Annotated in this window: 58 protein-coding genes (1 of these 58 running past the window's edge); 10 read left to right on the top strand and 48 right to left on the bottom strand. The window is 36.9% G+C overall.

Annotated elements, in window-relative coordinates; translation table 11 throughout:
- The 30 genes from HMPREF3177_RS06715 to HMPREF3177_RS06570 all read right to left on the bottom strand — a co-directional run.
- Window positions 1-565 carry the 5' portion of a sugar transferase gene (locus HMPREF3177_RS06715; protein ID WP_070457993.1) on the bottom strand. Its footprint begins 32 nt before the window's first position, so the window shows 565 of its 597 coding nt (coding positions 1-565); the start codon lies at window positions 563-565; the stop codon falls past the left edge of the window.
- Between the two features lie 6 nt (window positions 566-571).
- Window positions 572-1,726, bottom strand: a complete 1,155-nt coding sequence (locus tag HMPREF3177_RS06710; RefSeq protein ID WP_246827410.1) for a glycosyltransferase family 4 protein — start codon at window positions 1,724-1,726, stop codon at window positions 572-574.
- Window position 1,727: 1 nt separating this feature from the next.
- Window positions 1,728-3,008 carry a nucleotide sugar dehydrogenase gene (locus HMPREF3177_RS06705; protein WP_070457990.1) on the bottom strand — a complete coding sequence of 427 codons (1,281 nt, stop codon included), beginning with the start codon at window positions 3,006-3,008 and terminating at the stop codon, window positions 1,728-1,730.
- Window positions 3,009-3,019: 11 nt separating this feature from the next.
- Window positions 3,020-4,030 carry an NAD-dependent epimerase gene (locus tag HMPREF3177_RS06700; RefSeq protein WP_070457987.1) on the bottom strand — a complete coding sequence of 337 codons (1,011 nt, stop codon included), beginning with the start codon at window positions 4,028-4,030 and terminating at the stop codon, window positions 3,020-3,022.
- A 1-nt stretch (window position 4,031) separates the two neighbouring features.
- Window positions 4,032-5,189 carry a glycosyltransferase gene (locus HMPREF3177_RS06695; protein ID WP_070457984.1) on the bottom strand — a complete coding sequence of 386 codons (1,158 nt, stop codon included), beginning with the start codon at window positions 5,187-5,189 and terminating at the stop codon, window positions 4,032-4,034.
- Window positions 5,167-6,396: a lipopolysaccharide biosynthesis protein gene (locus HMPREF3177_RS06690; RefSeq protein WP_070457981.1), complete on the bottom strand. Its 1,230-nt coding sequence runs from the start codon at window positions 6,394-6,396 to the stop codon at window positions 5,167-5,169. Before HMPREF3177_RS06690 ends, HMPREF3177_RS06695 begins: the two co-directional genes overlap by 23 nt.
- Window positions 6,383-7,789, bottom strand: coding sequence for a hypothetical protein (locus HMPREF3177_RS06685; RefSeq protein WP_070457978.1), 1,407 nt, complete (start codon window positions 7,787-7,789; stop codon window positions 6,383-6,385). The genes HMPREF3177_RS06690 and HMPREF3177_RS06685 overlap by 14 nt, the downstream gene beginning before the upstream one ends.
- Window positions 7,790-7,794: 5 nt before the next feature.
- Complete coding sequence (locus HMPREF3177_RS06680) at window positions 7,795-8,325, bottom strand: acyltransferase (protein WP_070457975.1); 531 nt, start codon at window positions 8,323-8,325, stop codon at window positions 7,795-7,797.
- A complete protein-coding gene (locus tag HMPREF3177_RS06675; RefSeq protein ID WP_070457972.1) occupies window positions 8,312-10,138 on the bottom strand; it encodes a polysaccharide biosynthesis protein in 1,827 nt (608 codons plus the stop codon). The genes HMPREF3177_RS06680 and HMPREF3177_RS06675 overlap by 14 nt, the downstream gene beginning before the upstream one ends.
- 18 nt (window positions 10,139-10,156) lie before the next feature.
- Entirely contained in the window at window positions 10,157-10,924 is a 768-nt protein-coding gene (locus HMPREF3177_RS06670) for a tyrosine-protein phosphatase (protein WP_070457969.1), read from the bottom strand.
- A complete protein-coding gene (locus HMPREF3177_RS06665; protein ID WP_070457966.1) occupies window positions 10,924-11,613 on the bottom strand; it encodes a polysaccharide biosynthesis tyrosine autokinase in 690 nt (229 codons plus the stop codon). Before HMPREF3177_RS06665 ends, HMPREF3177_RS06670 begins: the two co-directional genes overlap by 1 nt.
- A gap of 1 nt (window position 11,614) precedes the next feature.
- Window positions 11,615-12,283, bottom strand: a complete 669-nt coding sequence (locus tag HMPREF3177_RS06660) for a Wzz/FepE/Etk N-terminal domain-containing protein (RefSeq protein ID WP_070457962.1) — start codon at window positions 12,281-12,283, stop codon at window positions 11,615-11,617.
- A gap of 261 nt (window positions 12,284-12,544) precedes the next feature.
- Window positions 12,545-13,192 carry a small-conductance mechanosensitive channel gene (locus HMPREF3177_RS06655; RefSeq protein ID WP_070457957.1) on the bottom strand — a complete coding sequence of 216 codons (648 nt, stop codon included), beginning with the start codon at window positions 13,190-13,192 and terminating at the stop codon, window positions 12,545-12,547.
- Window positions 13,193-13,205: 13 nt separating this feature from the next.
- Window positions 13,206-13,910, bottom strand: a complete 705-nt coding sequence (locus HMPREF3177_RS06650; protein WP_070457954.1) for a DUF5058 family protein — start codon at window positions 13,908-13,910, stop codon at window positions 13,206-13,208.
- Between the two features lie 54 nt (window positions 13,911-13,964).
- Window positions 13,965-15,158, bottom strand: coding sequence for an amidohydrolase (locus HMPREF3177_RS06645; RefSeq protein WP_070457950.1), 1,194 nt, complete (start codon window positions 15,156-15,158; stop codon window positions 13,965-13,967).
- Window positions 15,159-15,177: 19 nt separating this feature from the next.
- Window positions 15,178-15,954: a hypothetical protein gene (locus tag HMPREF3177_RS06640; protein WP_070457947.1), complete on the bottom strand. Its 777-nt coding sequence runs from the start codon at window positions 15,952-15,954 to the stop codon at window positions 15,178-15,180.
- Window position 15,955: 1 nt separating this feature from the next.
- Window positions 15,956-17,308, bottom strand: coding sequence for an IS1096 element passenger TnpR family protein (locus tag HMPREF3177_RS06635; protein ID WP_070457944.1), 1,353 nt, complete (start codon window positions 17,306-17,308; stop codon window positions 15,956-15,958).
- 138 nt (window positions 17,309-17,446) lie between these two features.
- A complete protein-coding gene (locus tag HMPREF3177_RS06630) occupies window positions 17,447-19,054 on the bottom strand; it encodes an alanine/glycine:cation symporter family protein (protein ID WP_070457942.1) in 1,608 nt (535 codons plus the stop codon).
- Window positions 19,055-19,182: 128 nt separating this feature from the next.
- Entirely contained in the window at window positions 19,183-19,449 is a 267-nt protein-coding gene (locus tag HMPREF3177_RS06625) for a type II toxin-antitoxin system RelE family toxin (RefSeq protein WP_068129443.1), read from the bottom strand.
- Complete coding sequence (gene relB, locus HMPREF3177_RS06620) at window positions 19,449-19,670, bottom strand: type II toxin-antitoxin system RelB family antitoxin (protein ID WP_068129445.1); 222 nt, start codon at window positions 19,668-19,670, stop codon at window positions 19,449-19,451. Before relB ends, HMPREF3177_RS06625 begins: the two co-directional genes overlap by 1 nt.
- A gap of 82 nt (window positions 19,671-19,752) precedes the next feature.
- Window positions 19,753-21,165 carry an aspartate ammonia-lyase gene (gene aspA / locus HMPREF3177_RS06615; RefSeq protein ID WP_070457938.1) on the bottom strand — a complete coding sequence of 471 codons (1,413 nt, stop codon included), beginning with the start codon at window positions 21,163-21,165 and terminating at the stop codon, window positions 19,753-19,755.
- Window positions 21,166-21,179: 14 nt separating this feature from the next.
- Window positions 21,180-22,268: a M24 family metallopeptidase gene (locus HMPREF3177_RS06610; RefSeq protein WP_070457934.1), complete on the bottom strand. Its 1,089-nt coding sequence runs from the start codon at window positions 22,266-22,268 to the stop codon at window positions 21,180-21,182.
- Window positions 22,268-24,235, bottom strand: a complete 1,968-nt coding sequence (locus HMPREF3177_RS06605; protein WP_070457931.1) for a S9 family peptidase — start codon at window positions 24,233-24,235, stop codon at window positions 22,268-22,270. The genes HMPREF3177_RS06610 and HMPREF3177_RS06605 overlap by 1 nt, the downstream gene beginning before the upstream one ends.
- Window positions 24,236-24,270: 35 nt before the next feature.
- Window positions 24,271-25,212: a FecCD family ABC transporter permease gene (locus HMPREF3177_RS06600; RefSeq protein ID WP_070457928.1), complete on the bottom strand. Its 942-nt coding sequence runs from the start codon at window positions 25,210-25,212 to the stop codon at window positions 24,271-24,273.
- The gene (locus HMPREF3177_RS06595; RefSeq protein ID WP_070457925.1) at window positions 25,205-26,044 is read right to left on the bottom strand and encodes an ABC transporter substrate-binding protein; all 840 of its coding nucleotides are present in this window, start codon (window positions 26,042-26,044) and stop codon (window positions 25,205-25,207) included. Before HMPREF3177_RS06595 ends, HMPREF3177_RS06600 begins: the two co-directional genes overlap by 8 nt.
- A gap of 27 nt (window positions 26,045-26,071) precedes the next feature.
- Window positions 26,072-27,715, bottom strand: a complete 1,644-nt coding sequence (gene argS, locus HMPREF3177_RS06590; protein ID WP_070457922.1) for an arginine--tRNA ligase — start codon at window positions 27,713-27,715, stop codon at window positions 26,072-26,074.
- A 1-nt stretch (window position 27,716) separates the two neighbouring features.
- Window positions 27,717-28,100 (bottom strand): YwiB family protein, encoded by a 384-nt coding sequence (locus tag HMPREF3177_RS06585; protein WP_070457920.1) that lies wholly within the window; start codon window positions 28,098-28,100, stop codon window positions 27,717-27,719.
- 181 nt (window positions 28,101-28,281) lie between these two features.
- Window positions 28,282-28,788 (bottom strand): YwhD family protein, encoded by a 507-nt coding sequence (locus HMPREF3177_RS06580; protein WP_070457917.1) that lies wholly within the window; start codon window positions 28,786-28,788, stop codon window positions 28,282-28,284.
- A gap of 22 nt (window positions 28,789-28,810) precedes the next feature.
- Window positions 28,811-30,103 (bottom strand): HD domain-containing protein, encoded by a 1,293-nt coding sequence (locus tag HMPREF3177_RS06575; RefSeq protein WP_070457914.1) that lies wholly within the window; start codon window positions 30,101-30,103, stop codon window positions 28,811-28,813.
- Between the two features lie 10 nt (window positions 30,104-30,113).
- Entirely contained in the window at window positions 30,114-30,890 is a 777-nt protein-coding gene (locus HMPREF3177_RS06570; RefSeq protein ID WP_070457911.1) for a lipoate--protein ligase family protein, read from the bottom strand.
- 133 nt (window positions 30,891-31,023) lie between these two features.
- Here HMPREF3177_RS06570 and hemQ point away from each other — a divergent pair, with 133 nt between their 5' ends.
- On the top strand, window positions 31,024-31,773 hold the full coding sequence (gene hemQ, locus HMPREF3177_RS06565) for a hydrogen peroxide-dependent heme synthase (protein ID WP_040928620.1): 750 nt from the start codon (window positions 31,024-31,026) through the stop codon (window positions 31,771-31,773).
- Window positions 31,774-32,029: 256 nt separating this feature from the next.
- Here the strand turns inward: hemQ and HMPREF3177_RS06560 are convergent, their stop codons facing one another.
- The 5 genes from HMPREF3177_RS06560 to HMPREF3177_RS06540 all read right to left on the bottom strand — a co-directional run bounded on the left by HMPREF3177_RS06560 (window position 32,030) and on the right by HMPREF3177_RS06540 (window position 36,560).
- Window positions 32,030-33,421, bottom strand: coding sequence for an alanine/glycine:cation symporter family protein (locus tag HMPREF3177_RS06560; RefSeq protein WP_070457908.1), 1,392 nt, complete (start codon window positions 33,419-33,421; stop codon window positions 32,030-32,032).
- 977 nt (window positions 33,422-34,398) lie between these two features.
- The gene (locus tag HMPREF3177_RS06555) at window positions 34,399-34,764 is read right to left on the bottom strand and encodes a hypothetical protein (protein ID WP_070457905.1); all 366 of its coding nucleotides are present in this window, start codon (window positions 34,762-34,764) and stop codon (window positions 34,399-34,401) included.
- Between the two features lie 526 nt (window positions 34,765-35,290).
- Window positions 35,291-35,662, bottom strand: coding sequence for a DUF423 domain-containing protein (locus HMPREF3177_RS06550; protein ID WP_070457901.1), 372 nt, complete (start codon window positions 35,660-35,662; stop codon window positions 35,291-35,293).
- A 12-nt stretch (window positions 35,663-35,674) separates the two neighbouring features.
- Window positions 35,675-35,908 (bottom strand): hypothetical protein, encoded by a 234-nt coding sequence (locus HMPREF3177_RS06545; RefSeq protein WP_070457898.1) that lies wholly within the window; start codon window positions 35,906-35,908, stop codon window positions 35,675-35,677.
- Window positions 35,889-36,560 (bottom strand): uracil-DNA glycosylase, encoded by a 672-nt coding sequence (locus HMPREF3177_RS06540; protein ID WP_070457895.1) that lies wholly within the window; start codon window positions 36,558-36,560, stop codon window positions 35,889-35,891. The genes HMPREF3177_RS06545 and HMPREF3177_RS06540 overlap by 20 nt, the downstream gene beginning before the upstream one ends.
- Before the next feature lie 113 nt (window positions 36,561-36,673).
- On the opposite strand from HMPREF3177_RS06540, the gene thiD reads away from it, so the two are divergent.
- The 5 genes from thiD (at window position 36,674) to HMPREF3177_RS06515 (ending at window position 40,338) form a co-directional block, all read left to right on the top strand.
- Window positions 36,674-37,504 (top strand): bifunctional hydroxymethylpyrimidine kinase/phosphomethylpyrimidine kinase, encoded by an 831-nt coding sequence (gene thiD, locus HMPREF3177_RS06535; protein WP_070457892.1) that lies wholly within the window; start codon window positions 36,674-36,676, stop codon window positions 37,502-37,504.
- A 47-nt stretch (window positions 37,505-37,551) separates the two neighbouring features.
- Window positions 37,552-37,914: a DUF1806 family protein gene (locus HMPREF3177_RS06530; protein ID WP_068129474.1), complete on the top strand. Its 363-nt coding sequence runs from the start codon at window positions 37,552-37,554 to the stop codon at window positions 37,912-37,914.
- 18 nt (window positions 37,915-37,932) lie between these two features.
- Window positions 37,933-38,619 (top strand): bacillithiol biosynthesis deacetylase BshB2, encoded by a 687-nt coding sequence (gene bshB2, locus HMPREF3177_RS06525; protein WP_070457890.1) that lies wholly within the window; start codon window positions 37,933-37,935, stop codon window positions 38,617-38,619.
- Window positions 38,620-38,625: 6 nt separating this feature from the next.
- On the top strand, window positions 38,626-39,504 hold the full coding sequence (folE2, locus tag HMPREF3177_RS06520; RefSeq protein WP_068129476.1) for a GTP cyclohydrolase FolE2: 879 nt from the start codon (window positions 38,626-38,628) through the stop codon (window positions 39,502-39,504).
- 642 nt (window positions 39,505-40,146) lie between these two features.
- Complete coding sequence (locus HMPREF3177_RS06515; RefSeq protein WP_068129477.1) at window positions 40,147-40,338, top strand: hypothetical protein; 192 nt, start codon at window positions 40,147-40,149, stop codon at window positions 40,336-40,338.
- Between the two features lie 50 nt (window positions 40,339-40,388).
- On the opposite strand, the gene tadA is transcribed toward HMPREF3177_RS06515, so the two are convergent.
- From tadA to HMPREF3177_RS06495, 4 genes are read right to left on the bottom strand one after another with little or no spacing between them, the layout of a single operon-like run.
- Complete coding sequence (tadA, locus tag HMPREF3177_RS06510; RefSeq protein WP_070457888.1) at window positions 40,389-40,862, bottom strand: tRNA adenosine(34) deaminase TadA; 474 nt, start codon at window positions 40,860-40,862, stop codon at window positions 40,389-40,391.
- Window positions 40,862-41,539, bottom strand: coding sequence for an HAD family hydrolase (locus HMPREF3177_RS06505; protein WP_246827411.1), 678 nt, complete (start codon window positions 41,537-41,539; stop codon window positions 40,862-40,864). The genes tadA and HMPREF3177_RS06505 overlap by 1 nt, the downstream gene beginning before the upstream one ends.
- A 17-nt stretch (window positions 41,540-41,556) precedes the next feature.
- Window positions 41,557-42,510, bottom strand: coding sequence for an NAD-dependent epimerase/dehydratase family protein (locus HMPREF3177_RS06500; protein WP_070457883.1), 954 nt, complete (start codon window positions 42,508-42,510; stop codon window positions 41,557-41,559).
- Between the two features lie 14 nt (window positions 42,511-42,524).
- On the bottom strand, window positions 42,525-43,712 hold the full coding sequence (locus HMPREF3177_RS06495; RefSeq protein WP_068129481.1) for a glycine C-acetyltransferase: 1,188 nt from the start codon (window positions 43,710-43,712) through the stop codon (window positions 42,525-42,527).
- Window positions 43,713-43,878: 166 nt separating this feature from the next.
- Between HMPREF3177_RS06495 and HMPREF3177_RS06490 the strand changes: the two genes are divergently transcribed.
- Complete coding sequence (locus HMPREF3177_RS06490; RefSeq protein ID WP_070457881.1) at window positions 43,879-45,069, top strand: M20 metallopeptidase family protein; 1,191 nt, start codon at window positions 43,879-43,881, stop codon at window positions 45,067-45,069.
- Between the two features lie 12 nt (window positions 45,070-45,081).
- Complete coding sequence (locus HMPREF3177_RS06485; protein WP_070457879.1) at window positions 45,082-46,260, top strand: M20 metallopeptidase family protein; 1,179 nt, start codon at window positions 45,082-45,084, stop codon at window positions 46,258-46,260.
- Between the two features lie 297 nt (window positions 46,261-46,557).
- Here the strand turns inward: HMPREF3177_RS06485 and HMPREF3177_RS06480 are convergent, their stop codons facing one another.
- Both HMPREF3177_RS06480 and HMPREF3177_RS06475 read right to left on the bottom strand, forming a co-directional pair.
- On the bottom strand, window positions 46,558-47,460 hold the full coding sequence (locus HMPREF3177_RS06480; protein ID WP_070457877.1) for a nuclease-related domain-containing protein: 903 nt from the start codon (window positions 47,458-47,460) through the stop codon (window positions 46,558-46,560).
- Window positions 47,461-47,764: 304 nt separating this feature from the next.
- Window positions 47,765-49,027 carry an ABC transporter permease gene (locus tag HMPREF3177_RS06475; protein WP_083286905.1) on the bottom strand — a complete coding sequence of 421 codons (1,263 nt, stop codon included), beginning with the start codon at window positions 49,025-49,027 and terminating at the stop codon, window positions 47,765-47,767.
- 159 nt (window positions 49,028-49,186) lie between these two features.
- Between HMPREF3177_RS06475 and HMPREF3177_RS06470 the strand changes: the two genes are divergently transcribed.
- Entirely contained in the window at window positions 49,187-49,825 is a 639-nt protein-coding gene (locus HMPREF3177_RS06470; protein ID WP_070457875.1) for a TetR/AcrR family transcriptional regulator, read from the top strand.
- Window positions 49,826-50,102: 277 nt separating this feature from the next.
- Complete coding sequence (locus tag HMPREF3177_RS06465; RefSeq protein ID WP_052327269.1) at window positions 50,103-50,435, top strand: TM2 domain-containing protein; 333 nt, start codon at window positions 50,103-50,105, stop codon at window positions 50,433-50,435.
- 84 nt (window positions 50,436-50,519) lie between these two features.
- On the opposite strand, the gene HMPREF3177_RS06460 is transcribed toward HMPREF3177_RS06465, so the two are convergent.
- From HMPREF3177_RS06460 to HMPREF3177_RS08520, 7 genes are all read right to left on the bottom strand, one after another.
- Window positions 50,520-50,930 (bottom strand): GNAT family N-acetyltransferase, encoded by a 411-nt coding sequence (locus tag HMPREF3177_RS06460; protein ID WP_070457872.1) that lies wholly within the window; start codon window positions 50,928-50,930, stop codon window positions 50,520-50,522.
- 55 nt (window positions 50,931-50,985) lie between these two features.
- The gene (locus tag HMPREF3177_RS06455; protein WP_070457870.1) at window positions 50,986-51,435 is read right to left on the bottom strand and encodes a hypothetical protein; all 450 of its coding nucleotides are present in this window, start codon (window positions 51,433-51,435) and stop codon (window positions 50,986-50,988) included.
- A gap of 69 nt (window positions 51,436-51,504) precedes the next feature.
- Complete coding sequence (gene tuf, locus HMPREF3177_RS06450) at window positions 51,505-52,692, bottom strand: elongation factor Tu (RefSeq protein WP_068131185.1); 1,188 nt, start codon at window positions 52,690-52,692, stop codon at window positions 51,505-51,507.
- Between the two features lie 123 nt (window positions 52,693-52,815).
- A complete protein-coding gene (gene fusA / locus HMPREF3177_RS06445; RefSeq protein ID WP_068131188.1) occupies window positions 52,816-54,897 on the bottom strand; it encodes an elongation factor G in 2,082 nt (693 codons plus the stop codon).
- Window positions 54,898-54,956: 59 nt separating this feature from the next.
- Window positions 54,957-55,427 (bottom strand): 30S ribosomal protein S7, encoded by a 471-nt coding sequence (gene rpsG / locus HMPREF3177_RS06440; protein WP_040928644.1) that lies wholly within the window; start codon window positions 55,425-55,427, stop codon window positions 54,957-54,959.
- A 44-nt stretch (window positions 55,428-55,471) separates the two neighbouring features.
- The gene (rpsL, locus tag HMPREF3177_RS06435) at window positions 55,472-55,885 is read right to left on the bottom strand and encodes a 30S ribosomal protein S12 (protein ID WP_040928645.1); all 414 of its coding nucleotides are present in this window, start codon (window positions 55,883-55,885) and stop codon (window positions 55,472-55,474) included.
- Window positions 55,886-56,157: 272 nt separating this feature from the next.
- A partial coding sequence (locus tag HMPREF3177_RS08520; protein WP_168161318.1) for an LPXTG cell wall anchor domain-containing protein occupies window positions 56,158-57,671 on the bottom strand: 1,514 nt, incomplete at its 5' end.

The following is a 57,671-nucleotide window of genomic DNA, read 5'->3' as shown; positions in this document are numbered from 1 at the left end:
TTACATGGTTATCAGCACTAATATCTTTTCTTTTTAAAACATTTTTAACAGTTAAAAATATAACGTACATATCTAAAGAAAAGGATTGATTTTCAACATACCATACGTCTAATTTAAATTTATCTTCCCAGGTAATCGCATTTCTACCATTCACTTGTGCCCAACCAGTAATCCCTGGTTTTACATCATGTCTTTTTAATTGTTCATCATTATATAATGGTAAATATTCCATAAGAAGTGGTCTAGGCCCAACAATGCTTATGTCTCCTTTTAAAACATTAAATAATTGTGGCAGTTCGTCAATGCTAGTATTTCTAATAAACTCTCCTGTTTTAGTCATTCTCAGATGATCTGGTAATAATTCGCCATTCTCATCGACATCGTTTGACATAGATCTAAATTTATAAATATCAAAAGGTTTTCCATCTAAACCTGGTCTTGTCTGCTTAAAAATAACAGGCTTGCCTAAATTTCTACTGATTAAAATCGCACTACCTATCATAATAGGCGCTGTCAATAGAATACCTGCTGTACTTGCAACTACATCAAAAGTTCGCTTTAACAAGATATATCACTCATTTCTTATCCTATCAAATACTGCTAATTGTTTTTTAATAACTTCTTTCTCATCATAAAGCTTTTGAGATCTTAAATAAGATGCCTCTTTCATATTATTAAGCAACTCCTCATTAGAATTTAGATATTTAATTTTTTCAGCAATTTGTTCACTACTATTTAAATCAATAATAAAACCAGTTTCTCCATTAACAACTTCTTCTCTACTACCTCTTATATCAGTAGCAATGATTGCATTTTTCATGGACATTGCTTCAATAATTGAACGTGGCATACCTTCTCTATAAGATGGTAAACAAAAGACATCACTTAAATATAAATATTCTTCTGCGTTATCCACTTGACCCGTAAAAATAATGTTTTCTCTATCCATATATTGTTGTATCTTAGAATAGCTATACTGATCTCTTTCACTTTTTGGTAAGGAGCCCATAATTATAAACTTTAAGTTATAATCATCTAATTTATCAATGGCATTTAGTAAATCAAAAATTCCTTTTTCTTCTACTAATCTCCCTATAAATGAAATGACTAAATCATTATCTTTAATATTATGTTTATTTTTAAGATTTGAAATCGCTTCTTCACTTATTTCATTATAATTATATTTATGATCAAGATTAATGCCATTACTAATGTGTAAATAGTTGCTACTTTCTTTAAGAAAATGATTCTTAACTGCTAAGTTATAATCCTCTTCGCTTTGAAAAAATATATAGTCTGTAAAAAATCTTCCCATGTACTTTTCAACATTATAGAAAACTTTATAAGCTTTACTATCCATTTGATCATGAAAATAAAATCCGTGTGCTGTATAGATAATGTTAGGTACTCCAGCCATCTTTGAAGCAATTCTTCCAAGTACAGCTGCAATAGGCGTATGAACATGAACAATCTCTGGTTTCAATCTTTTAAACAGTTTGTACATATTAACTAGTGAAATAATATTACGAATTGGATTTATTTTTCTATCGATATTAATAGGATGAAAAATAAATCCTTCGTCAAGTATTTCCCGAACATACTCTCCACTAGAGCTAACGCAATGAACTTCAAATCCATTATCCATTGATGCTTTATTCAACTCATTCAGTAATTTCACTTGTGTCATATCAATTGCGGAAACTTGAACAACTTTTGTTTTAGTCAAATTAAAGCCTCCATAGTTTCTGATTCTCTTTTAAATCTTGTTTAGAAATCATACCCTTAATATCAAAAACGATTCCATCGTCAGATACTAATTCTAAATAACTTTCTTTATTTTTAATATAGTCCTCATGTTGAACCGCAATAATTAGAGCATTTGAAACTTCTAATTCATCTTTTTCTTTTAAATCTACATCATAAAGTTGTTTAGCTTCCTCAGAATCCGCTTCAACATCATTCACTACTACGTTTAGACCATAGTTCTCTAACTCATTAATTAAATCAACAGCTTTTGTATTTCTTAAATCAGGACAATTTTCTTTAAATGTTAAACCTAAGAAATTCACAGTTTTTCCTTGAACTTCATGCCCATTTTTAAGTAGTTTTTGAACTATATCTGATGCGATTAATTTCGGCATATTATCGTTAATTCTACGTCCAGAGAGAATGACTTCAGGATGGTGACCAAGTTCTTGTGCTTTATATGTTAAATAATATGGATCAACACCAATGCAGTGCCCCCCAACTAACCCTGGTCTGAAATCTAAGAAATTCCATTTTGTACGTGCCGCTTTTAGTACCTCATTGGTATCAATTCCAGCTTTACTACAAATAATTGCAATTTCATTCATTAAAGCAATATTTACGTCACGCTGAGTATTCTCAATCACTTTAGCTGCTTCAGCTACTTTAATACTTGATGCTCGATGAACACCAGCAGTAACTACTGATTCATAAACTTTAGCAATAATATCTAAAACTTCATCATTTTGTCCAGAAACGACTTTAATAATAGACTCAAACGTATTTACCTTATCTCCTGGGTTAATACGTTCTGGAGAATAGCCAACAAAGAAATCCTCTCCTGCTTTAAGCCCTGAGTATTTCTCAAGAACAGGTATACAATCTTCCTCAGTAGCACCAGGGTACACCGTCGATTCAAAAACAACAATTGTGCCTTTCGGCGCATTCACTAATGCTTTTCCAACAGATTGACTTGCACCAAGAAGCGGCGCTAAATTCGGCTGCTTATGTTCATTAATCGGTGTTGGAACCGCAACGATAATGAAATCCGATTGACTTAAATCATCTAAATCTGATGTATATAAAATATCCGCTTTTTCTAAATCAGCAGCCTCCACCTCTTCTGTACGATCAAAACTTTTTTTTAATTCTTCAATTCTATTTTCATTAATATCAAAACCAATTACGTGTTGTTTCTTACCAAAAGTAACAGCCATTGGTAATCCTACATAACCGAGACCAACTACTCCTATTTTTCTCATATTAGCACCTCTTATAGTTTTATATCATAATAATTAATGTACCAATCCACAAACTCATTGACTCCATCTTGAATATTAGTTTCAGGCTTAAAGTCAATGTCTCTAAATAAGTCTTCAACATTGGCGTAAGTTTCAGGAACGTCCCCTGGTTGTAAGTCCATATAGTTCTTCTTAGCTTCAATATTAAGCTTCTTCTCAATTGCCTCAATGAATTCCATTAAGCGAACAGGACTATTATTACCAATATTATATACTTTATATGGTGCATATGAAGAACCAGGGTCTGGAGCATTGCCATTCCATTCATTATTTGGTCGTGCGGGTCTTTCAACTAATCGACTAATAGCTTCAATAATATCATCAACATAAGTAAAGTCACGCATCATATTACCATGATTATAAACATCGATTTCTTTACCTTCTATAATAGATTTTGTGAATTTAAACAATGCCATATCAGGGCGTCCCCATGGTCCATACACTGTAAAAAATCTAAGTCCTGTTGTTGGGATATTATATAAATGACTGTATGTATGCGCCATTAATTCATTAGATTTCTTTGTTGCTGCATATAAACTTAACGGATGATCTACATTATCACTTGTTGAGAACGGTTTAGAAGTATTCGCACCATAAACAGAACTAGATGATGCATAAATTAAATGCTTCACATCAAAATGACGGCAACACTCTAAAACATTCATGAAACCAACAATATTCGAATCAATATACGCTCTAGGGTTTTCCAAGCTATAACGTACACCCGCTTGAGCAGCTAAGTTGATAACAATATCCGGTACTTCTTTTCTAAAAACACCTGTTAATTCATCATAATCTTCTAGATTAAGTTTATAAAAAGTGTGATAATTTTCGTCAATAGTCTTTAATCTATCCTCTTTTAATTGAGGATTATAATAATCATTTATGTTATCCACACCAACAATAGAATGACCTTTTTCAATTAACTTTTTTGCTAAATGTGAACCAATAAATCCTGCAGTACCTGTTATTAGAACTTTCATTTTATCGGTTATCATCCTTTATAATTTGTCTATATTTTTTCAAAGCTTTATTTCTTTTACTTTCAATATTTGCCTTATTATATTTACTTATTTTCTCTTGATTTTTCTTAACATTCTCTCTAGCAATTTTAGGGTTTTCTATATTTTTTATTATTAATTGTGCTAGCTGGTAATTATCATTTTTATCAAATAAATACGCATTATCTACACTATCTGAAATCCCCCCTACATTTGAAGCATATGTAGGAATACCATTACTAACAGCTTCAACAATTGATCTTCCCTGTCCTTCTGTTATACTTGGTTGAATATAAATATCTAAGCTTCTATACCATTTATTCATTTCTTCTCTGTTCTTTATAGTTCCTTTAAATTCTACATAGTTTTGTAAGTTAAGCTTTTTAACCTGTCTTTTTATATTTTCACTAGGTCCTTGACCAACAAATGAAAGCTTTACCTTATAACCCTTTTCTAAAAGTTCTATTAGCATTCTAAGCGCACATAAATGCCCCTTATACTTAACAAAAGTAGAACCAACTAAACCTATTCTTATGGACCCTCTTTCTTCTAGTTCATTTTTATAATCTTTAAGGTCATCTATGGTAACGTTAGAAACACCATAAAAAGATTTATTATTGTTAGGATATTTTTTCTGTAAGTATTTTTCTGTTATATATATTGCGACATCAGCATTCTTAATAGCTTTTTTTTGCATTATTTCCGCAGGAATAGCCACAATCTTACTGTAAAGCCCTCTATACCAAAACGCTTCGAATGAAGCTCCAACAACTTCAACACAATAACTTTTATTTTTTTTTTGGCAAATTTTTGCAGCCATAAAGCCTAAAATGCTTGGTAATCTTATAATTACGCCGTCTGACTCTTCAATTGTTTTTTCTATCTTTTTTTCTATCTTTTTATAATATTTAAAAAAATTTTTAATAGATGAATATTCATTAATATTATTAAAATAGATATTTTCTCCAGAAGACAAAGGCATTTTTTCAGGTTTTTTCTTAACTTGTTTAACTCTAGAAACAATAACTAACTCATTATAAACACCTAGGTATCTTTGCCACATTTTATAGTTAAAGTTTGTAGAGAAATAATCATTTTTATAATTAATAACATGAAAGTCATGAATAAATGCTACTTTCAAACTCTCTCACCTCTTTTTTAATAGCCAAATTTAAAATTATTAATTTTAAACTCATTTGTGTAAAACTGATTATGGTAATTGATATCGCTGCTCCATATACTCCCCAAAAATAAATAAAATAAAAAGAAACTGAGACCGATACAGCTAAAGTTAATAATGATACGTACAACTGTTGCTTATACTTTTTAAATGCCATGATTGTTGTATCATATATCCAGCTCAATAAATTAAAACTAATAGATATTGACACAATTACTAGAATTAAATAATAGTTCGAGTAATCACTACCGTAAATTATTTCAATTATTTTTCTTCCTGTAATATAAGTTATAGTTGGCATGAAAATTAATAGCATGAGTGAAACGGCAGGGGCTTTTAAAAATATAAGTCTGTTAATTTCTTTATATTTATAGTTTTTTATAGAATCTTTTATATCCAAAATAATATTCTGAGATATAGCATTCATAAATAGGTCAACTATTGTCAATAAATAACTTATAGCTGCAAAGACACCTAGTATTTCTACTGAAACAAAGTGCTCTATGAAATAACGTGGGATTAATACATTATAAGAATTTATAACTTGTACAATAGCAAGTGGTAATCCTATAATAAATATTGTCCATATATTTTGGATGGATTGTTTGGATTTATTATGATTTAATAAACTTTCTGCTTTTCGTTCTACTATTATTAGCCAAGTTATATGAAAAATCACCTGAATTGTTAGAGCAAGGACTATATCCTCAGATATATATAATACTAGTCCAAAAATTAAGACAGTGAAAATAGACCTTATAATTTGTTGTATACTAATTACCTTAAAATTTGCTAATTTATGATATATAGCATAATACAAGTCTGATTGCAGTTCAGCTATCTTAATTAGAGTTATTAGGCACATATAAATTAGTAATTCATCGTAAAAAATAAGCCCTATTAATGAAATGAATATCAATACCGCCACACTCAAATAACAACGAAGTTTTTTAACATCAGAAAAATTTAAATCTTCGACTATATATCTTAACCTAAGCCTCATGTTTACAAATAAAACTATTGGTGTTGTTATAGCAATGGCAAAAGTATATTTACCAACCTCTTCCATATTAGTCAACCTAACAATAAGTATAAGTATTACCCACTTTGAAAATGAAATACTTATATTACCCATTAAAGTAAATATATAATTTTTAGTTTTTTGCACCTTTTACCACCACTTTTTTATTTATATAATAGATTAGTAGAAACAGTGGGAGCGTAAAAGTTAATTCATTGATAAATATATTTCCATTCTGAGCCATAACAAATCCGAATCGCCCACTTGTTAGCATTAACATAAACATTAGTTCAAAACTATTAGTTTCTACAATAACTTTTGTAAAGTAAACCGCTATAATTATAAATACACATCCTAATAATGGTGAAAAAAATGTTCCTAAATATAACTCGCCTTGTCCAATCATTGGTATAATTTGTGCTACATGGTCACTAAGATAAAGTCTATAATTAAAAAGTTGTGAACTAGTTATAAAATCAAAGTTTTTCAATATAACATTTGGACCTATTGCTGATCTAAATATATCAGCAATTAATAAAGGTATATTCCCGGCTCTAGATGGTAAATCTAGACTTATTGCTACATTATAAATACCACCCAAATATACTTGTAAATAATCTGTAATATCTATGAGTTCATCCTTACCGCTAGTTATTGTACTAGTTTCTCTAAATGAGGAGATTCGAGTAATAACCGAGGGTATTAATGTAACAAAAAAAGCACTGATAAATATACCAATTTTACCATATAAATAATTTAAAATTATCAAGCTAATTATAAAAGTAAATAAGAAATCCGATCTATTAGTACCAAAGAAAATTAGACTATTTAATAGTGTTACTGTACATACTAAAACAAAAGTTAAAAATGGATGTTTATCATTGAAGATATTAATTATATATTTCACGATAATAAAATATAATAAATATCTAGATAAACTTAACATTAGAATAATTATGGACATTATCGTATCTAATTCAGCTAATGACATATAATTAGAATTGACAGAAAGAAATGAGATATTATTCAAAGCTCCTGGTCTAAGTAATAATAATAAAAAACTTATTCCTATGAATAGAAAATAGATAACTGTATTTGATTCGAATTTTATTATTTTTCTACTTTTTTTTGTTAGGAAATCTTTATTAAAAAAATATTTATGGGCTAAATAAATCGTAGCATTATAGCATAATAATTCATAAATTATTAAAAAAATTGCTTGATTAAATTGCTCAGCAGTTGGTAAATATAATGATCTTCCAAAATACCAACCTGATTTAAAAATGAGATATGGTAATATTGTAAACCTTGTAAGACTCACAACTAAATATACAGCTAAAAATATACTAATACCATTTTTCAACAGTACTCTATTTATAAATAAAAAATGACTTAAAATGTAGAATAAAGGTAATAAGTACATATTTTGATAGCCATCGTATAATGAATTTTTATTGTTTAGCAATATCACAAAAGTCATAAGGCATAAAATAAAAATAACAATGTTTATTAAAAAGTTCACTGTCTGTGATTTATACATCTTCTTTAATCCTTATCATTTAGTGTTTTTATTATTCTTCCTGGAACTCCACCTACCAAGACGTTTTTTTGTGTAATATCTTTATTTACTAAGGTATTAGCAGATACTATACAACCATCCTCAATCTTTACCCCCATTGAGACAGTAGAGTTCCCAGCTATCCAAACCCCTTTACCAATTTTAATTGGAGAATTAGTGGATTTTGTATTACTTACCATATTATCGACTCTTGAATGTTTAGTAGTAGCAATTATTACATTCGGCGAGACCACTACGTTATCTTCAATTTTAAGTCCACCAGTTCCATTAAGCCATACATTATGAGCGATATAAACATTATCACCAATCTCAATATTACGGTGCATATTTATAATGACTCCACTTGCAATTTGTAAATTTTTACCACACTTTTTAAAGAGTAAACTGAAGAGCTTTCCTCTTAGCCTAGTAGTTAATTTTGAATTTGGAAATATATATAAAAAAGCATTTACTATATTGGGATAAAGATGATATTTAACCATATTAATTACTCTCATATATGATATCCTCCTTATTAGCAAAAGCAATAATCTTTTCTTTATTAAATTCATGAGTTATATCTTCTATAAATTTTAGTAAGTTTTGAACGTTAACTTCTTCAACTTTCCCTCTATAAATTCCTTCATACACTTGCTCTGGATGTATTTCATCTTCATTTAACAGTTCTTCAAATAGTTTCTCACCAGGTCTAATACCAGTGAATTCTATTCCAATCTCTTCTTGACTATAACCACTTAAACGGATCATTTTTCTCGCGAGATCTACTATTTTTACAGGTTCACCCATATCTAGAACGAATACTTCTCCACCTTCAGCTAGTGCACCTGCTTGTAGTACAAGCCGTGATGCTTCTGGTATAGTCATGAAGTATCTTGTCATTTCTGGATGTGTCACTGTTACTGGTCCACCCGCTTCTATTTGCTTTTTAAATAGTGGGATGACTGATCCTCTTGAACCAAGAACGTTTCCGAATCTGACTGCTACAAAGTCTGTAGTACCATCTTCATCGTTTAAACTTTGGATGACCATTTCTGCCACACGTTTTGTTGCACCCATAACGTTTGGTGGGTTGACTGCTTTATCTGTTGAAACCATGACAAATTTTCTTACTCCTGCTTTTTTAGCAGCTTCTGCCGTATTTTTTGTTCCAAAGATGTTGTTTTGTACCGCTTCTTCTGGGTTGTATTCCATAAGTGGTACGTGTTTATGCGCTGCTGCATGGTAGACCGCAAATGGTTTATATTTCTCCATAACTTTTTCCATTCGCTCTTTGTCTTTAATGTCAGCAATTATTGGCACGATGTCGATTGCTTCTCCATATTGCTCAGTGAGTTCTCTATGTATTAAGTATATACTGTTTTCACCGTGTCCTAAAAGAATAATCCTTTCTGGTCCAAACTTACTAATTTGTCTACAAATTTCAGAACCTATCGAACCTCCAGCACCAGTAATCAATACAACTTTACCTGTTAACTGCTTTGAAATCATTGCCATATCAAGCTCTACTGGGGCTCTTCCAAGTAAGTCTTCGACTTCTACTTTTCTTAGTTGACTGACTTCAATACGCCCAGCCATAACTTCTTCAATGTTAGGCATTCTTAAGACTTCAACACCCATACCTTCACATTTTTTTGCGATTTCATTGTAGCGATTGTTTTTTAATGACGGTATCGCAATAATTACTTTTTTTATTTTGTATTTCTGTATGAGAGAGGGTATATCTTCGACTGTACCTTGTACTTTTACGCCTGTCGTTAACGACATACCTTGCTTATTTAAGTCATCATCTACAACTGTTACTGGTTCCATACCCATATAAGGAGTTGTAAGCATTTGACGAATGAGTAATGATCCACCTCTTCCAGCACCGACGACAAGTGTTGGTATTTTTACAGTATCTTTGTCTGATAAAAACTGTCTTCTAATAATTCTCCAAGATAGCCTTGAACCACCGATTAATAATAGATGCATCATCCATGTTATAAAGTATAATCTTAAAAATGGTGTTGTTGCTGTTAATACCGAGACTAATACAATTGTAGTTATCATCGATGCAGACACAGCTTTTACGATAAGTATGAGTTCGTTAACACTCGCATACTCCCACGCTCGGTGATATAAATTAAAAATATAAGCGAACACATGGTGACTCACTAATAATATTATTGCCGGTAATAATATTTTTCTTAATGAGTATCCTTCGAAAAATGGTTCGAGAATGTAGTAACTTAAATAAATTGAAAAAGTTACAATTAATGAATCTATAAGCATAAGTATAAAAACTCTAAGTTTAATAGAAGACAGGTTCATAGAAATCTCCTTTTTACATTAAAAAATACCTAAAAACTTTTTTCGTTGTGTAGGTTCTTCTGGTCGGTTCGTATAAACTCTTTCATTATTTAAAAGACTTTCAGCATTTTTGATCATTTGATTCATTTCATCATGATAGGGTTTCAACTTTTTATTGCTGAATAAACTTTCCATTATAAACGGACGTGTTTCAACATTATGTGCATCTGAAGCTATAAAATGTACTAAATTATGTTCAATCATTTGTAAGCTTACTTGTTGTAGTTTTTTACCTAAACCACCATTCAATGAAACTGTCGTCAGTTGAGCGAGTGCACCATTATTCACAAGTTCATATAGTAACTTTAAATCGTTCGCAATTGCTTTGTTTCTTTCTGGATGTGCAATAATCGGTATGTACCCTCTTTTTTGTAACTCAAATATAATCTGCTTTGTTGAAGATGGTACATGACCTGATGGTAATTCAATTAAGATATATTGAGAGTTCGCTAAAGCAATCGCCTGATTCGAATCTAACTCTTTAAACAATTCATCTTTAATTCTTATTTCTTGTCCAGGATGTAAATTTATACCGATATCTTGAGCTTCTTTTTGAGCTTTAAGAAATTCGAGTCCTTCATAAACTTTTTTTGCTTCATTATCCCAATTCGGATGTAAATGATGAGGTGTAACGATAATATCAGTTACACCTTCATTTTTTGCTTGCTTTAAAAGTTCAATCGCATCTTCTAAATTTTTAGGTCCATCATCAATACCAACTAAAACATGTGAATGTATATCTATCATTATTCTTCTCCATAATAATAGTAGTAACTGCTTGTAGACTGATCTAACGTCGCTTTATTTAAAATGACGCCAAGTATTTTTGCTCCTGATTTCTCAATTAATTCCTTAGCTCGAATAACTTCATTACGATTGTTTTCACTCACATCAATAACAAGTACAGCATTTTTCGTTAATTTAGCAAATAACTGAGCATCTGTAACAGTAAGTATAGGCGGGGTATCAATGATTACCATATCGTACTTATTTTTTAATTCCTCAAAGATTTTTTCAAAGCGTTCCGAAGCAATTAACTCTGACGGGTTCGGTGGTATTGGCCCCGCTGTAAGTAAACTTAAGTTATTTACACGAGTCGGTATGACGTAGTGTTCAATAGGCTCTCCTTCAACGATTGCTGTAGATAGTCCACGTGCATTCGGCTCTTGGAACAGATAATGTTGAGTAGGCTTCCTCATATCTCCGTCAATAATTAATGTTTTCATTCCAGATTGTGCGTATGTAATTGCTACATTTGAAGTAATTGTTGACTTTCCTGCATCTGGACGTTCTGCTGCTACTACTAAACTATCAATATTACCCTCAGCAGTAGAAAACGTGATATTAGTACGTATTCCTCTAAACTTCTCACTCAATACAGATTTCGGATGTTCATATGTTTCTAATGGGTTTAATTTTTGTTTTTTCTTAGCCATATTACTTTTTCACCTTTTCTATACTACCAAGTACTGGTAAATCTAAATAATCTGCGACATGTTCTTCGCTTTTAATACGCTTATCAAGTACTTCTTTTAAGAAAATAATTAGTGCCGCTAATATGAATCCTACAAACATTCCAACAGCAACGTTAACAAGTGTTCTTGGTTCAACTTGCTCACCTTTTCCCTCAGCCACAGAAAGAATTGACACGTTATCGACATTCATAATGTTTTCTATATCTTCACTAAAGACTTCTGCTACTGTGTTCGCTATTACATTAGATAACTCACTATGTTCACTCGTTACACTGATGTTTAAAACTTGTGAATCAGACTGATTCGTTATTTTTAGCATCTCTTGAATTTCATTTATAGAATATCGATTATCTAACCGTTTAGATACCTCATCTAAAATACGTGGGCTTTTTATAATTTCTGAATATGTATTGATGAGTTGTAAGTTCGATTGCACTTGCTGAGAAAGCATAGTATCTTGAGTCTCTTTTTGATTGACTAGAAGTTGAGTCGTTGATTCATATTTAGGTATAATTAGGTACATTGAAATTATTAGTGCAAGTATCCCAAATAATAATGGTAAAGCGATGATTGAAAATAAATTCTTTTTAATAACTTTTAGTAGGTCTTCTAGATCTATTGTCTGTTCCATTTTTTCCTCCGAAATTTAATAATTATTAAAATAATTATATCCTTTTATACACGGGCTATCAATGCGCTAATTTTTTGTTAATACTTTTCAATTTCTAATCATTCACTCAGTCGCTTTCACTCTTTCTTCATTTTTAACATGTACCTTCGACTCTCCTAAACAATTATTCCTACGTTACCAAAACTTCCTTTGTAAGAATCTTTATCTCTATTTGGCCATAATTCTATTACGTTTTTTAGTAAACACACGCATTATAATCACCTACGCTTCTTCTACCTTTTTACGGCGCTCTACTAATATCATAATCGTTAAAACGATGATGATACATGTCACGTTTTTTAAAAATAAAGGAATTGGTAACGCATGGACAGTAAGTCCAACTGCGAGCGCGAATATTCCATATAGCGGGAATTTCATTGCAAATTGTGCAAGTACTGCTCCAAATATTGCAGGTAATACAAACGGAAATATATTTTGTACGCTTTCTGGGATAATCGTTAACAACCATAATCCAAATAGTATTACAGGTATTAAAATGATTTTGTTCACAAGACTTGCCATACTTATACCAAGTGTTGCAACAATTTCCCCTTTGTCTGTCCCTGGTTTAACACCGACCGCATCTTGAGATGCTGCAGCAGCTGGTAAACACATGTTAGAAATGTTTCCTGAGAAAAATGCGATATACGTCCCTGGTACACCGAGTACTGGGAAGTACATAATCGGCTCTAAAAACCAGAGCACTCCAATGATTGATACATATGAAAATAACGATGTAAATATAAGTGAAAACCCTGGGTGATGCCCAGCAATAAATGATAAGTATAGCGGTAATGACATACATACTAAAACACCATATGTAAGTGTTAAACGTCCGTATTTATGAGACTCTCTTCTAAATTTATCCATACTATTTCAACCCCTATACTAAGAAATAAACAACAGCTAAACTGACGACGATAGAAATACCTAACGACCATTCTTTTAGCCATACTTTTTCAGTTTTCTTTGATAAATAACTAATGACGATACTCGCGATAATCGCTGCGACCGCCGCAACGATATGTAAGTATCCTTTTAACATTTCAGCACCAGTTAATGATCCGAACATTGCAATCATCGCAGCACTTGCGATAATTGTCATTAAATATTCTCCATTTTTTCGTTCGAACACTTTGTTTTTAATCTTTTCTAAAGAACGTGTGAAGAATAACGTAAAAATCATCCCACCCGTACCACCGATACATAACGTCCACGCGACTAGCGTAAATACTTCTGGTGTGAATCCTGTCGAACCAAGTTCAACGCCAGCAGTTCTAGCAGAAATTTCAGCTCCTGTCAGTTCAATTGGTGCTGAACCGATAATACCGATACGCATCATCGTAAATGGATTACCAATTAAAGAGATTAAAGATACCGCGACGATAATAATTCCGACAGACGGTCCGATCGAAGTGATCGCACCTGTTTTCATTGCCGCTTTTATTTCACGGTCTGTAAGTCCTTCTTCTTTTGCGGCTTTTTTAGATAACTGTAAAAATTTAACTGCTTGATAAATAACCCCGACGATAATAACCGTTGCAAATATCCAAATCGGTAAACTATTTGCGAGTTCTAATCCTGTCATATGAATCTACCTCCTATATAAGAAATGCTCAGGATAAAACCTGAGCATTCATAATTACGCCTCTATACGATCTACCGTAATTTCTCCGATAGACTTCGCACATATGAGTAACGCTTGTTCATTAATCTCAAATTTCGGATGATGGTTTTGATATGCAACTTCAACACCGTCTGGTTTTGCACCGACATTAATGTACGTTCCAGGTGCTTTTTGTAAATAATACGCAAAGTCTTCAGATCCTGTAAGTGGTTCTGTCACTTGTACGTCTGTTAAATAATCTCCAATGCTATTTTTCAGTAACTCTCTAACGTGTTCAGATTCTTTTGGATGGTTATATAACACTGGGAAGTGGAAGTCATAGTTTAAGTCACACTCAACATCAAATGCGACTTCTAATCCTTTCACCATATCTTTAAATCTTTCATAGATAAATTCTTTATTTTCTTCTTGTAAATAACGCACTGTTCCGCGGAGTGTTACTTTGTCTTGTACGACGTTATAACCACCAGTAGCGTCCTCGAAAGAAGTAATTGAGATAACCGTCATATCTAACGGGTTCATATTTCTAGATACGATCGTTTGAATGTTTGTAATAAAATAACTCGCAGCAACGAGTGCATCTCTCGTTTTATGTGGTAGCCCACCGTGACCTCCGCTTCCCTGGATAACTAAATCAAAGTTTGAGCATCCTGCCATCGCATTACCTGTCGCAAATTGGATGACCCCTGTGTCGAACATTGGGAAAACGTGAGCGCCGTATACTTCATCTAAATCGTCTAAAATACCAGATTCTACAATAGACTTCGCTCCGCCTGGTGGCACCTCTTCAGCGTGCTGATGAATAACTTTAATCGTACCGTCCCATTCATCTCTTAACTCATAAAGAGATTCTGCAAGGATCAACATATACGCAGTATGCGCATCGTGACCACACGCGTGCATGACACCTTCATTTTTAGATTTAAACGGCAAGTCCGTTTCTTCAGTCACTGGTAGTGCGTCGAAATCTGCACGAAGTCCAATCGTCTTTCCTTTATTTTTACCGTTAATTTCAGCGATAATTCCGTAACCATTTCCTACATGTGTCGTCACTTTTACGTCTTTATCTTTATAGAAATCCGCTATAAATTGCGCTGTTTTTTCTTCTTTAAAAGATAGTTCCGGATACTGGTGTAAATGACGACGGATGTCGATCATCTTGTCTTCTTTTTCTTCAAGCTTTTTAAATAATTTCTCTTTAAGACTCATAATATGCCCTCCGTTTTTTCTAATTTGCATTTTTTAAAATATCATAAATCGACGCGTTAATAATCGCGATTCCTGGTTGATATGGCATCACGAGTCCAGAAATCATCACTTCTTCCCACGGATACTCTTCCATCGTAAATAGAATTTCACCCGCTTCGATTTTTTGTGAAAATGCGTGACGTTCTTTTTCTTCCATCGTTTCTAATATTAGTTTTAAAACATCTCTATTTGTTAAGTGTTTACTGATCATATTAATTAATTGTGATCGTGTCAATGTTTCATCGAATTCTATATTTAAATAACTCGCAATCATATATAGCTGCTCTTCTCGAGTGAGCATATTGTAATATTCAATAATTGGATACTCAAATAAGTTCACTGCTGTTGTATACTCTGCATGATTTAAGTCAACATTTTTAAGATTGATATCTTCTCTCACTGTTGGTAGTTCGATTTGTCTACCAAAACTTCGTAATATACCATCTATAACTTCTTCATGAATGACACCTTCACCTTCACCAATAAACAATAGATGATGGTTAAAAGTTAGATACGGATATTTTTCTAAATCAAACGGCACAACTTGTACGTTTGACTCATGGTGAAAGTTTGAAAATCGTGTAATCAACTCGATTTCGTCTGGCGTGAGTGATTCTGATAGTATCGATAAGTATTGATAACTCATTGCCTCTTCGATTTTTTCATCGATTAATTTATATAAATTCGTCCCTTGTTCACCTATCTTTTTAAGATGAACATCTGTTAAATACATGTTGTAAAACGTTGCGAGATCCATGTTAGTATTTCCTCTTTTCGTAATACGGTCGTTCTTGGTGGATGATTTTTGCGATATGTGCGTTTATTGCTGTAATCGGATAACGCTCTCGATAATTCCTTGTACGTGCGCGTTCATACACGACGTTATAGTCGATATGGTCTGGACGTGAAAGTATTTCTAGCATCGATTTTACTTTATCGATATCTCCAACGTTATCTATCGGAGTCTCACCTGAATGAGAAATCACGCGCGGTGCGTAATGTTCTGTCGTCACGGTTTTAATGAGTGATACATTCACTTTATATAGTTCTTCACTTTTATAATGGAACGTAAACATTGGATGTGCTTTTAACATAGCATCAACTTGTATAAACGATGCATCTATACCGTCACCATTTTCGTAAAACTTTTGCCCGTTAAACGAAATGTAACTCCCATTATTATTCCAAATAAAGCTCTCTTTTATAATTTCAATCAATTCTCGACCGCTTAAACGCGTCGGAATAATGACATTTCTCGTAATCGATGGTATTTGATCGATAACTAATAATAATTCATAGCCGTTAAAATATTTACTTTCGTCGACCGACGTGATACTGCTAATATCAACGTCTTTTAGAGTATTTAAGACGCCTTCATGCATGACTAAATAATCGCGGTGGACTTGTACCAAAATCCCAAGTGACTTTGCTTCTTGCCACATCGTTTTATTGTCATACACATGAATGTTCTTCTCTGCATTTTCTTTTAACTGTAGCACTGTTTCGTTTGGTAAGAGACTGAGTGCGTGCGATATATATTCTTTCGTCGTTAAATAATTCACGACTGTTTCAATAAAGCTATCTTTATACGATCCATAATGTGTGATATTTAATTTTCGAATGATATCTCGTAAATGTCGACTCGTTAAATTATCATACAACCATAAAATATTACCTGTGTAAATCGGTGTTAATTTATAAATATCACTCGGCGTCTCAATATCGCTATCATCTAACATCATCTTTACATCACTAATTAAATCTTCACTGAGCAATGTGTCATAAATTTTCTTTATGATATCAAAATGAGTAACAGAGCCTTCAGATGTATCGATGATATACTGAAACTCTTTTAACGGAAGAAGTTCTTCACTCTCTTCAACATAAATGATGTCTTGACCTTCATTCTCCATTTTTAAACGTTCTACCAGCTTAACTTCAGCCATAGATAGCGAGTGAACGAGTGTCTGAATCTCTTCACCATTATTTAGTTTCTGTAATTTAAATTCGACAAAATCATCGACCGTAGAAAACTCCGTATTGTACCAAATGAGTGCACGGTACAGCATATCATCTTTATAATATGTTTTAAAAAACGCACGTAGATCCATATCATCACCACCATTATCATTACATTCATTTTATCATTGTTTCACTTAAAAGATAAAAGAACCGACTACACTTAGATGAATATAAAAAGAGCTTGAAACAACATTCTGTTGTGTTCAAGCTCTTCATTTTAAATACGATTATTTTTTATTTGTTTTCCATTCGTTAAACGTTTCAATTTCACCTGTTTTATTTAGACGCTCTGGGTAATCATGTTGCCAGAATACTGCGTTTGGTACTTCTTCTTTAGAAGGTGAATATAACGCGTAGTTTCCAGAACCTTTTTCTTTCATCTGTGACTCGTAGTCTTTTAGTGCCCGTACGGCTGGTTTAAACAGGATCCATATTGCGACTAAGTTTAGCCAAGCCATCATACCAACACCTAAGTCCCCGAAGTCCCACGCAAGTGCTGCCGTACGAATTGTACCGAACACTGTCGCGAAGATGAGTAATGCACGTACAAAGTTGATGGCAACTTTTGTACCATTATCACTCAAGTTCCGAGTTAGGTAGGAGATGTTTGTCTCTCCCATATATGAGTAAGCTAAAATCGTTGTGAATGCAAAGAAGAATAATGCGACCGCAACGAATTTAGATCCTAATCCTGCAAATGTTGGATCAAAGACATATGATGCGCCTTCAAATGCTTTGTCTACCCCTGCTTGAACGTACATCGCTGTTCCTGAGTAATCTCTTGAGCCATCTGCAGATTGAACGTAAACTTCACCGTCAAATAGTAAGCTAGGACGACCGTCTGCTAACGTTTCACCGTCTGTTGTGTTATACGTCCCTGACAGTAAAATGATGAGCGCTGTTGCTGTACATACGAATAACGTATCGATATATACTGAGAATGATTGTACTAACCCTTGCTTTGCAGGGTGAGAAACTTCTGCAGCAGCTGCAGCGTGTGGTCCTGTTCCTTGTCCTGCTTCGTTAGAATAAAGACCACGTTTTACACCAATTTCAATCATCGCACCTAAAATACCACCGAACGTTGCTTCTAAGTTAAATGCTGATTTAAAAATTAGTGCGAACATCGCAGGTACGTCTGCAATGTTAATTACGATAATGACAATTGCCATTAAAATATAAATAATTGCCATGAATGGCACGATTGCTGTTGCAACGTTTGCGATAGATTTTAATCCGCCGAATACGATTAAAGCGAGTAAAATCGCAAGAACTGCTCCGACAATCCAGTGTGGGATGCCCCATGCGTTATGTAATCCTGACGCGATTGCGTTTGATTGTACCCCTGGTAGTAACAGTCCTGTTGCAATTACCGTTACAATCGCAAAGGTAATCCCTAAAATCTTACCGAACTTATTGTTAATACCGTACTCCATGTAGTACGCAGGTCCCCCGCGGTATTCTCCGCGTTCTTCACGTTTATAGATTTGTCCGAGTGTCGATTCAATGAATGCTGTACTCGCACCTAAAAACGCTGTTGCCCACATCCAAAATACCGCACCAGGTCCACCGATGAAAATAGCTGTAGATACTCCGACAATGTTACCAGTACCAACACGTCCCGCTAGTGATAGAGAAAGTGCTTGGAAACTTGTAATCCCTTTCGGCGAGTTTTCTCCTCTAAACATTAAACGGACCATTTCCTTAAAGTGTCTCAACTGGAACACCTTTAACATAAGCGTAAATAAAATCCCCGTTAGTAAAAGCCCATAAACGAGAGGTTTACTCCATACGAGATCTAATAAAAACGCTACCAAATTATCAAGAAAATCCATGTGAATTCCCCCTAACATAAGTTTTATAAATATATTGCTATTATAATATTTAATGTAAGCCTTTACAACTATTTTTAGGAAATAAAATGACAAGGCCTAATTTATTTAGACCTTGCCATATTTTTGTATTACTTATATATATTTGATCGATGACCTACCGAGATAATATTAATAATAATTTTATTATCATCAATAATAGATATTATTCTGTATTTTCCTACACGATATCTCCAGTACTCATTTAGAACACCTTTTAGATTTTTACCATGCTTTCTAGGATTTTCAGTGTTTTTTAAATTTTTCTCTATCCAACTAATTAAAAGCTTACTTTGAGATTTATCTAATTTTTTCAGTTCTTTAACTGCTCTTTTACTGTATATAACTTGGTATTTCATTAGAAACCTAAGATATCTTTAACTTCATCATGTGTATACGTGACTTCAGAAGTGTTATCATTTTGCTCATATTCTTTGATTAAAGCCATATCGTAGTCGTCTTCCATCTTCTCTTTAAGAGTTTCTTTTAATATTGTTGATAGAGGCATATCATGAATCTCTGCATATTCATTGAATAGCTTGTTTTCTTCATTGTTAAGTCTAACAGTAACTGTAGGCATTTAAAACACTCCCCCTTCGTGTATCACATTGTAACACATTTTGAGTGTTAAGTCATCTTATACAATTGAATATAACATTCCCCTATGCTTCTGGTAATTCTGATATACCGATATTTGTCATTTCGTAAGGGTTGAGTACGTGATCGAGCTGATTTTTTGTGAGGATGCTGTGCTCGAGTATAAGTTCACGCACACCTTTTCCTGTTAATAGTGCTTCTTTTACGAGTTCTGATGACTGCTTGTAACCGATATGTGGTACGAGCGCCGTGATGACTCCGAGTGATTCGTTGACGTAGTTTTCCATGATTTCTTTGTTTGGCGTAATTCCGACAACACAGTAATCTGTGAATGCTTTAAATCCGTTATGCATAATGTCGATAGACTGTAATAAGTTATAGACGAGCACTGGTCCCATAACGTTTAACTCGAACTGTCCCGCTTCTGACGCGAGTGATACAGTTAAGTCATTTCCGTATACTTGGAACGACACTTGGTTGATCATCTCAGGCATTACCGGGTTCACTTTACCTGGCATAATCGATGAACCTGGTTGACGTCCTGGTAATTTAATTTCATATAAACCAGCTTTTGGTCCAGACGCCATCATACGAATGTCGTTTGCAATTTTTGACATGTTCGTCATCATAATTTTTAAGCTTGCAGACACTTGTACATAACTATCTGTAAACTGCGTTGCGTCGACTAAGTTATCTGCAGAAACTAAGTCATATCCTGAAATTTCGCTTAACTCTTTAACGACGTGCTCGATATATTCAACACTCGCATTAAGACCAGTACCGACAGCTGTCGCACCGATATTTACTTCTTTTAAATCTTCAAGCGTATGACGAATACGTTTTTTATCGCGTCCAATCGCACGAGCATATGCTCCGAATTCTTGGCCAAGACGAATTGGGATCGCATCTTGTAAATGCGTACGCCCCATTTTAATGTAGCCATCAAACTCGATTGACTTTTCTTTAAACGCTTCTTCCATATGTTCGATTACGTCGAGCAGTCGCTCTGCGCGCATCATAATCGCTAAGTGGATCGCAGTAGGTACAGCGTCGTTTGTCGACTGTGCCATATTTACGTGGTTGTTTGGAGAAATATAATCATAATCTCCTTTTTCTCTACCGAGAATTTCAAGCGCGCGGTTTGCGATCACTTCGTTTGCGTTCATATTCATTGACGTACCAGCGCCGCCTTGAATCGAATCGACGATAAAGTGATCGATATGTTCACCGTTAATAATCTCTTCAGACGCTTGAACGATCGCGTTCTTTTTATCTTCTTCTAATTGGCCTGTTTTATAGTTTGCGATTGCTGCAGCTTTTTTAACCATCGCTAATGCACGAATTAAATCGATATTTAACGTATGTCCTGTAATTGGGAAATTCTCTTTTGCACGTAAAGACTGGCATCCGTAATATGCATCGTTTGATATTTCTTTTTCACCAAGGAAATCAGATTCTATTCTTGTATTCTGAGCCATAATTTACCCTCACTCTATTTTAAAATCATTGAATCTATATCTTTTTTAAATTCATTTATGACGATTGGTCCTTCTTCTGATGCAAATATCGCGTCTTCAATACGGACTCCGCCGTATCCTTCGATGTAAATACCTGGTTCAATCGTAATAACATTACCTTCTTTTAGTTCGTCGTGGTTATTGTCGTCTACAGAAGGTCTTTCATGTAAGTCATGACCGAGTCCGTGACTGACTCTATGCGTAAAGTACTCTCCGTAGCCGTCGTTTTCAATAACGTCTCTCGACGCTTTGTCGATGTCACTAAACTTCGTACCGACTGTACTTGCTTTAATACCTGCTAAGTTTGAGTTTAACACTGAGTTATAAATTTCTCGTTGTTTTTCATCTGGTTCACCGATGAAAAACGTACGTGTCATGTCTGAAACGTAATTCTCTTTTGTGACGATACCGAAGTCGATGAGTAAAAAGTCACCTTTTTTAATAACACGGTCTCCTGAATCGCCATGTGGCAGTGCTGATTTACTACCTGCAAGCACTGTTGGTCCGAATGATGGCCCAACTGCACCGCGCTTTTTAAATTCCGCAACTAAAAAGTCAGCAATTTCCATTTCAGTTTTACCTTCAACAGTAATATTGTATAACTCTTTGAGTGTGTCTTCTGTAATTTTTACAGCGTCTTGTAGATGTACTAAGTCTTCGTCATTTTTGATACCACGTAGTTCGCTTAACGTATTTGAAATATCTTTGATGTTTTCATCATCATACTTTTCAAGTAGACGTTTATATCGGTCATACGTTAAATGATCGCCCTCAACACCAATCGTTTTACCTTCAGGAATGCTTTCAAATATATATTGAAATGCATCTTCACCGTCTTTATGTGGTTTTAACACATCTACTGTAGCATCTCTCTTCACTGTTTCTTCATCGAGTTTTGGATAGACAATCGTCGATTGTTTATTTTCTTTATCGATGATGAGTGCGAGTAGACGCTCGTGTGGGCTAAGGTTAGCCTCTGAAAAGTAAAATACGTTCATCGGATTTGTAATAATCGCGTAATCCGTTTCTAGTGTTTCTGTAAGACTATGTGCTTTTTGATTCATTAATGATTCTCCTCATTTAAATATTTTTTAAACCAATCTGTCATATATTCAAGACGTTTAACTCTTAAATGTGGAAGACCCGTTCTTGAAAGGTTATGGTCCGCATCAGGGAAGCGAACAAATTCCGCTGTCTTTTTACGATATTTAAGTTCGATATATAACTGCTCCGCTTGCTCGATTGGACATCTAAAGTCATACTCACTGTGTAAAATGAGTAACGGCGTTTCTACATTGTCGACATATTTAAGCGGTGAATGGTGCCATAACGTGTCGATGTCATCGACGCCTGCTTGAATTTGCCAATCTGTAAAGTAGTATCCGATATCTGATACGCCTCTAAAGCTAATCCAGTTTGAAATCGAACGCTGTGTCACGGCAGCTTTAAAGCGGTTTGTATGTCCAACGATCCAGTTCGTCATAAATCCGCCGTAACTTCCGCCAGTTACACCGAGTCTATTTTCATCGATAAAATCGTATGTGTCTAATACGTAATCGACTGACGCCATCACATCTTTATAATCTGTATTTCCGTAGTCTCCGCGTACGTGATCGACAAACTTCTGAGAGTAACTATGAGACCCACGTGGATTTGTAAATAATACTGCATATCCGAGTCCTGCTAACACTTGCATTTCATGGAAGAATGTATGTGCGTAAAACGCGTGTGGTCCACCGTGCACGTTCACAACGAGCGGATATTTTTCTCCATCTTTAAATCCAGCTGGCTTCATAAACCAACCGTGAATTTCTTCATCGTCAAAACTGTTAAAGCGAATCGATTCTGGCTCAACGATTTCCTTTGAGTCGACGAATTCTTTGTTTACTTCAGTGAGTTGCGTCAGTGTTTCATTGCCTAAATCGAGCTGATATAACTCACTCGGTGATACTGGTGTAGAAATCGTTAAATATACCGTATCATCACTAGCGTCCATTCCGAAAATGTTGTGCTCACTTTGAAGTAACGGTCGAACTTCTCCGTCGATGTTCCCTTTATAAAGATTCACTGCACCATCTTCAGACAGCAGGAATACAAATTCTTTGTTCGATACAAACTTAACGACGCGTGATTCTTCAGATTGTTGAACGTCTTGAACGACTGCTGATCCAGCCGGTCGGTCGAGTTTACGAGTAACGTCTGTCAACGTAAAGTCGTCAAGTGATAATAACTCAATAGTTAAGTGTGCTGCGTTTTTATAGTTATAATCTGTCGTTAAAAGTAACGCGTGTTTTTCATCTTTTGACACTTCAACACCGTATACCGATTTGTCTTGAAGCGTTACGACTTTGTCTTCGCCGTTACGACGAACGTATAGCGTGTTCGTAAAATTGAAGTCCGGGTCGTCACTTTCATTCGTCGTGTAAATGATGCCGTCAGATAACTCTGCCATAAACGAATAATCCGCTTCACCAGAGCAAACGGTTTCAACTTCACGTGTGTCGATATCTATTTTCTTAACGACTTGCTTCTTTTCAGGTACATAACCAAACGGTCCTGGTGCACCGTCGATTTTGTATTTCATGTTCGTAATATGTACGGGTTGCTTTTTGTCGTCTTTCTTATCATCGTCTTCTTTTTTGTCGTCTTCTTCTTTAACATTTACATGATAAAATACTGCCGTGCCGTCGTTAGAAAAACGCGGCTCTGATACGCCCTCGTCTTCAGACGTTAACTGCTCTCTTTCCCCACCAGTACGTCTTAATAAAAAGATTTGTGGCTTATCGTTATCTCCTTTAGCGACAAATAACGTTAAGTTCCCGTCGTTAGAATGATCGACTTGCGAGATGCGTCCTTTATCGAACGTCAGCTGCTTTAAGCCGAGCTCTGTCGCTTCGTGTAGATGCGTGACGTAATTGTTATCTTTTTCGTTTATCGTTGTGACGTAATACGTCACACCATGTCCAGGAATCGCCTTTGGCGCACTCACGGATTTGATGTTAAAAATATCTTCGATTGAAATGTGCTTCATAAGATTCTCCCCTTTTATAATAATTTTATCATGTTTTATATCGTCTTTTGAAGAAATCTCTTATACATTAAAAATAATATAAGTGGCACACTAAAAATACTAAGTAAGACGCCGGTTGGAAGTTGAATCGGTGACAAAATCGTTCGCGCGATTGTGTCGACAATACCGAGTAAAATCGCACCGTAAAATCCTGATAATATAAACAGCTCTTTTGCTTTTCTTGGTCGAATGTACTGAATCATTTGTGGCACGATGATTCCTATAAAGCCGATAATGCCTGTAAAACTAAGTAGTACGAGTGACGGAATCGCCATTACTATCAGTAACTTTAGTCGTAATTTAGAAACGTCTACACCAAGACTAAACGCACGTAATTCACCAAGCGTCAGTAAGTCGAGGTCTCGTGATGATTTAAATAACACGATAAGACTGATTATAAAACAAATAAAAACAATCGTAATATATTCATACCGGCTACCTGAAAAACTACCGAACATAAATTGTACAATCGATTTCGTTTTCGTCGGATCGAGCATAATGATGATGTATAACACACCACTTAACAACGTCGAAAATAATACACCTGTAATGACGAGTGTTTCTGGTCTCAACATTGAATCGATTTGCTTTGCGATAAAAAGCACTAAAAATAGTGAGATGAGTCCCGCGACGACACCAAATAACGGGATGAAGTAAAACGATGCACTAATATAAATCGCGATTGCCGCACCGATGACTGCACCGTTTGCCATACCGAGCGTAAAACTATCTGCCATACGGTTATTTAGTAAAATTTGAAATACCGCACCACAAATAGACAGTACCGCGCCTCCAAGCACCGCAAATAAAATTCTCGGAAGCCGAATACTATACACGATATTAAAATGCCCCTCAAATACGTTAATTGTCCCGATAACTAAAGATGCGAGTATAACTCCAATGAGTATACTCGCAAGCGCTACATATTGTTTATTCATGGACACATTCCGCAATGTCTTTCATCGCTGAAAGAATACGTGGACCTGGTCGAGAGATTTCATCGACATTTGGTACACATAATTTTTCTTCATCTGTAAACGGCATGTCTTTAAATGCTTTCTCATCGTTTACGACATGACTCACCTGTTCTTTGGAAATACCTGTTGCAGAAATGAGGTACTCTGGACTTCTTTCAACGACCGCTTCAACATCGACCATCGGGAAGTCTTGTAAGTCGTCGAACACGTTTACGATGTTAATGTCATTTAACACACTACTCATAAACGTATCATTGGCTGCGACGTAAATGTCAGGTGGCGTAGTGATTAACACAAACGCTGTTTTTTCATCGGTATTTTTATATTGTTCAATGAGTTGTTCACGCTCATCTTTCATTTTTTCAACGAGTACATCACTTTTATCTGATACATTTAAAAACTCACCAATCTGTTTAATTGACTCAAATACGTCGTCGAGCGTTTTCGCATCGTTAATGACGAGTAATTCTGCATTCGTTGCTTCAACGATTTGGTCAATTTCAGCTTTCGCACTTTCACTTATAGATTCGTGTGAAATAATATGTGTCGGTTTTAACTGAATTACTTCTTCAGGGTTGATGTTAAAACTATCGATTTTGGCGATGTCGCTGTCATTTAGAGACTCTGGATAATTGTCTACTGATGAAATACCGACAAAGTAATCCGTACCGACAAGCTCATTTACGATTTCCGTGTTACTCGGGATAAGTGATACGATACGTAAACTCGAATCATCTTCTTGGCTACATGCAGATAACATAAAAATTGCTATTAGTAATAAAACACGCTTCATAGACAAATACCTCACTTATATTTAGTTTTACATCGATTTTGGTGCGCTCACGCCGATGATTGTCAGTGCGTTTTCAATCGTTTGACGTACCGCTTCAATCATTAATAAATACGCGTATGTTTTTTCTTTGTCTTCGCCGAGCACTTTTTCTTGGTTGTAGAATTTGTGGAATTCTGATGCAAGTGTTTCGACATAATTTGTAATTCTATGGTTTGCGCGGGCTTCAGCCGCACTTTCGATCGTACGCTTAAAGTTACCGACTTGCTTTAATAACTCAAGTGCTTGAGGGTGCGTGATCACGTCTAGTGATTTGCTTCTATCTAAGTTAAATCCTACTTCTTCTGCTTGTTTTAAAATGCTACAAATTCTCGCGTGTGCATACTGAACGTAATAGACCGGGTTTTCGCTCGACTCTGATAAAGCTAAATCTAAGTCAAAATCAAACGGCGTGTCTGCACTACGCATCGCTAAGAAGTAACGTGCAGCATCGACACCAATTAAGTCCATTAACTCTCTTAACGTCACCGCATTTCCTGTACGTTTACTCATCTTAACTTCTTCGCCATCTTGAATTAAACGGACCATCTGCATAATTTCTACTTGTAGTTTCTCAGGGTCTTCACCGAGCGCACCAATCGACGCTTTAATACGGTTAATGTAACCGTGGTGATCTGCACCAAATAAGTCGATTAATAAATCATAACCACGTCTTAATTTGTCGTAATGGTACGCAATGTCTGGCATGAAGTACGTGTATGTACCGTCCGTTTTTCTGAGGACGCGGTCTTTATCGTCTTTCCAGTCCGTCGTTCTTAACCAGATCGCTTGATCTGCTTCATACGTATGACCATTTTTCGTCATAATTTCTAACGCTTCTTCGACTTCACCTTTTTCGTATAGTGACGTTTCACTAAACCAGTTATCAAATGATACACGGTAGTCTTGTAAGTCTTGTTTTAATTGCGCCATTTCATATTCGACACCGAGCGCTCTAAATTTAGAGATGCGTGTTTTTTCATCTAAATCTTTATATTCAGGATGTTCGTTTTTTAGACGTTCTCCGATCGCTTTAATATCTTTACCACGGTAGCCGTCTTCAGGCATTTCTAACGGCTCTCCGAACGCTTCAAAGTATCTTGCGTTAATAGATAATGCTAAATTATGAATTTGGTTCCCCGCGTCGTTTATATAGTATTCACGCGTGACGTCGTATCCCGCGTAGTCTAAAATATTTGCTAACGTATCACCGACTGCTGCGTTTCTTGCGTGACCGACGTGGAGTGACCCTGTTGGGTTCGCAGAAACGAATTCTAATAATACTTTTACGTCTTTTTTTTCACTACGTCCGTAGTTTTCTTTTTTATCGAGGACTTCATCGATAATTTTAGTGAGGGAGCCTTCGTTCATTTTAAAGTTAATGAACCCTGGTCCAGCGATGTCGATTTCACGGATATCGCCTTTTTCTTTATCGATATGTTGAACGATTTCCTCTGCGATTTCACGTGGATTACGCTTTAACGTACGCGTGAGTGCCATTGCGATATTCGTTGAGAAATCTCCGTTTGATTTATCTTTTGGGATTTCAATTTTAATGTATGGAATTTCTTCTACTAATTCGGATTGTTTGAGTGCGTCTTCAATCACCGTTACTAAATGCGCTTTTAAGTCCATATTATGCCTCTTTCTTTAAATGATATTTATAATGTCCTAGTATTTCATCGTTTTCAAATAACTTATACGAGATAAAGACCTCGTCCTCAGCCGTTTTAACTTCAGTCGTATACACTTTAAATCGGTGGCGCCCTGCGACTGTTTCATAGACAGTGTCCGTCAGCTTGCCTTTTACGAATTGGAACTTCATCGTCACTGGACCGCTTCTCATAATACGCACGACGTCGTCTTCTATACTTAAAATAACTGGAACAGTCTCTCCGTTCAGCATTTCATCGTATTTTAAAAACGTGCGATTCCCTTTTAAAATCTTTTCGACTTTAACTGTTTGTAAAAAGTTTTCGCGTCCACTCTTTTGTTTAATTGTCTGTTTTAATCGATACACAATTCGTCACCACCATAATGAGTAATTATAACATAATTTAGTGTCGATTCTTTTTAAAACGACTGTTACATAAAAGAAAAAAAGGCAGAGCAATCGCTCCACCTTTAGTGTCTTAGTTATCTGATATAACTAAAGATTATTGTACCTTTTCTTTTTGAATTAATCAAATGAAAATTAATATTTATACACCGAGGTACTCGTGGAGTTCTGTTGAGTTTTCCCACGCGACTGGATCGCGTTCTTTTAAAAATTCGATTAACGTTTGTTTTGTTTTGTCGTCTAACTCTTCGAGACGATAACGTCCTTTCATTGCGTGGTCTAAACTATTCACGTGTTCGTGCATCATTTTATACCCGCGGCGTCTACGTCCGACTTTATTCGTCATAAAGTAACACGACGTCACTCCGCTATAATATACACCTCGTTCGTCTTTATCTAAAGCCATCCATATTAAATTATAATCATTATGCTCGCCTTCTTCTTCTAACGCTTCACTCATATCTGTGAACCATTTGACGCCCTTTTCCGGTTTTGCACGCCCGTGAAGCCCACCCATGTCGACGAACGGTCGTTGCTCGGTGAGATCGATATACACTGGCGCAACGTCTTCAATAATCATTGCACCTTTATGACCATCTAACTCGTCATTTTTTATAATGTTAAATTGAAATCCTGGTTTTTTTGACACAGTTAATCCTCCTAAACATCATTTACGATAACTCATTTAATAAGTTTAAGATCTTCTTTTTAATTGTATCATCTTTAATACGCATAACTTTCTCTTTTGGATAATATAACTTCGCATTCGACCGGTCGAGCCCTGTAATCGCTTGTATGACTACAGATTCGGCACTAATTTCTCGAATGCTTCCGGATTCTTTTAATATGTGAATTGGCTGACGCGAAGACCCTGGTCGGTCGTAGTCATACGGCATATCAGAATATTTATCTGTAAGTAAAAAGTATTTAGGGTCGATACCCGCTGCTTCAAATAAGCTTTCTAATTCCGAATACGTAATAAACCCATCGTAAAACGGTACGTAATTAAATAATTTTCGGTTCACGAACCGATCAGCAAGTTCATTGAGTATTTCATCGACCTCTTCCACCCACTCTTGTAGATAAAAATTCATAACCGTCTCGTCGAGTATTAAATAATCATGAACAGTTTCACGCTTCTCGAAGAACGGGATTAAATACTTCGGAGGCTGTTTAAAGACGTAGCCTCTTTCATATAGTTCTTTTGCACGGTTAAAAATTAGTGTCAGCAACACTTCTCCCCCACGTGATACCGGGTGGAAGTATATTTGCCAATACATTTGATAGCGACTCATTAAATAATCTTCGACTGCGTGCATACCGCTATCTTTGATGAGTACTTCATCTTTTGAAGGGACCATCACTCGAAGCAGACGGTCGATATCAAATTTGCCATACTCAACGCCTGTCACATACGAGTCACGCTGCAAGTAATCCATTCGGTCTGCGTCGATTTGACTCGATATCATCGAGATAATCAGTTTGTTTTCGTGAGTATGTGCGATGACGCTCGCTACTGCTTCAGGGAACGACTCGTCAACACGCTTTAATACACGGTTCACTTCTGTGTCTCCGAGTATAATTTTTTTAGTATACGTTTCGTGGTCTGTTCCGAAAATCTTTTCAAACGAATGTGAAAACGGTCCGTGCCCGACATCGTGTAATAACGCAGCACATAAAGCGAGTAGCCGGTCATCTTTTGTCCATTTGTCATATCGTGAAAAGTTCTCGACCATTTTACGAACAATTTCATATACGCCTAAACTATGTGTAAACCGTGAATGTTCAGCTGACGGAAATGCGAAATATAACGTACCGAGTTGTTTAATTCGGCGAAGCCTTTGAAATTCTTTTGTCTTTATAAGATCCCAAATAATGCGGTCTGTCACGTGAATATAACTATGCACTGGGTCTTTAAACACTTTTTCTGATTCGAGTTTCTCGTATTTATAATCGGTAACCAATGATATCACCTCAATCGTTTAAACGTTCGTTTCGTTCTACCATGCGCTCACGTTGTTTATTAAATAAATCGAGTGCGTCTTTAGTTAATTGCTCGCTTGTTTGAATGTTTCCAAAGAGTGATTCTATCGTTTTTAAAATTCTCTCTTCAGCGTCTGTCACTGTTAGTCCGTCTATCAGTTCTGATAGTGAAATCATCACATCCGGATTCATGTCTAACCTTGGTGGATTGGAAGAGACGTCATAAAAGTCTTTCATTACTTCAGCGCGTTTACTTCCGGAACCTTCTACGGCTAAATAAATTTGTACAGCAACGGCTTCTTTAATACGTCGCTGTGAAATGCCTGCAAATTTTTTACCATCGACAGATAAGTCATAACTTCCCGGGCAATAACTTCCGACAATTTCATACGCTTTAATTTCTAATTCCGGAAAACTTTTTTGAATGATTTCAAGCATCTTATCATATCCCTCATCGATCGACGGAGCGTCTTTTTTCGGAATGACGAGCGATACATTTAGCACACCACCGTCTAGCACAACTCCAAGTCCACCACTATTTCTAACGATGTAGTGATAGTCTTTTTCACGGAGTACTTTTAATCCTTCGTCGAGATGTTCTAAACGCATATCTTGAAGACCGAGTATTATAAAGTTGTCATGCACCCAGCTTCTGACGCGGGGTGTTTCATCTTCTGATACGAGGTGTTGAAGCACGTCGTCGTATGCAAACGAATCAAACGGATGTTCAGTATACTCTTTTGGATAAAATAATACGGTATTTTGCAATGGCTTTTCTCCTAAAGTTCTTTACATAGCAATATTATACTGCTTTTGTCACAAATTTTCGATATTTGGTGTTTGAATTCAGCCGAACAGACTGTACACTAAAATTAGGTAAATATTTTAAGGAGAGATATAAATGAGCGAAGCAGTTAAAACTTTAGACGGCTGGTGGAGTTTACATCTTTTATATAACGTAGACTGGCCAGCGTTAAGAATGCTTACTGATGAAGAAAGAGAGGAAATCGTTCGCGAGTTTGAAACGTTCTTAGAAAAGAGCGAAGCAGTCAGCGAGAAAAAAGAAGGCGACCACACGATGTACAACATTACTGGTCAAAAAGCAGACATCTTACTTTGGTTCCTACGCCCGACAGTTGAAGAGTTAAACGCGCTTGAAAACGAACTGAACAAGTTAAAAATTAGCGACTTCTTAATTCCTGAGTATTCGTACTTCTCAGCGATTGAAATGTCTAGCTATCTCGCTAAAGATTCAGACGAAGATCCGTACGAAAACCCATATGTAAGAAGCAGATTATATCCAGAATTAATGGACGCACAGTACTGCTGTTTCTATCCGATGGATAAAAAACGTGACCTCGACGATAACTGGTACATGTTACCAATCGAACGTCGCCGTGATTTAATGAGAGACCACGGGATGATCGGTCGTAAATACGCAGGTAAAATTAAACAGTACATTTTAGGGTCACAAGGACTCGACTTATACGAGTGGGGCGTCATGCTATTATCTGACGATATGCTCGAATTCAAAAACATTATTTACGAAATGAGATTCGACGAAACAAGTGCACGCTACGGTGTGTTCGGCGACTTCTACGTCGGTGTACGTTTAAGAAAAGAAGGATTACAAGAGTTCTTCCAAATTTAAAACGTTTGAAAATCCTTGAAAACGAGTATAGTATAGTATCTCGGTCAGGAGGAGAAACGAATGAATAAATTAATCAAACGTGCAATTGTATTTTTAGCACCGATCGCCGTCGCAAAAGTTGTCGACAAAGTACTCGGTGAAGACGATACAAAGAAGAAAAAACGCAAAAAATAAATAAAACAGCCTGTACTCACGTTGGGAGGATTTCCTTAACGAGTACAGGCTATTTTTTATCTTTAAATGGTAATGTTGAAAATTATTTTTTGTTTTTGCTGCATCCTGCAGTGAGTCCGCTACTTTGTCCTTCATCTCCCCAGTAATCATTGCTCGCTTTGAATATCTTTTTACTTAAAAGAAGCATAACGATTAAGTTTACGAACATGACAAGTCCTAAGAAGACGTCTGTTAAATCCCAAATGGCTTTTAATCCGCCGATTCCACCAATGTATACTGCAACTAAAAAGATATAGCGGTAGATGCGCGCTTTCTTAGTTGAAGTAATTGTCGAAAGTTGCGATTCACCGACGTAGCCAAGTCCGATTACAGTACTATATGCAAATAAAATCGTCGCGATACCAACTGCGATACCTAATATCGGAGAAACATCTCCGAATACTTGTGCAACGATAGTCCCCGCATCCTTACCTTCTAGTTCAACTCCACTCGTCAGTAGCGCGAGCGCTGTAAATGTACAGACGACAGTGACTAAAAATACTTCTGTTACACCAAACACTGCTTGTTCGACTGGATTTTTAACACGAGCTGGTGCGTGAGATACTGTGAATACTGCTTGCCCTGCTCCTGAAACGAAAAATCCACGCGCGATACCATACTGCATAGCTTTCATAATTCCGTAACCTGCAAATCCTGCACCTGCTTCAGCCGGACTAAATGCCGATGAAAACACAAGCTGGACTGCAGGGATAATATCTTTATAGTGAATAATAATCACAATCGTCGCGACGATAATGTAGAAAAGCGACATAAACGGAATGAGTTTTTCTGCGACACTTCCGATACGTTTAACACCACCGACAATGACAATCCCAACAATCACGACGTTAACTGCTGCTAAGATATACAGGTAGTTCGATAAGTGCGGCGCGATATTTGTCATGTTCGACACCGTCACGTTAGACTGAATCATCGCACTCGCGAGACAGACAAGTACCATAAGTACAACGATTACTTCACCTAAATATTTTAGGCCAAGACCTTTACGCACGTATAACGCAGGTCCTCCGACATATGTACCGTCGCTTTTTTGCTCACGGAACATGACGATTATAATAATCTCAGAGTATTTAATCACCATTCCGATAAAGGCAGCAATCCACATCCAAAGAAGTGCACCAGGCCCTCCGCTAATTAACGCGCTCGCAACACCAACGACACTTCCCATACCGATGACAGATGATAACGATACAAACATTGACTGTAACGATGTTAAGTCGCCATCTTGTTTTTCATCTTTATCGTCATTTAACCCACTAAACGACTGTTTAATAATTTTAAAGAAATTTTTAATATGTACGAACTTCGTACCAACGGTTAAGTAAATCCCGACGAGACCTAAAAACACTAAGGCCGCCGGCCCCCATATGACGCCGTTCACCTTATCAACGAACACCAAAAATTGATCTAACATACACTTCACCCCTTAAGTTACATGTACTTTAGCACTAAACGTTTATTTTTAAACATTGGAGTGGTTTGGTGAACGTACCTGGGAGCGTCTTTTTATCTTTAAAAAGAGAAAAAGCACTTCTGTGCGTGTTTATCTAACAAAAATATCATGATTTTGTTAATTATCCGGGTTTATTTAACATATTTCGGCTGCTTGGTACGGTTTTTGTTAATTATAATTTTTTATCTAACAAAAAGGGATGAAAAACCCGAGATTCTGTTAATTATCTTGATATATCTAACGGATTTGACTATTTTTTGTAAATAAGATCGGGCCGGGAGTGGTTTTTCATCTTTAAATGATAAAAACACAACATCATCTAAATATATCTAACAAAAATTTCGCGATTTTGTTAATTATCCGGATTTATTTAACATATTTCGGCTGCTTGGTCCGGTTTTTGTTAATTATAATTTTTTATCTAACAAAAAGGGATGAAAAACCCGAGAATCTGTTAATTAAATCGATATATCTAACAGATTCGGCAAATTTTTGTAAATAAGATCGAGCCGGTAGTAGTTTTTCATCTTTAAATGGTAAAAATACAATATCATCCAAATATATCTAACAAAAATTTCGCATTTTTGTTAATTATCCGGGTTTATTTGACATATTTCGGCTGCTTGGTCCGGTTTTTGTTAATTATAATTTTTTATCTAACAAAAAGGGATGAAAAACCCGAGAATCTGTTAATTAAATCGATATATCTAACAGATTCGGCAAATTTTTGTAAATAGGAGGAAAAACGAATAAAAAAATTAGTTAAACGTGCAATTGTATTTTTAGCACCGATCGTCGTCGCAAAAGTTGTCGACAAACTTCTCGATGAAGATAATACAAAAATCGCAAAAATTAAAAATGCTGTCGAATGGATGATTCCTAATAAGAAGAAACCCTAATTTTCTGCTGGAAAATTAGGGTTTTTAACTTCTCTATATTTAATTTTTATTAATTCTACCTAAATTCTGAAAAGTAATAATCATAAAGCCTATAAAACATAAGACAATACCAAAGATTCCTGAAAACCAGCCTGTCATCAAAGTAATTGCATAGAGCATAGCTCCTAAAATCATTGCTCCTGGTCCAATAGATTTTAATACTTTATCATCTTTTTCTTGAAACTTCTCAGAAAAATTAAAAACTCCAACAACAAATGCTAATATAAATGCCCCTAACATCGAATAGAACGAGAAATCAGAAAAGTAGTTTTCCATACTTACCGGTGCGAATAATAAAGCATAAAAATACGAAATTAAACTTAAAACAAATAAACCAATACCAATCCAAACCATCTTCATTTTCATTTTATGTCCTCCTAAAATTAATTCATCTAAGTATATGCAGAATGCTCGGGATTTTAAACTAAGCATTTCTATATCAGGTAAATTTCTATAATTCCCCCAATTTGAAATCGCCTCTCTTCAAACCCTACATCTTTCACCCATCTCCTGTTGAGTGATTTGATTTTTCTTCCTCTACTGTTTAACTTTATTAAATATCTTAAAAACTAGTATTTGAAGAAGTTCAGTATATGTTACGTTAGCTAACATTTTCTCACGCCATCGTGGTGTTTTTTCATGTTTTATTAGCACCTTTAAATGGTTCATTTACATGCCTGTCATGCTCTTATTAATATAATTATATACAGCCATTAGTATTTTGATATTAGCGTATCTTAATTATACTTTTTATCTAACAAAAACTGATGAAAAACCCGAGAATTTGTTAATTAAATCGATATATCTAACAAATTCAACTAATTTTTGTAAATAAAAAGATGAAAAGCCCGCTCACTAGTGACGAGCTTTTCATCTCCATTAAAAAAGTTGCTTACATCTTCACTTTTAAAATTTGGACGATTACCATGATCCATGACGCGATAAACATCACGCCTCCGATTGGTGTAATCGCGCCGAGGATACCAATGCCTGTTGTCGATAAAACAAATAGCGATCCTGCAAATAATAGAATCCCAATGAACATCACGATTCCTGCTGCATTAAACATCGTCGTTCCTGTCACACCATTTAATACACCGAGTAAAATCAACCCGAGCGCATGATACATTTGATATCTACACGCTGTCTCCCACACTTCTAAATAATGTTCGGATAACTTTCCTTCTAAACCGTGTGCGCCAAACGCACCTGCAGCGACACTAATGAGTGCATTCACTGCACCGAGTATAATTAACATTCTCATTTTCTAATCTCCTTAAAAATCAAAAATCGACGTTTTCGATTCGCTCGCAATATACGTGTTATCGAGCGTACATTTTTTTAACGGACGCGCTTCTTTTTTCACGTCTTTAGTAGGCTCATCGTCAACGGGTGGTTTATCTTTTAATAATTGTATCAATTTTTCAACTGTATATAAATGCTTTTCGTCGTTTGACGTTTCATATAAATCAAGTTCGTTTTTAATTGAGTTAATGACCTTTTTTCTCAAATTGTTCACTCCAATCTACTGGTGCTTTTCCTTGTTCGATTAAGTACGCGTTCGCCCTGCTATACGGATTCGTCCCGAAAAATCCACCTCTATTTGCTGCGAGTGGACTCGGGTGCACACCGGTAATAACTTTATGTTTTGACGTGTCGATTAACTTTATTTTCTTCTTTGCGGGATTTCCCCATAAAATAAACACGAGTCCGTCACGTTCGTTACTTAGCGTTTCGATAATTGAGTCAGTGAAGCACTCCCAGCCGATACCTCGGTGTGAGTTTGCTTTATGTGCGTCGACGGTTAACACAGTGTTTAACAGTAGCACCCCTTCACGCGCCCAATCTGAAAGGTCACCGTCAGTACGTTTTACACCGAGATCATTTTCAAGTTCTTTATACATATTTCGTAAACTCGGCGGTACTCTAACACCAGGACGTACACTAAACGCAAGTCCATACGCTTGGTTCTCACCGTGGTACGGATCTTGACCAAGTATGACGACTTTCACGTCTTGAAACGGTGTTAACTGAAACGCACGATATATTTCATCTCGCTTTGGATAAACAACACCATCACTATATTTATTTTCGAGCACTGTTTCAAGCTCGGTAAAATCACATTTTTGTTTAATTATTTTAAAACACTCTGACCAATTCATAGCAGGCCTCCTACATTCACAGTATACCATTTAAGTTAAGCATCAATGTAGATAAAGAGCACTTTATATAGTAAAATATAATCATTATTGTCTAGGATAGGAGAATGAGTAATATGACGCAGAAAAAAGTACTTACAATTGCGGGAACAGACGTCTCAGGAGGCGCTGGTTACGCAGCAGATATAAAGACATTTGAAGATCATGATTTATACGGTTTTTGTGCACTCACTACAATCGTGTCAATGGACCCAAATACGTGGTCTCACCGCGTACACCATGTTCCATTAGAAGTGTTAGATGAACAACTCGAAACAGCACTTTCTCTAAGCCCAAATACTGTTAAAACAGGAATGCTCCCAAATGAGGATGTCATTTCACGCGCAAGCGAAGCAATCAAAAAAAGTGACGCGGAGTTTTTCATCTTCGACCCAGTGATGGTATGTAAAGGTGACGACACAGTATTAAACCCAGGCGTTGTTGACAGCATGCAAAAAGAATTACTACCGATTTCAACAATCGTAACGCCGAACTTAGTTGAAGCGGGTAACTTAGCTGGTATGAAAACACCAAAAACAGTTGAAGAAGTAAAAGAAGCGGCTAAAAAGATTTACGAATACGGCCCTAAATACGTCGTAATTAAAGGTGGTACAGACCTTCAAGTCGATGAAGCACTAGACATCTTCTACGACGGTGAAAGCTTCTACGGATTATATGCAGATAAATTAGAAAAAGCATATAACCACGGTGCAGGATGTACATTCGCTGCAGCAGTCGCATCGAACTTTACGAATGGTTTAGAACCACTTGAAGCGGTTAAAGCAGCAAAAGCATTTGTCGCATCGGCAATTAAGCACGGTTCACAAATGAACGAACACGTTGGAGTTGTGAGACACAACGCATACAATAAAGTTGGTACAGTAGACATACAAGTGAAACCACTATAACGGTAAGAGAGATTTTTATCTCTCTTATTATATTATGGAGGATTATAATGGGATTAAAACGAATTGATGAAGCTGAAGTACAGCGCCTACTCGATGCACATAAAAACGAACCTGTTTACTTATACGTTGAAGTAACGAGTGGCGTGTATGCAAGCCATAACGATGATACTAAATTTAATACAGGCACGTTTGTCCGAAACGTCCAAATCAAGTACACTGAGGGGACGCTTAAAGGTGGCGGTAATTTTGAATACCGCGTTGGCCTTAAGCTCGACAATGACGGATGGGTATACGTGACTGGTCTGTCTCATTACACTGTTGAGGACGGGGTCTTTATCCTACATGGTATTGACCACGACGGAAAACTTGCTGCTGCATTAGAAATTAGTCGAGAGAAACTGAAAAAATAAGATTGAACGAGGGATATTATGTCACTTGAAAAAGAAAATCATGTACTAATTATTTACCCTCACCCAGACGACGAAGCGTTTGGTGTTGCAGGAACGATAATGACGTACCGAGATATGGGCGTGCCGGTGACGTATGCGTGCTTAACGTATGGTGATATGGGGCGCAACATCGGTAACCCACCAGTGACGCGTGAAAGACTGTCTAAATTACGTAAACAAGAACAACTAGAAGCGGCACGACTCATGGATTTAGACGTGAGATTTTTAGATTATAGAGATAAGACACTCGAGTTTGAAAATCAAGAATTACTTGAAAATGATATACGAAAAGTAATTGAAGACACAGAGCCAACGCGTTTAATTACATTTTACCCGGGATACAGCGTACACCCGGATCACGAAGCGACTGCTGAAGCAGTATTGAACGTCGTCGCTGAAATGGAAGAAAGTAAGCGCCCAACGTTAACGCTCGTCGCATTTGATAAGCGTACGTTTGCTGATTTAGGCGAACCAACACTTCAAACGGATATTAAAAAGTATGCTGAACGTAAAAAAGAAGTACTCGCTGCACATAAATCTCAAACAGAAAAGCTGTTAATCGAGCTATGTAAAGATACTCAATTTAGTAAAGAGGCACGCGAGCGTTGGTTTGAGAAAGAAAACTTCTATTATTACGATATTAATGATTGGAAAAATAAGGAGTAGCTAAGCATGACGAATATAGATCTTTCAAATCGCGAAGCGCGATATAAACACTTTGGTTCGGTCGATCCGATCAAAGGAACGAAGCCAAAAACGAAAGAAGAAATGGCCGACTTACAGAATACGAAAAAAGACTTCCTCTTTGACGTACAATCTGTCGGTATCAATAACCTGACGTACCCTGTTCGTGTTGGAGATTACCAATCTGTTGGGAAATTCGAACTCGCAACGAGCTTACGACGAGACGAAAAAGGAATCAACATGAGCCGAATTTTAGAGTCGTTACAAACTCAAAATGACGGCGGAATTCTACTTGAATTTGATACGCTAGAAAAAGTACTCGCAGTACTAAAAGAACGTATGAACCAAGAATCATCTGAACTCACTGTCGAGTCCACATGGTTCTTTAACAAACCGTCACCTGGCACTGAACTTGATGCGGTAGCACACGCGGACGTACGTTATCATATGGAATATACGGATGACGCTGTGACAAAAACACAGTTCGGTATGACAGCAAGCGTCACGACGCTATGCCCATGTTCAAAAGAAATCAGTGAGTACAGCGCGCACAACCAGCGCGGATTTATAACGGTGCTTCTAGATATCGATGAAAACGAAGAAGTACCTGCTGATTACAAAGAAATCGTCTACCGAGCGTTAGAAATTAACGCATCGAGTCAGCTGTATCCGATTTTAAAAAGAACAGATGAAAAAATGGTCACAGAACGCGCGTATGAAAATCCACGTTTCGTTGAAGACCTCATTCGCCTCGTCGCATACGATATTCATGATCTACCATGGGTTAAGGCATTTGAAATCGAGTGCCGCAACGAAGAAAGCATACACCAACACGATGCATTCAGCCGTATGAGATTTGAGAAATAATAAATGTGAGCTAGACCTAGGCGGGTCTAGCTTTTTTGTTTGGAGTTGTTCGTGATGTGTGTGTCTGATGGGATTTATTTAACAAAAAATAGTCAATTCTGTTAGATATATTGATTTAATTAACAGATTCGCGAGTTTTTCATCAGTTTTTGTTAGATAAAAAATTATATTTAACAAAAATTACGCTCGGCGACCAGAATTTGTTAAATATATCCGTATAATTAACACAATCACGATATTTTTGTTAGATAAATTTTGGAAAGGTTGTGCTTTTACTCTTAAAAGATGAAAAGATACTCTGAGCCTGATCTTATTTACAAAAATTAGTTGAATCTGTTAGATATATTGATTTAATTAACAGATTCGCGAGTTTTTCATCAGTTTTTGTTAGATAAAAAATTATATTTAACAAAAATCCCGCCAGGTGACCAGAATTTGTTAAATATATCCGGATAATTAACAACATCACGATATTTTTGTTAGATAAATCCAGACGAAACAGTATTATTACACTTTATATCCATCTCTCTACTATTTAAAAGAATAAAAACCTGCTCTCTACTTTGTTTGACCAACTCCTCGCCTTTTTTCGCTCACTTCGTTATAGTTAAGACATATAAACCGTTAAGGAGACGCTATTTTATGAACAAAACTCGAATTTTCTACGCACTGCGCGTCATGTTGATCGCGTTTTTAGTGTTTAATACGATTAATAACCTTGTCGAATCTCCGTCTGGTAGTATTTCGAGTATTTTAATGTACTCGATTATGTGTGCAGTACTCGTCGTTGCTGTTTCTTTATTACTTCTCGGAAAACCAGACGAATTCAAATAAAAAACGCCTTTAAGTGAGGGCTTGAAATATCATCATTTCAAGCCCGCGTTTCACTTAAGGCGTTTTCGTTTTTTATTCGCTCTCAACTCTTTAAAAAAGTCTGTGAGCATCTGTCCACATTCATCTGCTAAAACACCAGCAACTACTTCTGCTTGGTGATTGAACCGCTTCTCATTCAGTAAATGCATTAAACTGTCGACTGTGCCGCCTTTTTTGTCAGACGCTCCGTAAACGACAGTTGGGATACGGCTCATTATAATCACCCCGCTGCACATAACGCACGGCTCGAGTGTCACATAAAGTGTACACTCTTCGAGCCTGAATGTGCCGAGCGCTTCACATGCGGATTCTATCGCAAGAAGTTCCGCGTGGGCTGTCGGTTGCTGTGATGTTTCACGTAAGTTATGTGCGCGAGCGATGATTTCGTCATCTTTTACGATGACTGCTCCGATTGGTACTTCACCAATCTCCGCTGCTTTTTTAGCTTCTATAATTGCTTGTTGCATATATTTTTCGTGACTCATTAGACGATAAACTTCCCACCGTTAAATAATTCATGAACACCGTCAACAATATGGTGAGCGTCACTTAAAAACTCTCGAGTCGACGTGCCACTTAAAACACCGATTGTCGTGACACCATCATCTTTTCCAAGTTGCGTATCCGTATAATTATCTCCGACAACTGCGATTTCATCATACGTATAACCCGCTTCAATGATCGTATCCAAAACTTCAACGTCTGGCTTAGAATAGATTGAATCATCTCCAGCAATCACAAAATCGACGAGTTCGTTTAAATTAAATTTCTTTAAAAATGCTTCTGTACTTAGTCTCGAGTCAGACGTCACAATCGCATTTTTATAGCCGAGTCGCTGTCCTTCTCTTAACGCTTCAACAGCACCAGGAAGTAGCTCCATGTTATTTAAGTATTTATGAACGTGTTTTAAATAATACTCTTCTGCCCAATCGCCACCACCATATGCGCGTCTATCATACGCATTTTGAATGTCTCGCCCTGTTCCAGAAGCAAGCATCGAGTTCGGCTGAATTTTTTCATCAACAAACCCAACCTCACGTCTAAACGCCTCGTCATATCCAAGGTCAAAATGTGCTTCAAACGCGTCTAAACTCGCCTTCGCGAACGGCGTCCATATTTTTTCGTAATTTAATAATGTGCCGTCTTTGTCATAAGCGATCACTTTTACCAAAAAATCACCTACTGCTCTGTCACTTTTACTTTGATGTTTTTAAGCATCACTTCTGTCATTTTATCTAAATCATATTTCGGATTAAAATCCCACTGCTCTTTTGCTTCACTGCAATCGAGGGAGTTTGGCCATGACTCTGCAATCCCTTGGCGCACAGGGTCAACATCATAATTCAGTTTAAAATCTGGAATGTGTTTACGAATCGACTCTGCAACCATTTCAGGTTCAACACTCATCGCTGAAACGTTAAACGCGTTACGCGTTTTTAATTTTTCTGGATCTGCATGTAATAAGTCGATAATCGCATCGATTGCATCATCCATAAACATCATATCCATGTAAGTCCCTTTGTCGATAAAGGACGTGTACTCGCCCTTACGAATCGCATCGAAATAAATTTCGACCGCGTAGTCTGTCGTTCCGCCACCCGGCTCTTGCATAAAGCTAATTAATCCAGGGAAACGTACAGAACGTGTATCGACGCCGAACTTCGTGTAGTAATAATCTAAAAGAAGTTCTCCTGCCACTTTGTTCACACCGTACATCGTCGTCGGACGCATCAGTGTGTGCTGTGGTGTATTATCTTTAGGCGTGCTCGGACCAAAACTTCCGATCGAGCTTGGTGTAAAGTACTGCGTACCATAAATACGAGCCGCTTCAATCGTGTTAAATAAGCCGCCCATATTAATATGCCAAGCGAGCTCTGGATTTTCTTCAGCAGTCGCACTGAGTAACGCCGCTAAATGGAGAATCGAATCCGGATGGAACGCTTCAACGACCTCCATAACGCGTTCTTTATCTGTCACATCTAAAATCTCAAACGGTTTGCCGACCATCGGTCCACGTTCTGGCATACGAATATCCGTTGGTAACACATTTTCTTCGCCGTACATTTCTCTTAAACGTACGACGAGTTCGGTCCCAATTTGTCCTAAAGCTCCAGTCACTAAAAACTTTTCCACGATGAAAATCCTCCTTAAATGATGCCGAGTTCTTTACCGACTTCTGTGTAAATTTCGATTGCTTGATCGAGCATTTCTTTAGTGTGTGCTGCTGTTGGCATGTTTCTCACACGCCCTGTACCTCTTGGTACTGTTGGGAATACAATCGATTTCGCGTATACGCCTTTTTCTTGTAGGCGACGTGAAAACTCTTGTGCTTTCTTTTCTTCACCAATAATAACTGGAGTAATCGGTGTTTCAGAGTTTCCAATGTCAAATCCAGCATCTTTTAAGCCTTGTTTTAAGTAGTTTCCATTTTCCCAAAGTTTGTCATGAAGTTCAGTTGATGCCATTAATTTTTCAACAGCTTTTGTAATTGCTGCAGTATCTGCTGGTGTTAGCGCTGTTGAGAATAAGAACGGGCGCGCTGCAACTTTTAAGTAGTCGACTAAATCTTTAGAACCCGCAACGTATCCTCCTACGACACCAATCGCTTTAGATAAAGTACCCATTTGTAAGTCGACTTCTTTTTCTAAACCGAAGTGTTTTACTGTTCCGGCACCTTTACCCATAACACCTGACCCGTGCGCATCGTCGACGTACGTAATAAGATCGAATTCCTTTGCGACTTTAATCATTTCAGGTAAGTTTACGACGTCTCCGTCCATTGAAAATACACCGTCTGTAATGTACATTACTTTATTGTATTCGCCTGATTCTGTCGCTTCTTTTGCTTTTTTACGTAAATCTTCTGGATCGTTATGATTTACACGAATAATTTTCGCACCAGATAAACGACATCCATCGATAATACTCGCGTGGTTTAATTCGTCAGAAAGAATAGCGTCTCCTTTTTTCATAATTGCAGGAATTGCACCTTGGTTTGCGTTAAAACCTGACGTTAACGCAATAACCGCTTCCGTTCCTTTAAACTTCGCAAGTTTTTCTTCTAAATCTCTATGAAGATCCATCGTACCGTTAATTGTACGTACAGCTCCTGCACCGACACCGTGTGAGTCGATCGCTTCTTTTGCAACTGCTTTCATTTCTTCATCTGTTGCAAGACCGAGATAGTTATTTGACGATAAGTTAATTAATTCTTTTCCATCGATATTGATAATTGGACCGTTCGCACCTTCTACAACGTCGATTTCGTTGTATAGACCGTTATCCTTTAATTCAGTTAAATTCTGATTTAAATACTCTTGTAAAGTCTTTGACATAATTTAAACGTCCTCCTTAAAGTTCTTAACTTATATTTTAACAGAATACAAAGCTACTTAAAATCAAATGATATTTATAATGTGTTTGAAATTTTCGGACTATTTTGCCCCACTCTTCAATTGATTCTGTTAAACTATTAATATTAAAGATAGGAGTGATGTTACGATGACGATTGAAAAACTCGTTTCTAACTATGAAAGTGACATGGTCGAGACTAGACGCTATCTCCACCAACATCCCGAACTTTCATTTCAAGAAGAAAAAACATATCAATTTATATTAGATCGTTTAAAGTCGTATGATGGCATTGAAATTAAAGAGCGTGTCGGTGAAAACGACGACAACGATGGTAAAGGTATCTTTGCAAGTTTTGGTAGCGGGCGTCCGCACATTGCGTTTCGTGCCGATTTTGACGCGTTACCAATACAAGATAAAAAAGACGTGCCGTACAAATCTACTGTGGACGGAGTGATGCACGCATGTGGACATGACGCGCATACTACGACGCTACTCACACTCGTCGACGCTGTCTCAAAATTTAAAGATAAATTAAATGGTAAGGTGAGTTTTATCTTCCAATATGGTGAAGAAGAACCACCAGGTGGCGCTGAAGCTATGATTAAAGATCGTATTTTAGATGACGTCGATTTTGTCTACGGCCAACATTACTGGAGTCAGTTCGATACACATGAAATTCACTCTACGAGTGGTGCATTAATTGCGAGCCCTGATAAATTTAGAATTACGATTCAAGGCCGTGGTGGGCATGCAGCGTATCCACAAAGAAACATCGACGCGATTTTAATTGCGAGCGAGTTAATAGTGAATTTACAGTCGGTCGTATCCCGTCAAATTTCACCGATTGACCGTGCAGTTGTGACGTTTGGTCATATTAAAGCTGGGGACACATTCAACGTCATGCCAGACCGCGTCGTATTAGAAGGAACAGTACGCACGTTTGACTACGACGTCAGAGAAGAAATCGTAAAAATTTTCGAACGTGAAATTGAAGCTGCGACTAAAAAACGCGGTGCTGAAGCTGATTTCTTTTACCATAGAGGATTCCCACCAGTAATCAACCATGAAAGAGAAGTTGGTATTGTAGAACAAGCTGCAAAATCACTTGGTTTAGATTATACAGACACAAAACCATTAATGATTGGTGAAGACTTCTCGTTTTACATTCAAGATACTCCGGGTGCGTTCTTCTTAACAGGTTCAGGTAATGAAAGTAAAAATTCAACGTACGCGCACCATCATGAAATGTTTGACTTAGATGAAGACGCGATGTTGTCCGCTTTAAAAATGTTTATGAAAATTATTGAACTAGAAAATATCATTACGTGGGACGAGTAAGGAGGAGATTCCATGAACATTCGTGAAGCGATACTCGAACATTTTGAAGACGCTGTGAAAAGACGTAGACATTTACATATGTACCCAGAGCCTTCATTTCAAGAGTTTAAAACAAAACAATATATTTATGATGAATTAAAAGATTTACCTTTAGAAATTGAAAGAGACGTCGGTGGAAATGGTGTCGTCGCGCGTTTAATCGTCGATGAGTCATACGATACACTTGCATTTCGTGCAGACTTTGACGCGCTTTTAATACAAGAAGAAAATGACGTGCCGTATAAATCTAAAAACGACGGTGTGATGCACGCTTGTGGGCACGACGCGCATACAGCTGCACTGATTACATTTGCGCATATTTTATCAGAACATAAAGATGAACTACCGGTAAACGTGGTCTTTATCTTCCAACACGCTGAGGAACTCGTTCCAGGTGGTGCGAAATCAATGATCGAAGACGGCTGTTTAGATGGTGTCGATTACTTCTTCGGCACGCACGTTGCGTCTTTAAAGCCTGTCCATGAATTTGGCTGGAACTACGAATCGATGTACGCAAATGCCGATACATTCACGATTACAGCGACAGGTAAAGGTGGACACGGTGCTGCACCTCATACGACGCACGACCCAGTCGTTGCGTCCGCGTATTTAATCGAGCAGTTACAGTCTATTGTGTCGAGAAATGTCGATCCGTTAGAATCTGCAGTCCTTTCAGTCACTGCATTTAACGCTGGAAAAGCATTTAACGTAATTCCACAATACGTCGAGATAAAAGGAACTGTCCGCACATATGAAAGTGACGTCCGCGAACTCGTACTATCACGCATTGAAGAAATCGCTAAAGGCGTAGGACTCGCACAAAACGTCGACTTCGACGTTGAAATTCACCGCGGTTATCCTGCGCTTAAAAACGACGTCAAAATGACGGATTACGTGCGCGGTCTAGCTGAAAAAGACGCAGACTTTGTCGAGAGCGTCGAGAAACTTCCTCCATCGATGGGCGGAGAAGACGCAGCGTACTATTTACAAAAAGTACCAGGTTGCTATTTCTCAACAGGTGTAGGAAACGTCGACAAAGGAATCATACATCCGCACCACCATCCAAAATTCGATATCGACGAGGACGGCATGAAATCCGTACTCGAACTCTTCTTAAAAATCGTCATGAACTTTGGCGAGTTAGAGAAGTAAATATTAGATAGTCTCCTCTTTGGTTAGAGGGGACTTTTTGTGTGAATGTAGATGAGTTTCCCAGTAGTTGAGCGTCTCAGTAGGCTTTTGTTCTTGTGGTAGGTTAAAGAGGACGTTAATTAACAGAAAAAACGCTAATTTGTTAAATATATCAAGATAATTAACAAAAACTTAGGATTTCAACATGTTTTTGTTAGATAAAAAAATATATTTAACAAAAAGTCTGCCTCACCGCCAAAATCTGTTAAATATATCCGGATATCTAACAGAATCACACTTTTTTTGTTAATTATAATTTTAAGAAAGTGTATTATCTCCCTTTAACGTATAATGTCGTCCTTTCTTATCTCCGTGACTGTGACAGATCAAATTTAATAGTCGTCGCAGCTTGCTTGGTGTATACGCGTGCCCAATCCATTCACTTAAACGACTCAATGTAATCGCATCATTCGGAAATAACGTCTTCATCTCGGTAATACTTCTTCTTATCGCGTCCTCGATTTTTTCATCAGCACCACACGATCGGCATTTCAAACTATTATACGTCTCGACCTCAAGCCATCCCGAACAACTTTGACACGTTAGACCTTTTCTCGCCTGACTAAAATCCAATTTCAATTCAAGATTATATCGAGACTCCTTCAGTCGAGCAGACTCTAATTTCTTCAACGTATAGCTATGATTCTTATCGTATGCCTCTTCATTTAGTGATTCTAAAAATCGATTCAGTTGACTCGCCATCACAATCGGCTTATCACGCGTTAACTGATAAAGCGAACATTGATCATTTACAAACACCACATAGTATCGAACATCTAAATTTAAATTTAGCCGTTTCAACTGATTTTTTAACATAATCTCTGCACGTTCTGTTTGAGACAATGGATTTTTAATTTTACGCAAAGGATTTAAACGATAAAAACCATCATCTCGCAATTCAAAATCACCATAGAAGTTTTTAATCTCAATGATAATGCATGTATTATTCAACACGATTAAAAAATCAATCTGGCATTCACTTCCGCCACTTTCAAAACGATAATCAGTGATCACCGCGATATTATCATTTAACTTATTGTCCATTAAACTTTTAAAATAAAATTCTCCAACCTTGCCTTTTCTCTCTAACTCGAGTTCAAGCTGTTGCTCTCGGTCCAAATCATATCTTCTTTCCAAAAACTCTAATTCACTTATTGTCATTTTTATCCCTCCTAAACACATATGCTAGGAAAGTGCGATTTATCTTTTAAAACTTTCAGTGAACACGCGATTTCCTAGAAAATAAACGCTTCAGAGGGTTTTTATTCTTTTAAATTACAAAAATTCTGCTGATTTGTTAAATATATCCGGATATCTAACAAAACTAGGATATTTTTGTTAGATAAAATCCCACGAAAGAGTTTTTTTATCCTTTAGAAGATAAAACACTCCAAGACACCTACCAATGCATCCGTATATAGAAAAATCTAACCCACGTCTTACGAGGGTTAGATTCCATTCATCTCTATGCTTTTTTATATTTCGTATAAATCGATATTACTAAAAGTCCGAGTCCTATAATCGCGAAACTCGCAAACATCCATACTGTACCACCGCTTCCAAGCGATCCACCTGTATATAGTATTTCTTTTAATGTTGTTGCATATTTTACAAATGGGTTCCATGGTACAACGTAATTTTGATAGAACGTTGGTAACATTTGTTTTGGTAGCATAATTGCTTGCATCGTAAAGAATACGAATAACATGAAGATTGGAATTGTCGCGAATCCAATCCACGCAAGGAAACCAACAATTAATGATGAAAGACCTAGTATTACGATAGAAATATATATCGCTGTTAATAGAGAATCATTAAAGTTGAATCCCATCACCCAGTCCATGTAGTATACATACGTAAATCCAGCGACTAGACTCGTTATTACAATCATCGTTGGTAATAATACTGCGAGTTTACTTCGATTTTCACCTTCTAGATTATCTTCGTTATTTCTAATTATAAAATAAGATAACACCGAGATAATCAGCGACGTGAGCCATATAGGAATGAACATTACTCCGTGTCCATTTCCGTTAGCTTGATGGTCTTTCACTTCGTTCATTATCTTTTGTTCTACTTTAACTCGATGTGTTAACTGTTCAACTTCTGCTGCTGATACATTTACATCATTCTCTGATAATATCGATAAACTTTGATTACTAATTTGATTATTCATTGTATCCGTAATTTTATTTAGAATTTGAGTCGCTATTTGTGATAATTGTGCATCAGCACCTTGGTTAATAACAATCTCTACGTTCGCTTCTTCAGGTTTAATTTCTTCCATCTCAGACGGATCTGGTTGATTTTTCATCATCTTTGCAATTTCTGCTTCACTTAATTTTCCAGATTCAATTAACTGTTTCATTTCTGCTTGTTTATGATTGATTAAAATACTTTGAGCAGAACTCATCGCTTTTTTAGTAAAATCTTTCTCGATGACTAATGCACCGATAAAATCTTTGTTTTCTAGGCCCTCTTTTAGTTCTTCATCGTTCTTTATTTCGTGCCACTCTATTTCATCGCCATCATTCGACTTCACCTTCTTCACGAATTCTTCACCGATGTTTACCACTTCACCTTGCTGCTCGATTCCTTCATCTTGTGTAAAAATTGCGAGAGGAATATTTTTCGGCTGTGGATTGTATGCCGGATAAAAAGCTGTCGCTAAAATCACTAATAAAAGCACAGCAACGACTGGTATCATGCCTAACTTAATCTTTTTCACTGTATATAACCTCCTGAAATTTGTTATAATAATTATATGAATGAACACCGTGTTGTATATTAATTATATGAAGGATAGATTAATGACACAATAACCATTCTTTTAAAAATGTCGTATAGTGAACAGTATTTAAAAAATGTTCAGTGAGGAGTTTTTTTAATGGAAAATAAAGAAAGAGATTTAAGAGTTGAACGTACAAAAGAATCTATTAAAAATTCTTTTTTAGAACTCATGAAGGAAAAAGAATTTGAGAAAATTACAGTTAAAGATATTACGACGCGTGCTAGGATAAACCGCGGCACTTTCTATATCCACTATCTAGATAAATATGATTTAATGAAACAAATGCAAGAAAAAGTTATCGAAGAAATGACACAAGCTGTGAGAAATAACATTCTAGATATTGCGAATAAAAAAGATACTATGACCCATCCTATAAATGGTGTGATCGCTGTTTTTAAATATGTTGAAACAAACGAAAAAATTTTTTCAGCAATGCTCGGACAACAAGGTGATTTATCATTTCAATCTACAATAAAAGATTTTATGTGGAAAAAGTTTTTTAACGAACAAAGTGATCTATTATTTGATGAAAATGAGTCACTCGTACCAAAAAACATTTTAATAGCTTACATTTCATCAGCACACTTAGGTGTAATTCAGCAGTGGTTAAATAGTGGTATGAAGAAAAGCCCAGAAAAGATGGCTAAAATCCTTTTCAAAATCTCAATAGAAGGACCATTCGCAGCAGCAGGTCTAAAAAAAGAGTTATTTGAAGAGCTTTTGAAAGATGAATAGTGGTTTCTATTTACACAAAACTCGCTAATTTGTTAGATATATCAAGATAATTAACAAAAACTCAGAGTTCGGCTGCGTTTTTGTTAGATAAAAAAATATATTTAACAAAACTCCGACCAGACACCCGAAATTTGTTAAATATATCCGGATATCTAACAGAATCATGATTTTTTTGTTAATTAAAATCAAGGAGAGTAGTATTATTACTCTTTCAATGATAAAAAGCACCACCTCCACATCCCACGCTAAATGGTATAATTGATAAAGGAGTGATTTTATGAGAAATCTGACGGTCGACCAAAAATTGTACATTGAGCAATATGTTTCTAATGAGAAAAAGAGTCTCATCGTTGCCTATATACTATGGTTCTTTCTAGGTGCGGTAGGCGCGCATCGTTTCTACGTCGGCAAAACAATCACGGGCATTTTAATGATTGTCGTGCTGATTATTTCCGGCATACTAACATTAGTCACGTTTGGCCTCGCGACTGCAGTGACGATGCTTCCAATCACAATTTGGTGGGTCATTGACGCAGTGCTCGTTATTTTTATGATAAAAAACTACAACAGACGCTTAAGAAGAGAAGCGCTGAGAAGTATCGCGCGCTAGCAAGATTCCAAGCAAACAGAATACCAAAACACAAAAAAGTCCTATGACCACACCTGACCATAGGACTTTATTTATTTAACAAACCTAATTTAATTTCGCAAAAGCGACTAACTCACCTTTGTCGCAAGATTCAAAACTATTCTTTTCATAGAAATGTCTTACATCAGGTGCTTCCTCAGTTAATAAAACTTTCTGCCGGACATCATCATATTTATTCAAAACGTCCTGCAACATTTGAGTCGCAATGCCTTGATTTTGATACTCTTTTAACACAAGTATATCTTGTATATAAATAATCGTTAAACCGTCACCGACAACACGAATCAGCCCTACGAGTTTGTCGCCTTCGCAAGCTGTTAAAACATATAACGACTGCTCAATCGCCTGCTGTAAAAGCTCTAAGTCATCTGTATAAGCATACCACTCTACATCATTATAAAGGCTTTCTAATCGTTCTTTATCAATATATTTTTCATTACTATAATTTATTGTCATCATTTTCTCCTCTCGACTATCTACCACAAGGTACTTGAGCTAAAAAGAGTCAACGTTACTTCTCTTTAAATCCTTGTTCTGTTAAAAACTTTTTCACGTCAGAAAACGTACCGTCCTTCTCTGTGTTTCCGATGATACTTTTCCCGTTTTTAACATTTTCAACTCCTGTAATGTTGACCTCTACGTTATCACCAGCGTCTTTTACTTTTGTCTTCGTTTTAACGCCTTCGAACTGATTCAGCTCTGAGTAGAACTCCTCCAGTTGTTCGTAATCTTTCTTTGTGAAATTTAAGTCCGTTGATTCAACGAAATTAGACGCTTGCTCTTTCGGTACGAGACTCACGATTTCAAACTCTACTGAGCGCAGCGTTTCATCGCTATGGTTAACTGTGATCGTCATCGTGTAGTTGTCGTCTACTTTATTTTCAAACACTGATGATTCTGTATTACATGCTGATAAAAAAACTGTTACTAGTAAAACGAGTGCGTACTTAATGTATTTCATCTGTTACCTCCGATATAAAAAAACACTCGAGGAAAGTCCCCGAGTGTTTATATTGTGACATAAAATTAATTATGCGTCGATTCCAGTTACAACACCTGATCCTACAGTACGTCCACCTTCACGGATTGAGAAACGTGTACCGTCTTCAATCGCGATTGGTGAAATTAACTCAACGTCCATTTCAACGTTGTCACCAGGCATAACCATTTCAGTACCTTCTGGTAAGTTTACGATACCAGTTACGTCAGTTGTACGGAAGTAGAACTGAGGGCGGTAGTTTGTGAAGAATGGAGTATGACGTCCACCTTCTTCTTTAGATAAAACGTAAACTTCTGCTTTGAATTTGCTGTGTGGAGTGATTGTTCCAGGAGCAGCAAGAACTTGTCCACGTTGGATGTCGTCACGTGATACACCACGTAATAACGCACCAATGTTGTCTCCAGCTTCAGCGTAGTCTAATAACTTACGGAACATTTCTACTCCAGTTACAGTTGTTTTAGAAGATTTTTCTGTAAGACCGATGATCTCAACTTCTTCACCAACTTTAACTTGTCCACGCTCAACGCGTCCTGTAGCTACTGTACCACGACCAGTGATTGAGAATACGTCCTCAACTGGCATCATGAATGGCTTGTCAGAGTCACGCTCTGGAGTTGGAATGTACTCATCAACAGCTTCCATAAGCTCGATGATTTTCTCTTCGTACTCTTCTTCACCTTCAAGAGCTTTAAGAGCAGAACCAGCGATTACAGGAATGTCGTCGCCTGGGAAGTCGTATTCAGAAAGTAATTCACGAACTTCCATTTCTACTAATTCTAATAACTCTTCGTCGTCAACCATGTCAACTTTGTTTAAGAATACTACTAATGCTGGAACACCAACGTTACGTGAAAGTAAGATGTGCTCACGAGTTTGTGGCATTGGGCCATCTGCAGCAGATACTACTAAGATAGCTCCGTCCATTTGTGCAGCACCAGTGATCATGTTTTTAACGTAGTCTGCGTGTCCTGGGCAGTCAACGTGTGCATAGTGACGGTTAGGTGTTTCGTACTCGATGTGTGACGTGTTGATTGTGATTCCACGTTCTTTTTCTTCTGGAGCGTTGTCTACCTGGTCGTATGACTGAGCGTCTCCACCGTATTTTTTAGATAAAACAGTCGCGATTGCTGCTGTTAATGTAGTTTTACCGTGGTCAACGTGCCCAATAGTACCAATGTTAGCATGCGTTTTCGAACGGTCAAATTTTTCTTTAGCCATTTGAAATATCTCTCCTTGTAATTTAGAAATTTTATAATTTCATTCGCCCACTTAATTAAAAGTGGACGAATTAATACCTATACTGTTTATACCTTTTTCCCGAGAAAAAATCAAGTATAGAGATTACTCTCCAGTGTTTTTCTTAATGATTTCTTCTGAGATTGAAGCTGGAACTTCTTCGTAGTGATCAAATACCATTGAGTAAGTTCCGCGTCCTTGTGTGTTAGAACGTAATGAAGTTGCGTAACCGAACATTTCTGATAGTGGTACGAATGCGTTAACGACTTGTGCGTTACCGCGTGCTTCCATACCTTCTACACGTCCACGACGGCTTGTTACGTCTCCCATAATATCTCCTAGATATTCTTCAGGCATAACAATTTCAACTTTCATAACCGGTTCTAAAAGAACTGGTTTACATTTTTTAGCTGCTTCTTTTAATGCAAGTGATGCAGCGATTTTGAACGCCATCTCAGATGAGTCGACGTCGTGGTAAGAACCATCATATAATTTCGCTTTAACGTCTACTAATGGGTATCCTGCAAGAACACCGTTTTCTAGAGCGTTTTTAAGTCCTTCTTCAACTGATGGAATATATTCACGTGGAACTACCCCACCAACGATTGCGTCTTCGAATTCAAATCCTGCACCTTGTTCGTTTGGTGTGAATTCAATGTGTACGTCACCGTACTGACCGCGTCCACCAGACTGACGGCTGAATTTACCTTGAACTTGTGCTGATTGAGTGAATGTTTCACGATAAGATACCATTGGAGCACCTACGTTACATTCAACGTTGAATTCAGACTTCATGCGGTGTACAAGAACGTCTAAGTGTAACTCACCCATACCACCGATGATAACTTGTCCAGTTTCATTGTCAGTGTATGCTGTGAATGTTGGGTCTTCTTCTTGTAATTTAACAAGAGCTGTAGACATTTTGTCTTGGTCCGCTTTTGATTTAGGCTCTACTGATAAGTGAATAACTGGCTCTGGGAATTCCATTGATTCTAAGATCACGCCAAGTTTTTCTTCAGTTAACGTGTCACCTGTACCAGTGTCTTTAAGACCTACTGCTGCAGCGATATCTCCTGAGTAAACAGTTGAAATCTCTTCACGAGAGTTTGCGTGCATTTGTAGGATACGACCGATACGTTCACGTTTACCTTTTGTTGTATTTGATACGTATGAACCTGAGTCTAATGAACCAGAGTACACACGGAAGAATGTTAATTTACCAACGAATGGGTCTGTCATAACCTTAAACGCTAACGCTGTGAAAGGCTCGTCGTCTCCTGGTTTCGCGATATATTCTTCTTCTGGATCGTTAGCCATATGACCAACGATTGGTTTTACTTCAAGTGGTGATGGTAAGTAATCGATGATTCCATCGAGTAATAACTGAACACCTTTGTTCTTGAATGCTGTACCACAGAATACTGGGAAGAACTCTACGTCACAAGTCGCTTTACGAATTGCAGCTTTAAGAGTCTCTTCTGAAAGCTCTTCTCCACCAAGGTATGCTTCCATAACGTCTTCGTTTACGTCTGCAAGACCTTCGATTAATGCTTCACGCATTTCTTGAGCTTTATCTTCGAATTCTGCTGGAATTTCAACTTCCTCTACGTCTTGACCTAAGTCATCATGGTAAAGGTAAGTTTTCATTTTTACTAAGTCAATGATACCTCTGAACTCGTCTTCTGCACCGATTGGGTATTGTACCGCATGTGCGTTTGCTTGTAGACGGTCTCTGATCGTACCAATTGCATAGTCGAAGTCCGCACCGATTTTATCCATTTTGTTAACGAATACTAAACGTGGAACTTCATAGTTTGTTGCTTGTCTCCAAACTGTTTCAGTTTGTGGCTCAACACCTGATTGAGCGTCTAATACTGTTACAGCTGAGTCAAGTACACGTAAAGAACGTTCAACTTCAACTGTGAAGTCTACGTGCCCTGGTGTATCGATGATGTTTACACGGTGACCTTTCCACTGTGCAGTTGTTGCTGCAGATGTGATTGTAATACCACGGTCTTGTTCTTGCTCCATCCAGTCCATCTGTGATGCACCTTCGTGAGTTTCTCCAAGTTTGTGGATACGGCCTGTGTAATAAAGGATACGTTCTGTTGTAGTCGTTTTACCAGCATCGATGTGTGCCATGATACCGATGTTACGAGTGTTTTTTAGAGAAAATTCTCTTGCCATAGAACTTGTTGCTCCTTCCAAGTTTTAAAAATAAATTTATACTACCGAGATCCACAATTCTACCAGCGGTAGTGTGCGAATGCTCTGTTAGCTTCTGCCATTTTGTGCATTTCTTCACGACGCTTAACCGCACCACCAGTGTTGTTAGCTGCGTCAAGAATTTCGTTTGCTAAACGTTCTACCATTGTTTTTTCTCCGCGTAGGCGTGAGTAGTTCACTAACCAACGAAGACCTAGAGTTGAACGTCTTTCTGGGCGTACCTCAACTGGTACTTGGTAGTTAGAACCCCCAACACGACGTGCTTTAACTTCTAGTAATGGCATGATGTTTTCTAATGCTTCTTCGAATACTTCGTTTGCGTCTCTACCTGAACGCTCTTCTACGATTTCGAACGCACTGTAAAGAATTTTTTGTGACGTACCGCGTTTTCCATCGATCATTAACTTGTTAATTAACTTCGTAATTAACTTTGAGTTATGAATTGGATCCGGTAATACGTCTCTCTTAGGTACTGGACCTTTACGTGGCATACTAAGTAGCCTCCTTCCATGAATTGATTCTATATTACGCTAAATTATGAGTTTGCTTTTTTAGCACCGTATTTAGAACGTCCTTGTTTACGTCCTTCAACACCTGAAGTATCAAGTGCTCCACGAACTACTGTGTAACGTACCCCAGATAAGTCTTTGATGTGACCACCACGGATTAAAACAACTGAGTGTTCTTGTAAGTTGTGGCCAATCCCAGGGATGTACGCGTTAACTTCCATATTGTTAGAAAGTCTAACACGTGCATATTTACGTAAAGCTGAGTTCGGTTTACGTGGCGCCATCGTACCAACACGCGTACAAACTCCACGTTTTTGTGGTGAGTTGTTGTGCGTTACTGATTTCTTAAGGCTGTTAAACCCTCTGTTCAGTGCTGGTGCTTTAGATTTAGCTTTCTTCGATTGACGAGGTTTTCTTACTAATTGGTTAATAGTAGGCATCTTATTAAGTGTCCTCCCTTCTTCATTTCAATAATCCACACATCCAGGTGGTTCATTTTTTTACAATAAAAAATTTGTAAGAATTCTGCAACTCTTACAATTTCAAAAGTCATCCGTTACCATCTCTACGGTAACCTTAATTATTATATCATCGACACAAATCCTGTGTCAACTTTATTTACAATCATTTAAATAACTTTTGCAAATTAATTTTAACAATATAAAAAGAAAAACGCTACACATATAATTGTGTAGCGTGAAAAGATTAAAAACTAATACTCTTTTCTGTTTCTGCGTCTACCAAATGCGAACATTCCACCTAATGCTGCTAAAGCTGTCGCGAATAATGTGAGATTTCTCTCAGTTTCACCAGTGTTCGGTAATTTTTTATCGTCTTCTTTATCTTTAGAAGATGTTGCTTTGTTACCTTGCTCTGGTTTATTCGGCTGAGCTGGAGTATTCGGCTGTTCAGGTTTACCTGGAACTTCTGGTTCATTAGGCTTACCTGGTTCTTGTGGATCTTTAGGATCCTCTTCTCCTGGTGTTTCTGGATCTTCTGGCGTTGGTTCTGGTTCTGGTGTTGGTTCTGGATCCGGTGTTGGTTCTGGATCCGGTGTTGGCTCTGGATCCGGTGTTGGCTCTGGTTCTGGCATTGGTTCTGGATCTGGTGTTGGCTCTGGATCTGGTGTTGGTTCTGGATCCGGTGTTGGCTCAGGTTCTGGCGTTAGTTCTGGATCCGGTGTTGGCTCAGGTTCTGGTGTTGGTTCTGGATCTGGTGTTGGCTCTGGATCCGGTGTTGGCACCTCAGTTTCTTCCACTACTTGTAAGTAATAACGATATTCAACTACCTGAAGTTTTCCAGCTAAATAATTACCCTTAACACTACCTGTTTCAAGATTCAGATAATCTTGAGTTTCAAGTAATCCAGAACGTGTTTCCCCTGGTCTGTAAACGAATTTATCTGTTTTACTATTTTCAACATCAGATTTCTTTTCGTTGATACTCGCAAAGAACTCACTTTCTCCACGGAAACCTTCTTGGAATTTGTTTGTATATCCTAAATCAGTACGTTCTTCAACGCGAATGATTTTTCCGTTCTCATCAACAAATTCGATAAAGTACTCATGCGTATCTTCGAAGCGTCCCGGTTGTTTCACTTTCTCATACTCGTAAGTCACACTTTGGTTTTTCTCATTGATGTAGTTTCCTGTTGTCTCTTCACCATTTTCATCATATGGTGTGCCCTCTGTTGAATCTGTAACTTTTGTGAATTTATAACCGTCTTTTTCGTCTTTACCTGTTGTGAATGTTTCTTCTTCTGTACCTTTAGTTTGGTCTCCAGTATAAGATGTTTCTTCGTTCTTTTTACGGCTAACTTCTTTACCGTCAAAGTCTTTTTCTACATCATAGTAATTATGATGTTCTTCAAACGTGCCTTGTTCGATTGTTTCTGGATCACGCTCTGTCTTTGTGTAGACATACGTAATACGCTGATACTCTCCAGGTGTATACGTACCATCAGTCTTACCATCTTTATAGTAGTCCGGTTTTTCTAAGTTGTCTGTTCCAGTGATTTTCTCGAACTTATAGCCGTCTTTCTCTTCTGTTGTTGCTGTGAAACGATCATCATCGCGGAATCCTTCTTGATATTTATTTGTATGCTCTGATTGTTTCACGCGACGTGTTTCATTACCATTTTTGTCTGTGTAAACAATATAGTACTCATGCGTATCTTCGAAGCGCCCCGGTTGTTTCACTTTCTCGTACTCATATGTCACTTCAAGAT

The organism is Nosocomiicoccus sp. HMSC09A07 (assembly GCF_001808485.1).
Classification (GTDB): Bacteria; Bacillota; Bacilli; order Staphylococcales; family Salinicoccaceae; genus Nosocomiicoccus; species Nosocomiicoccus ampullae_A.
Note: the sequence above shows the minus strand (reverse complement) of the source record. Positions and strands in the feature narration are given on the sequence as shown.

What these genes read in the sequence shown, in the direction of transcription:
- HMPREF3177_RS06705 (WP_070457990.1), bottom strand. Translation starts at nt 3,008, where the DNA reads ATGAGAAAAATAGGAGTAGTTGGTCTCGGTTATGTAGGATTACCAATG.
- HMPREF3177_RS06700 (WP_070457987.1), bottom strand. Translation starts at nt 4,030, where the DNA reads ATGAAAGTTCTAATAACAGGTACTGCAGGATTTATTGGTTCACATTTA.
- HMPREF3177_RS06685 (WP_070457978.1), bottom strand. Translation starts at nt 7,789, where the DNA reads ATGTATAAATCACAGACAGTGAACTTTTTAATAAACATTGTTATTTTT.
- HMPREF3177_RS06680 (WP_070457975.1), bottom strand. Translation starts at nt 8,325, where the DNA reads ATGAGAGTAATTAATATGGTTAAATATCATCTTTATCCCAATATAGTA.
- HMPREF3177_RS06675 (WP_070457972.1), bottom strand. Translation starts at nt 10,138, where the DNA reads ATGAACCTGTCTTCTATTAAACTTAGAGTTTTTATACTTATGCTTATA.
- HMPREF3177_RS06670 (WP_070457969.1), bottom strand. Translation starts at nt 10,924, where the DNA reads ATGATAGATATACATTCACATGTTTTAGTTGGTATTGATGATGGACCT.
- HMPREF3177_RS06665 (WP_070457966.1), bottom strand. Translation starts at nt 11,613, where the DNA reads ATGGCTAAGAAAAAACAAAAATTAAACCCATTAGAAACATATGAACAT.
- HMPREF3177_RS06660 (WP_070457962.1), bottom strand. Translation starts at nt 12,283, where the DNA reads ATGGAACAGACAATAGATCTAGAAGACCTACTAAAAGTTATTAAAAAG.
- HMPREF3177_RS06655 (WP_070457957.1), bottom strand. Translation starts at nt 13,192, where the DNA reads ATGGATAAATTTAGAAGAGAGTCTCATAAATACGGACGTTTAACACTT.
- HMPREF3177_RS06650 (WP_070457954.1), bottom strand. Translation starts at nt 13,910, where the DNA reads ATGACAGGATTAGAACTCGCAAATAGTTTACCGATTTGGATATTTGCA.
- HMPREF3177_RS06645 (WP_070457950.1), bottom strand. Translation starts at nt 15,158, where the DNA reads ATGAGTCTTAAAGAGAAATTATTTAAAAAGCTTGAAGAAAAAGAAGAC.
- HMPREF3177_RS06640 (WP_070457947.1), bottom strand. Translation starts at nt 15,954, where the DNA reads ATGGATCTCGCAACGTTTTACAACATGTATTTAACAGATGTTCATCTT.
- HMPREF3177_RS06635 (WP_070457944.1), bottom strand. Translation starts at nt 17,308, where the DNA reads ATGGATCTACGTGCGTTTTTTAAAACATATTATAAAGATGATATGCTG.
- HMPREF3177_RS06630 (WP_070457942.1), bottom strand. Translation starts at nt 19,054, where the DNA reads ATGGATTTTCTTGATAATTTGGTAGCGTTTTTATTAGATCTCGTATGG.
- HMPREF3177_RS06625 (WP_068129443.1), bottom strand. Translation starts at nt 19,449, where the DNA reads ATGAAATACCAAGTTATATACAGTAAAAGAGCAGTTAAAGAACTGAAA.
- relB (WP_068129445.1), bottom strand. Translation starts at nt 19,670, where the DNA reads ATGCCTACAGTTACTGTTAGACTTAACAATGAAGAAAACAAGCTATTC.
- aspA (WP_070457938.1), bottom strand. Translation starts at nt 21,165, where the DNA reads ATGGCTCAGAATACAAGAATAGAATCTGATTTCCTTGGTGAAAAAGAA.
- HMPREF3177_RS06610 (WP_070457934.1), bottom strand. Translation starts at nt 22,268, where the DNA reads ATGAATCAAAAAGCACATAGTCTTACAGAAACACTAGAAACGGATTAC.
- HMPREF3177_RS06605 (WP_070457931.1), bottom strand. Translation starts at nt 24,235, where the DNA reads ATGAAGCACATTTCAATCGAAGATATTTTTAACATCAAATCCGTGAGT.
- HMPREF3177_RS06600 (WP_070457928.1), bottom strand. Translation starts at nt 25,212, where the DNA reads ATGAATAAACAATATGTAGCGCTTGCGAGTATACTCATTGGAGTTATA.
- HMPREF3177_RS06595 (WP_070457925.1), bottom strand. Translation starts at nt 26,044, where the DNA reads ATGAAGCGTGTTTTATTACTAATAGCAATTTTTATGTTATCTGCATGT.
- argS (WP_070457922.1), bottom strand. Translation starts at nt 27,715, where the DNA reads ATGGACTTAAAAGCGCATTTAGTAACGGTGATTGAAGACGCACTCAAA.
- hemQ (WP_040928620.1), top strand. Translation starts at nt 31,024, where the DNA reads ATGAGCGAAGCAGTTAAAACTTTAGACGGCTGGTGGAGTTTACATCTT.
- HMPREF3177_RS06560 (WP_070457908.1), bottom strand. Translation starts at nt 33,421, where the DNA reads ATGTTAGATCAATTTTTGGTGTTCGTTGATAAGGTGAACGGCGTCATA.
- HMPREF3177_RS06555 (WP_070457905.1), bottom strand. Translation starts at nt 34,764, where the DNA reads ATGAAAATGAAGATGGTTTGGATTGGTATTGGTTTATTTGTTTTAAGT.
- HMPREF3177_RS06550 (WP_070457901.1), bottom strand. Translation starts at nt 35,662, where the DNA reads ATGAGAATGTTAATTATACTCGGTGCAGTGAATGCACTCATTAGTGTC.
- HMPREF3177_RS06540 (WP_070457895.1), bottom strand. Translation starts at nt 36,560, where the DNA reads ATGAATTGGTCAGAGTGTTTTAAAATAATTAAACAAAAATGTGATTTT.
- thiD (WP_070457892.1), top strand. Translation starts at nt 36,674, where the DNA reads ATGACGCAGAAAAAAGTACTTACAATTGCGGGAACAGACGTCTCAGGA.
- HMPREF3177_RS06530 (WP_068129474.1), top strand. Translation starts at nt 37,552, where the DNA reads ATGGGATTAAAACGAATTGATGAAGCTGAAGTACAGCGCCTACTCGAT.
- bshB2 (WP_070457890.1), top strand. Translation starts at nt 37,933, where the DNA reads ATGTCACTTGAAAAAGAAAATCATGTACTAATTATTTACCCTCACCCA.
- folE2 (WP_068129476.1), top strand. Translation starts at nt 38,626, where the DNA reads ATGACGAATATAGATCTTTCAAATCGCGAAGCGCGATATAAACACTTT.
- HMPREF3177_RS06515 (WP_068129477.1), top strand. Translation starts at nt 40,147, where the DNA reads ATGAACAAAACTCGAATTTTCTACGCACTGCGCGTCATGTTGATCGCG.
- tadA (WP_070457888.1), bottom strand. Translation starts at nt 40,862, where the DNA reads ATGAGTCACGAAAAATATATGCAACAAGCAATTATAGAAGCTAAAAAA.
- HMPREF3177_RS06495 (WP_068129481.1), bottom strand. Translation starts at nt 43,712, where the DNA reads ATGTCAAAGACTTTACAAGAGTATTTAAATCAGAATTTAACTGAATTA.
- HMPREF3177_RS06490 (WP_070457881.1), top strand. Translation starts at nt 43,879, where the DNA reads ATGACGATTGAAAAACTCGTTTCTAACTATGAAAGTGACATGGTCGAG.
- HMPREF3177_RS06485 (WP_070457879.1), top strand. Translation starts at nt 45,082, where the DNA reads ATGAACATTCGTGAAGCGATACTCGAACATTTTGAAGACGCTGTGAAA.
- HMPREF3177_RS06480 (WP_070457877.1), bottom strand. Translation starts at nt 47,460, where the DNA reads ATGACAATAAGTGAATTAGAGTTTTTGGAAAGAAGATATGATTTGGAC.
- HMPREF3177_RS06470 (WP_070457875.1), top strand. Translation starts at nt 49,187, where the DNA reads ATGGAAAATAAAGAAAGAGATTTAAGAGTTGAACGTACAAAAGAATCT.
- HMPREF3177_RS06465 (WP_052327269.1), top strand. Translation starts at nt 50,103, where the DNA reads ATGAGAAATCTGACGGTCGACCAAAAATTGTACATTGAGCAATATGTT.
- HMPREF3177_RS06460 (WP_070457872.1), bottom strand. Translation starts at nt 50,930, where the DNA reads ATGACAATAAATTATAGTAATGAAAAATATATTGATAAAGAACGATTA.
- HMPREF3177_RS06455 (WP_070457870.1), bottom strand. Translation starts at nt 51,435, where the DNA reads ATGAAATACATTAAGTACGCACTCGTTTTACTAGTAACAGTTTTTTTA.
- tuf (WP_068131185.1), bottom strand. Translation starts at nt 52,692, where the DNA reads ATGGCTAAAGAAAAATTTGACCGTTCGAAAACGCATGCTAACATTGGT.
- fusA (WP_068131188.1), bottom strand. Translation starts at nt 54,897, where the DNA reads ATGGCAAGAGAATTTTCTCTAAAAAACACTCGTAACATCGGTATCATG.
- rpsG (WP_040928644.1), bottom strand. Translation starts at nt 55,427, where the DNA reads ATGCCACGTAAAGGTCCAGTACCTAAGAGAGACGTATTACCGGATCCA.
- rpsL (WP_040928645.1), bottom strand. Translation starts at nt 55,885, where the DNA reads ATGCCTACTATTAACCAATTAGTAAGAAAACCTCGTCAATCGAAGAAA.